Below are 57,671 nucleotides of genomic sequence, written 5' to 3'. Positions count from 1 at the left end.
CAGATCCAATCATCAAATCGCAGACACAAAAAACCCCGGTCTTTCGACCAGGGTCTTTGCTATCGATCCAATCAAGCATAACGCTTTTCTTGGCGCTCTCAGGGTGTTCAGTGGACCCTGGAACAGATATGGCGCAGCGGACGGGACTCGAACCCGCGACCCCCGGCGTGACAGGCCGGTATTCTAACCGACTGAACTACCGCTGCGTATCGCTCAGACTGCTGAAGTGTCACCTTCAACCGCCTTCAAACATCTGACTGAGCAGCCTTGGCTGTTCAATCTCAAATCCGAAACATCGGACCTGGAAAATATGGCGCAGCGGACGGGACTCGAACCCGCGACCCCCGGCGTGACAGGCCGGTATTCTAACCGACTGAACTACCGCTGCGCGTCGGTGCAACCTTTAACGTTGCGTCTTGCCCGAAGGCAAAACTCTCAAGAAGTGGTGGGTGATGACGGGATCGAACCGCCGACCCTCTGCTTGTAAGGCAGATGCTCTCCCAGCTGAGCTAATCACCCTTTGCTTCGTTGAGGCCGCGAAATTTACGCAGATGGCGGACCTAAGTCAAGAGCCTGCTTGAAGTTTTTCTGAAAAAGACAAAATAACGTCAAGCGCAGGACCCGCCCTACTCGCTGTAAATCATCTTCTTGCTCATCCCACCGTCCACCACGAACTCTTGCCCAGTGACGAACCCGGCGCTGCGCGACAGCAGCCACGCCACCATGGCTGCCACGTCCTCAACCGTGCCTACCCGGCCCGCAGGATGCTGCGCATGATCGGCGTCACTCAACGGCTCTGCACGGCGCGCCGCGGGATCACGGGCGTCGATCCAGCCCGGGCTGACAGCGTTGACCCGCACCTCCGGCCCCAGGCTGATAGCCAGCGCGTGAGTCAGGGCCAACAGGCCGCCCTTGCTCGCCGCGTAAGCCTCGGTATCCGCTTCCGACTGCCGCGCCCGGGTCGAGGCGAGGTTGACGATCGAACCACCATGGGCACGCAGATAGGGCGCACAGTGCTTGGCCAGCAGCATCGGCCCACTGAGGTTCACCGCCAGCACCCGATTCCAGTAAGCCAGGTCCAGGCTATCCAATGTGATATTGCGCGGATCGGCCACAGCGGCATTACACACCAGGACATCCAGGCGCCCGAACTGACCCAGCACTTCAGCCACCCCAAGGGCCACCTGCTGCTCATCGGCCACGTCCATGGTGATAAACCAGGCGTTATCGCCCAGCACCCTGGACACCTTGGCGCCCCGCTCGCGGTCCAGATCAGCCAACACCACCTGCCAGCCTTCGCTGACCAGCCAGGCCGCGATCCCCAGGCCGATACCGCGTGCCGCACCCGTCACCAACGCGACCCGGCCATTACTGACGCCAGCCGCCTCCAGGGACCACTCGATCACAAGGCAGCCAGCCCGCGAGCCAGGTCGGCCTGCAAGTCAGTCACGTCTTCCAGGCCAACGGCAACGCGGATCAGGCTGTCGCGGATACCCGCGGCTTCACGCTCCTGCGGTGCCAGGCGACCATGGGAAGTGGTGCTTGGATGGGTAATGGTGGTTTTGCTATCACCCAGGTTGGCGGTGATGGAGATCAGGCGTGTCGCATCGATAAAGCGCCACGCGCCCTCTTTGCCGCCCTTGACCTCGAAACTGACCACGGCCCCGAAGCCACGCTGCTGACGCTGAGCCAGCTCGTGTTGCGGGTGGCTCTTCAAGCCGGCGTAGTGGACTTTCTCGATGCCGTCCTGCTGCTCCAGCCACTCGGCCAGGGCCTGGGCATTGGCGCAATGGGCCTTCATCCGCAGGCTGAGGGTTTCCAGGCCCTTGAGGAAAATCCACGCATTGAACGGGCTCAGGGTCGGGCCAGCGGTGCGCAAGAAGCCCACCACTTCCTTCATCTGCTCGCCGCGGCCGGCCACCACGCCGCCCATGCAACGACCCTGGCCGTCGATGAACTTGGTGGCCGAATGCACCACGATATCTGCGCCGAGCTTCAGTGGCTGCTGCAGGGCTGGCGTACAGAAGCAGTTATCCACTACCAGCATCGCGCCCTTGGCATGCGCCACTTCGGCGAGAGCGGCGATGTCCACCAGCTCTGCCAGCGGGTTGGACGGCGACTCGACAAACAACAATTTGGTATTGGCCTTGATGGCCGCATTCCAGCCAGAAAGGTCCGCCAGCGGCACGTAGTCGACTTCAATGCCAAAGCGCTTGAAGTACTTTTCGAACAGGCTGATGGTCGAACCAAACACGCTGCGCGACACCAATACGTGATCACCGGCGCTGCACAGGCTCATCACCACGGCGAGGATCGCCGCCATGCCGGTAGCTGTGGCGACCGCCTGCTCTGCCCCTTCCAGCGCCGCGATGCGCTCTTCGAAGGCGCGCACCGTCGGGTTGGTATAGCGGGAGTAAACGTTACCCGGCACTTCGCCAGCAAAGCGCGCCGCCGCGTCCGCCGCGGTGCGGAACACGTAGCTGGAGGTGAAGAACATCGGGTCACCGTGTTCACCTTCCGGCGTGCGGTGCTGGCCGGCGCGCACAGCCAGGGTATCGAAAGCCACACCATCGAGGTCGCTGTCCAACCGACCGGCATCCCATTCCTGACTCATGCTGCCACTCCTTCACTCAAATTCTTTATTTAACATACAAAACCGGCCCCTCAGGGCCGGTAGTTACTCAGTTGTTGTACAGATCGATGATCGCACTGACCGCCTGGGTCTTGATCTTCGATGAGTCGTTACGCGCCTGCTCAATCTTGTTCAGGTACGCCTCGTCGACATCACCTGTCACGTACTTGCCATCGAAGACCGCGCAATCGAACTGCTCGATCTTGATCTTGCCGCCGCCAACCGCTTCGATCAGGTCAGGAAGGTCCTGGTAAATCAGCCAATCGGCACCGATCAGGTCGGCTACATCCTGGGTCGAACGATTGTGCGCAATCAGTTCGTGGGCGCTCGGCATGTCGATACCGTACACGTTCGGGTACCGCACGGCAGGCGCGGCAGAACAGAAGTACACGTTCTTCGCCCCGGCTTCTCGGGCCATCTGGATGATCTGCTTGCACGTGGTGCCACGCACAATGGAGTCATCCACCAGCATCACGTTCTTGCCGCGGAATTCCAGCTCGATGGCATTGAGCTTCTGGCGTACCGACTTCTTGCGAGCCGCCTGGCCCGGCATGATGAAGGTGCGGCCGATGTAGCGGTTCTTGACGAAACCTTCGCGGAACTTGACGCCCAGGCGGGTAGCCAGCTCCAGCGCGGCGGTGCGGCTGGTGTCCGGGATCGGGATCACCACGTCGATGTCATGCTCAGGGCGTTCGCGCAGGATCTTCTCGGCGAGCTTCTCACCCATGCGCAGACGCGCCTTGTACACCGAAACACCATCAATGATCGAGTCCGGACGCGCCAGGTAGACGTGTTCGAAGATGCATGGGGTGAGTTTCGGGTTGATCGCGCACTGACGGGTATGCAGCTTGCCGTCTTCGGTGATGTACACCGCTTCGCCTGGCGCCAGGTCGCGCACCAGGGTAAAGCCCAGTACATCCAGGGATACGCTTTCGGAGGCGATCATGTACTCGACGCCTTCGTCGGTGTGACGCTGGCCGAACACGATAGGACGAATGCCGTGCGGGTCGCGGAAACCGACAATACCGTAGCCGGTGATCATTGCCACGACCGCGTAGCCGCCTACGCAGCGGTTATGCACATCAGTCACGGCAGCGAACACATCTTCTTCGGTCGGCTGCAACTTGCCGCGCTGGGCCAGTTCGTGGGCGAACACGTTGAGCAGCACTTCCGAGTCGGAGTTGGTGTTGACATGGCGCAGGTCAGATTCGTAAATCTCCTTGGCCAGTTGCTCAACGTTGGTCAGGTTGCCGTTGTGCGCCAAGGTAATGCCGTACGGCGAGTTGACGTAAAACGGTTGAGCTTCGGCCGAAGTCGAGCTACCGGCAGTCGGATAACGCACATGGCCAATGCCCATATGCCCGACCAGGCGCTGCATGTGACGCTGATGGAACACGTCACGTACCAGGCCATTGTCCTTGCGCAGGAATAACCGGCCGTCATGGCTGGTCACAATACCGGCAGCGTCCTGGCCGCGGTGCTGGAGGACGGTTAGCGCGTCATACAGCGCCTGATTGACGTTCGACTTACCGACGATACCGACGATGCCACACATGCGACGCAACCCCTACTTAATGAATCTTGACTGAACACTACTTACTGCGGCGCGTTGCCGGGCAAGAGATGTTCCTTGAACGGAAGATCAGCGGGTACGCTGATACCGCTGGCCAGCCACTGACTGCTCCACCCCAATATGAGGTTCTTGGACCAATCTGCAACCAATAGAAATTTTGGCACGAGACTCGACTCCTGCCACCATGCATCCTGCTGTACCGGACCCAGGCTCAACAGCCCGACCGCAACGACCACCAGCAACGCGCCACGCGCGGCACCGAAGGCCATGCCGAGAAATCGATCGGTCCCGGAGAGGCCGGTGACACGTATCAATTCGCCGATAAGATAATTGACCATTGCTCCCACCAGCAGCGTGGCGATGAACATGATGGCGCAGCCCGCGATGACGCGAGCCGAAGGTGTTTCGATATAACCGGCCAGATAAACGGCCAGGGATCCGCCGAACATCCAGGCGACGACTCCTGCAACGATCCAGGTCAGCAGCGACAATGCTTCTTTGACGAAGCCGCGGCTTAGACTGATCAATGCGGAGATGGCGATGATGGCTACGATCGCCCAATCAACCCAGGTAAATGGCACAGTGCAGCCTACAGACGGATAAGGCGGCGCATTTTAGCAGAGCGCTGGGCTATCGGTAAGCGGTGTTTGGCAGTCCATTGCAAATCAATGGGTTGTGGCAAGCCATGGCCATCTCAAGTCAGGCAAAAACCAATGTGGGAGCGGGCTTGCCCGCGATAGCGGCGTGCCAGTCAACTAAACTATCGACTGGTCCACCGTCATCGCGGGCAAGCCCGCTCCCACACAAGCCTGCATACACATTTGGATGTTTCAGCCGCGCTCTGGCTGGAAGCGCACCACAAAGCCCTTCAGGTTCTGCTGGCGACCCAGCAAGTCCCGCAGGCGGTCAGCCTCGGCACGCTCGATCAGCGGACCGACAAATACCCGATTCTTGCCATTGGCAGTTCGGATATACGCGTTATAACCCTGGCTGCGCAGGGTTTTCTGCAAGGCTTCGGCGCTTTCGCGATTGGACAGGCTGGCGAGTTGCACCGACCAACTGATCGGCAGGCCATTCGGATCAATACGGCTTTGCCCCACATCAGGCTTGCCCGGGGCTGCGGGCTGCGGTGCGACCGGTTTCGGCGCAGGAGCAGGTGCAGCCGGCTTGGCGGCAACCACAGGCGCAGGAGCAGGAGCAGGTTTTACCACCGGCACACTCGGTTGGATCGGCGCCGAAGGTGCTTGCTGTTCGGCAATTTCCGCATCGGTCGGCACCGGTTCTTCCTCGGGCAGCGCCTGCGGCTCAGGCACCACTACCGGCTCGACCTGGACCTGCGGCATCACCGGCGCCTGGGGCGCCGCCGGTGCTTCGACCGTAACCTGGCGCTGCTCGTCCTGGCGAGAAAACAGCATCGGCAGGAAAATCACCGCTAATGCCACCAGCACCAGGGCTCCGACCATTCGCTGCTTGTATGCGCTATCCAGTAATGCCATGTGCAGCTTCCTCCGTGGAGCGCCGGGCCAACCACTCAAGCGCCTCGGCAACACAATAAAATGATCCGAACAACAGAATCTCGTCCTCGGCCGTTGCCACCGCGCATTGAGCCTCCAATGCAGCGGTTACGCTTGCATGGGACGTCACCGTCGCGCCAAGGTTCTGCAACACCGCCTGCACATCATCCGCCGTACGGGTGCGCGGCGTATCCAGCGGGGCGACGGCCCAGGACTGCACACTGCCCAGCAAAGGCGCGACCACACCGTCCAGATCCTTGTCCGCCAGCAGGCCGAACACCGCCAGACGCCGACCCGCCGGCGCCTGGAGCGACAAACGACGCGCCAGGTACTGCGCAGCATGGGGGTTATGCCCGACATCCAGCAACAGGTTCAAGCGCTTGCCTTGCCACTCGAACGAGCGACGATCCAGGCGCCCGACCACCTGCGTACGCTGCAAGGTATCGGCAATCTGCCCGGCATTCCACGGCAGATCCAGCAACAGGTAGGCCTGCAGGGCGAGCGCGGCGTTTTCCATGGGCAGGTTCAGCAGCGGCAGGTCGTGCAGCTCGACACCCTGGCCCCGCGCATCGACACCGTGCCACGACCAGCGATCGCCTGCCACTTCCAGGCCGAAGTCCCGGCCCCGCAGGAAAAACGGGCAATCCAGCTCGCGCACCTTATCCAGCAAGGTATGGGGCGGGTCCACATCACCGCACAGCGCCGGCTTGCCCTGGCGGAAGATCCCGGCCTTTTCATAGGCCACGGATTCGCGGGTATCGCCCAGGTAGTCAGCATGATCCACACCAATGCTGGTCACCAACGCGAGGTCGGCATCCACCACATTGACGGTATCCAGACGACCGCCCAGACCGACTTCCAGCACCACCACATCCAGTTGCTCACGCTCGAACAGCCAGAACGCGGCCAGGGTGCCCATCTCGAAATAGGTCAGGGAGGTTTCGCCACGTCCGGCATCCAGCGCCGCAAAGGCTTCGCATAACTGCTCGTCAGTGGCTTCGACGCCATTGAGCTGCACACGCTCGTTGTAACGCAGCAAGTGCGGCGAGCTGTAGACGCCCACCTTCAGGCCCTGGGCCTGCAGCAACGCGGCGACGAAAGCGCAGGTAGAACCCTTGCCGTTGGTGCCAGTGACCGTGATCACCCGCGGCGCCGGCCGCCCCAACCCAAGGCGGGCCGCTACCTGTTGCGAGCGCTCCAGCCCCATGTCGATGGCTGACGGATGCAACTGCTCGAGGTAGGCGAGCCATTCGCCCAGGGTTCGTTGGGTCATAGGTTTGCAGGCACCGGCGGCACTACGATGGGCTCGACCTTAGGCGCGACGTACACCGGGGTCGGCAAACCCATCATCTGTGCCAGCAGGTTGCCCAGGCGCGGACGCAGTTCGGAACGGGCAATGATCATGTCGATGGCGCCGTGCTCCAGCAGGAACTCGCTGCGCTGGAAGCCTTCCGGCAGTTTTTCACGTACGGTCTGCTCGATCACGCGTGGGCCGGCAAAGCCGATCAGCGCCTTGGGCTCGCCGACAATCACGTCGCCCAGCATCGCCAGGCTGGCGGAAACGCCGCCGTAGACCGGGTCGGTCAGGACCGAGATGAACGGGATGCCTTCTTCACGCAGACGCGCCAGTACCGCAGAGGTCTTGGCCATTTGCATCAGCGAGATCAGCGCTTCCTGCATCCGCGCACCACCGGAGGCGGCGAAGCAGATCATCGGGCAACGGTTTTCCAGGGCGTAGTTGGCGGCGCGTACAAAACGCTCACCGACAATGGCGCCCATCGAGCCACCCATGAAGGAGAACTCAAACGCCGACACCACCACTGGCATACCCAGCAGCTTGCCGCTGACGGAGATCAGCGCGTCTTTCTCGCCCGTCTGCTTTTGCGCAGCGGTCAGGCGGTCCTTGTACTTCTTGCCGTCGCGGAACTTGAGGCGGTCCACCGGCTCCAGGTCAGCGCCCAGCTCGGCACGGCCATCGGCGTCGAGGAAAATGTCGATACGGGCGCGGGCGCCGATACGCATGTGGTGATTGCACTTGGGGCAAACGTCCAGGGTCTTTTCCAGCTCCGGGCGGTACAACACCGCGTCGCAGGAGGGGCACTTGTGCCACAGACCTTCAGGGACCGAGCTTTTCTTCACCTCGGAACGCATGATCGAGGGGATCAGTTTGTCTACTAACCAGTTGCTCATGCTTTCTTTCTCCAGTACCGGTGGCTTGAACACAGCCCCGCGTATGCCCTTGAGCTAAATTCATTGATGTGGCGATAACAACTGCAGGACGGGGTCAGACGTTCGACCAGCCATTTCCTGCACCTGCCCTCAGCCTTCCAGACAACCCGCCAGTGCGTGGTTGCCACTTCATTGGCGCCGCCCGAGGGCAACGCCGGCCTGTTTTACACAGTGGTAGTTACTGACGGCGGCAGACTGCCAGCCGTCACATCGCGCCACTGCTGCTGCGCACTGCCTGCATGAATGCGTGAATCTTGCCAGAGTCCTTGATGCCCTTGGCCTGCTCCACCCCGCCACTGACGTCGACGGCATACGGGCGAACCTGAGCAATGGCCTGCGCCACATTGTCAGCGCACAAGCCACCCGCCAGGATGATCGGCTTGCTCAAGCCCTGGGGGATCAGCGACCAATCGAAGGCCTCGCCGGTACCGCCAGGAATGCCCTCGACATAGGCATCGAGCAAAATCCCGCTGGCCCCGGCGTAGGCGGCACAACTGGCGGCGATATCGTCCCCGGCCTTGACCCGCAGCGCCTTGATATACGGGCGATGGTAGCCGGCGCACTCCTCCGGGGTTTCGTCGCCATGGAACTGCAACAGGTCCAGGGGCACCGCATCCAGGGTTTCATTGAGCTCGCAGGCGCTGGCGTTGACGAACAGCCCCACAGTGGTCACGAACGGCGGCAAGCCGGCAATGATCGCCCGGGCCTGCTGCACCGTTACCGCCCGCGGGCTCTTGGCATAAAACACAAAGCCAATGGCGTCAGCCCCCGCCTCGACTGCCGCCAGCGCGTCTTCCATGCGGGTAATCCCGCAAATCTTGCTGCGAACGCCTGACATATCGTCGGAACCTCAGGGGGCTGTCCAGGAAAGTCCCGGATGGTAACAAATGCTTTTCCGGGCGTCAGCCGCCAAGTTCAGTGAAACCGGTGAGGAAGTGTGGCCCGATGAAACGCTGCGGCAGCTCGAACTCGTCGCGGTACTCCACCTCCACCAGGTACAGGCCGAACGGGTGCGCCGTGACCCCGCCGGTACGCCGCACCCGACTCTCCAGCACCTCCCTGGCCCACTCCACCGGGCGCTCGCCGGTGCCGATGGTCATCAGCACCCCGGCGATATTGCGCACCATATGGTGCAGGAACGCCCCGGCGCGGATATCCAGGACAATCATCTTGCCGTGACGGGTCACCCGCAGGTGGTGGACTTCCTTGATCGGCGACTTGGCCTGGCACTGGCCGGCGCGAAAAGCGCTGAAATCGTGGATCCCCACCAGATGCTGGGCCGCTTCAGCCATGCGCTCGGCGTCCAGCGGACGGTGGTTCCAGGTGATTTCTTCGTTCAAGTGCGCCGGACGGATCTGATCGTTGTAGATCACATAGCGGTAACGCCGGGCAATCGCCTTGAACCGCGCATGGAAGTGCGCCGGCATAACCTTGGCCCAACTGACGCTGACATCGTGGGGCAGATTGATATTGGCGCCCATGACCCACGCCTTCATCGAGCGCTCGGCCTGGGTGTCAAAATGCACCACTTGCCCGCAGGCATGTACGCCCGCGTCGGTGCGCCCGGCGCACATCAATGAAACCGGCGAGTCGGCGACCTTCGACAGGGCCTTCTCCAGGGTTTCCTGCACGGTCGGCACGCCAGAGGCCTGGCGCTGCCAGCCGCGATAGCGCGAGCCTTTGTATTCCACGCCCAGGGCGATTCTGAAAAAGCCGGCGGCCGCCATTTCGGCGGCCGCGTTATCTATATTTGCCAAGAGCTGAGAGCCTGATAGTTGCGCAAAGGCGGCCATTATAAAGTGCCAGGCCTGGGCCTGGGGCATTTTGTGGGCGCTGGGTTGCCTGCGATAGCCGCGCCTCGTTTTTACTGAGGGACCGAGTCGCCTCTATCGCGGGCAAGCCCGACTCCCCCATTTAAATGCAAAACGGCGACCCGAAGGCCGCCGCTGCGTTAATTGCCGGTAATCACACCAGGCGGCTGAGCATTTCCTTGGCTTCGCTACGCTGGCCGTCGTCACCCTCAGTGAGGACTTCGGCCAGGATGTCACGCGCACCGCCCTCATCGCCCATGTCGATGTAGGCCTGGGCCAGGTCGAGCTTGGTGGCAACTTCGTCGGTACCCGACAGGAAGTCGAATTCCGGCTCATCGTCGCCCTTTGCCGCATCTTCAGCGGTGAAGCTCGGTTCGATCGACGGGCTTTCCAGGCTCTGCGACAGACGTTCCAGCTCGGCGTTGACGTCGTCAAGCTCCGAGGCGAATGCGTCCGGCTTGCTCGATGATGCAGGCTCGTCGGCCAGGGACAGGTCGAAGTCTTCCGGCAGGTCAAAGTCATCCAGCGCAGCTGGCGTCAGGGTGGGCGGCTCGACCGGCGGCAGGTCCTTCATCTCTTCTTCCAGGCCCGAGAGGAAGTCATCGTCGGACTGGGAGGCTGGCGCATCCAGCTGCAAGTCGAGGTCAAAGTCGGACAGATCGTCCGGGCTGGCCTTGGCCTCGGTTTGCTGCTGCAGCACCGACTCAAAGCTCAGGTCATCGACCTCGGGCTCCGGCGCGACCACTGCCGGCGACGCGGCTTCCAGGTCATCCAGGCTCAGGTCGAAATCATTGTCGAAAGCATCGGTTTCAGGCGCGGGAGCAGGCGCCGGCTCTTCCTGGAGCAGATCCTTGACGTACTGCGCATCAAGCGCGGCGGCGGCGACCGCAGCACTGACGCCCGCCGCGAGCACGGCCATGGCCGGGTAGCGATTTTTCAACAGCTCGACCTGGGCGTGGTTCTCGCCATTGGCGACCAACTGGCGCTCCTGGGTCACGAAACCGTCCTTGTCGCCCTGCTGGCCGTAGACTTCCAGGAGCTTGAGGCGCAGGTCACTGCGCGCGGGCTCCAGCTTGATCGCCTCTTCCAGCACGGCCGCCGCCTGGTTCAAGTGACCACGGTCCAGATGGGACTGGGCCTGGGCCAGGGCATCGGAGGAACCGGGTTCGATGATCAGTTTGCTTGGCGGCGCCATGCTGGTCGCCAGGGCAGGCACTGGCACCGGCGCCACGGCAACCGGAGCTGGAGCTGGAGCTGGAGCTGGAGCTGGAGCTGGAGCCAGCTTGACGCTTGCCGCCGGGACTTCAAGGCCCTCGAAACTGTCCAGAGACAGGTCCTGCTCAATATTCGAGGAAAATTCCGGCTCTTCGGCCAGCGCCCGCGCCATGCGCAGGTGTTTTTCCTCTTCCAGGCGCGCATTGCGATGGCGCGCCCATAGCAGCAGGAGCAACAACACCAGGAGGCCGGCGGCACCACCGATCACCCCGAGGACGATAGGGTTGGTCAGCAGGTCATTGAACTTGCCTTCGGTGCTGGCCACTGGCGCAGGCTCAGCCGGGGTTTCCACTGGCGCGACCACCGGCGCTTCGGCAGCCGGAGCAGGGGCAGCAGGCGCGGTCGGCGCCGCAGCCAGTTCGGCAGGGATTACAGCCGGCTGCGCCGGGGCGCCGCCTTCAGCCTGCAACTTGGCCAGTTGGTTGTTTTTCAACTCAATCAGCCGCTGCAGCTTGTCCAACTGACTTTGCAGGTCAGTCATGCGGCTTTTCAGTTCTTCATTTTCGCGGCGGGTCGAATCCAGGCTTTCCTGGGTCACCGCCAGCTTGTTGTTCAAAGCCTTGCTATCACCCGCCGCGCCCTTGACGCCCGCCTTGGCGGCTTCGGCCGAGACCAGGCTCAGGTTGTCCTTCGCTGCCGTCTGCGACGGCGCTGCGCCGGCCTGGGTACGTTTGGTCGCATCCAGTTGCTGGCGCCCCGCTGCCTGATTGTTAGCGCCACGACGCCCCTGGCGCCAGGCCGCATTCTGCGCGGTCACTTCGGCGATCGCCTCGGGCTGCGGCAGACTGGTGCTTTGTACCGGGTCCGGCATGCGCAATACCTGGCCGGTCTTCATGCGGTTGATGTTGCCGTCGACAAAGGCTCCCGGGTTCAATGCCTGGATCGCCAGCATGGTCTGTTGGATCGAGCCGCCATTGCGATTTTTTGCGGCGATTTCCCACAGGGTGTCGCGAGAAGTCGTGGTGTATTCCGCCGCCTTGGTCACACTGGCAGCAGCAGGCGGGGCAAGACGGGGTGCCGGGGCGCTGGCCTCAGGGGCTTTTTGCTCGAACTTGGCCGGGTCCAGCAAGACGCTGTAGTCACGCATCAACCGACCATTCGGCCATTGCACCTGCAACAGGAAGCGTACATAGGAATCGGGCAATGGCTTGCTCGAGGTGACACGAACCACGCTGCGACCGCTGGGGTTGAGCACCGGGGTAAAGGTCAGCTCATCGAGGAACGCCTGGCGATCGACCCCCGCATCCACAAAGGCCTGGGAAGACGCGAGGCTGGGCACGATATCGGAGGCTGTCAGCCCGCCCACGTCGAGCAGCTCGATCTCCACCGACAGAGGCTGGTTCAACTTCGACTTGAGGGTCATCTCCCCAAGTTGCAGCGCTTGCGCCATACCGGAGGACAGCGCCGAGGCGGCCGCTATTGCTAACACCAGTTTGCGAACTTGAACCATAGCCTCATCCTTTGTTTGAACACTCCTCGGCCGGCGAGAAGGTTGGGTACCGCTGCCATTCGGCATGGCGAGCCGATAGTTCACCGACGCGCAACTTTTCCTGCATGGGGCCAAGCATAGCGCTTGGCTAGAATCAATCTACAAATTGCCGCCAAGTATCTTTTACACAAGGTGTTTTATCAACAACTGTGCCAGTTGCACGGCGTTAAGCGCCGCGCCTTTGCGTACGTTATCTGACGTCAGCCACAAGTTTAGTTCCGCCGGGTCGTCGATGCCGGCACGCACCCGCCCCACGTAGACCACGTCCTGACCGACCGCATCCCCAACGGCTGTAGGGTAATCGCCCTCTTCCACCAGTTCGATGCCCGGCGCCGCTTCCAACGCGCGATTCACTGCGCCCAGGTCCACAGCGCCCGCCAGTTGCAGGGACACGCTCAGGCTATCGCCAAAAAACACCGGAGCTTGAACGCAGGTCGCGGAAATTTTCAGTAACGGTAGTTCAAGCAGGGCGCGCAGTTCGTGGACCAGGCGCTTTTCCAGGGCAGTGTGGCCCTGCGCATCCGGCGTGCCGACCTGAGCCAACAGGTTGAAAGCCATCTGCCGGTCAAAGAATTTGGGTTCCAGGGGCCGTACATTCAGCAGCTCGGCGGTTTGCCGGGCCAGTTCGCTGACGGCTTCACGGCCCTGGGCGGACACCGCCAGGTTAGCGGTGACGCTGACGCGCTGGATATCCAACAGACCCCGCAGCGGAGCGAGGACCACTGCCAGATGGGTGGCACAAGGGCTTGGGCTACCGAGCTGGAATGGTTTTTTCAAACCGTCCAGCATCTGGGCATTGGCTTCCGGCACCACCTGGGGCGCCTGTTCGGCCGGCAAGGCGCCGGACAGGTCGATCAACGAGCAACCCGCCGCAGTGGCGCGGGGGGCGAAACTCAAGGTGACCGCCGGGCCTGCGGCGAAGAAAGCCAGTTGCACCTTGCTGAAATCAAATTCATCGACTTCCCGCACCCGCACATTTTTGCCGCGAAACGGCACCGACGCGCCGGCCGACTCGCTACTGGCCAGCAGGTGCAAGGTGCCTACCGGGAAGTCCAGCTCTTCGAGGATCTGCACCAGGGTTTCGCCAACCGTACCGGTGGCGCCGATCACGGCGATATCAAAGGTCTGGGTCATGGAGGCTGCCTCGGGCATTGCGGGGGGAGCGGCACTTTACCGGGTGGTGGGGAGTGAGGCAATTGGCCTGGGGTTTGTGGTGTGGCGCAGGCCGTCATCGCGGGCAAGCCCGCTCCCACATTTCGATCTGTGAACACATTCAAGTGTGGGAGCGGGCTTGCCCGCGATGACGGCCTCAGGCGCAACAAAAAACCCGCGCCTGTCACCAGAACGCGGGTTTCTTCAACACCACAAAACGATCAACGCTCCAGCAGGATCCGCAACATCCGGCGCAGCGGCTCGGCCGCGCCCCACAGCAGCTGGTCACCTACAGTGAAGGCGCCCAGGTACTGGGTGCCCATGTTCAGCTTGCGCAGACGGCCCACCGGTACATTCAGGGTGCCGGTGACCTTGGTCGGGCTCAGCTCCTGCATGCTGATTTCGCGGCTGTTCGGCACCAGCTTGACCCATGGGTTGTGCTGGCTGATCAGCCCTTCGATGTCGGCGATCGGCACGTCTTTGTTGAGCTTGATGGTCAGCGCCTGGCTATGGCAGCGCATGGCGCCGATCCGCACACAGATACCGTCCACCGGGATCGGGTTCTTGAAGCGCCCGAGGATCTTGTTGGTCTCGGCCTGGGCCTTCCACTCTTCGCGGCTCTGGCCGTTCGGCAGTTCCTTGTCGATCCACGGGATCAGGCTGCCGGCCAAGGGCACGCCGAAGTTCTCGGTCGGGTAGGCGTCGCTGCGCATGGCCTCGGCCACACGGCGGTCGATATCGAGGATCGCGCTGGCCGGGTCGGCCAGTTGATCGGCGACGGCCGCGTGGGTCGCGCCCATCTGCTTGATCAGCTCACGCATGTTCTGCGCGCCGGCACCGGAGGCCGCCTGATAGGTCATGGCGCTCATCCACTCCACCAGCCCGGCTTCGAACAGGCCACCCAGGCCCATCAGCATCAGGCTGACGGTGCAGTTGCCGCCGACATAGTTCTTGGTGCCGGCGTCGAGCTGCTGGTCGATGACCTTGCGGTTGACCGGGTCGAGGATGATCACCGCGTCGTCCTGCATACGCAGGCTGGACGCGGCGTCGATCCAGTAGCCCTGCCAGCCGGCTTCGCGCAGCTTGGGGAAGACTTCACTGGTGTAGTCGCCACCCTGGCAGGTCAGAATGACGTCGAGGGTCTTCAGCTCTTCAATGTTGTAGGCGTCCTTGAGCGGGGCGATATCCTTGCCCACGGACGGCCCTTGGCCACCGACATTCGAAGTGGTGAAAAACACCGGCTCAATAAGATCGAAATCCTGCTCTTCCAGCATCCGCTGCATGAGCACGGAACCGACCATACCGCGCCAACCGATCAGACCTACACGTTTCATCGCAACTACACCTTGTTAAAAAGTGGGCCGCCTTGCAGCAACAACTGCAAGCGGGCCAGAGAGATTACAGATTCCGCAGCGCGGCGACTACTGCGTCGCCCATTTCCTGCGTCCCGACCTTGGTGCAACCCTGTGACCAGATGTCGCCGGTACGCAGGCCCTGGTCCAGCACCAGGCTCACCGCCTGCTCGATGGCATCCGCCGCTGCGCTCAGGTTGAAGCTGTAGCGCAACATCATCGACACCGACAAAATGGTCGCCAACGGGTTGGCAATGCCCTGGCCCGCGATGTCCGGCGCCGAACCGTGGCACGGCTCGTACATGCCCTTGTTGTTGGTGTCCAGGGACGCCGACGGCAGCATGCCGATGGAACCGGTGAGCATCGAAGCCTGGTCGGACAGGATGTCGCCAAACAGGTTGTCGGTGACGATCACGTCGAACTGCTTGGGCGCACGCACCAGTTGCATGGCGGCGTTATCCACATACATGTGGCTCAGCTCGACGTCCGGGTAATCCTTGGCCACTTCTTCGACGATTTCGCGCCACAGTTGGCTGGACGCCAGGACGTTGGCCTTGTCCACCGAGCAGACCTTCTTGCCACGCACACGGGCCATGTCGAAACCGACACGGGCGATGCGGCGGATTTCGCTCTCGCTGTACGGCAGGGTGTCGTAGGCCTGGCGCTCGCCATTCTCCAGCTCACGCACGCCCCGTGGCGAGCCGAAGTAGATGCCACCGGTCAGCTCACGCACGATCAGGATATCCAGGCCTGCCACCACTTCCGGCTTGAGGCTCGACGCGTCGGCCAGTTGCGGATAGAGGATCGCCGGGCGCAGGTTACCGAACAGGCCCAGTTGCGCACGGATCTTCAGCAGGCCGCGTTCTGGGCGGATGTCGCGTTCGATCTTGTCCCATTTCGGCCCGCCCACGGCGCCGAGTAGCACGGCGTCGGCAGCTCGGGCGCGGTCGAGGGTTTCATCGGCCAGGGGCACGCCGTGCTTGTCGATGGCGGCGCCGCCGATCACGTCGTGGCTCAATTCAAAGCCCAGGCTGTACTTGCTGTTGGCCAATTCCAGGACCTTGACCGCTTCGGCCATGATTTCCGGGCCAATACCGTCGCCAGGGAGAATCAGAATCTGCTTGTTCATGAGTTCCTCATTTCATCAAGCGACCCGCCCGTGGGCAGGTCGGGAAAAATTAATCAGCGCTCAGCGAACACCACCAGCACGTCGGTGCTGAAGGTGCCGTCGGCTTGAATTTCATAGTAATCGCGCACTTCCTGGCCCATCGCCTGCTGCAACGCCAGGATTGCTGCGCGCAACACGGGCGGGGTGCGCATGCGTTCGACCCACGAGGTGTATTCCAGGCGCAGGCGCTGGCGACTGCTGTTGCGCACATGCAGGCCGGCTTCGTTGAGCTGGCGCATCCACTCGCCGGCGCAATAATCGCGCACATGGCTGGTGTCGCGCAGCACTTCGACGGTTTGCAGGTAAGTGTCCAACAGCGGGCTGCCCGGTGACAAGACATCGACAAACGCCGCCACGCCGCCCGGCTTGAGCACCCGGCGCACTTCGCGCAGGGCCAGGCCGAGGTCGCTCCAGTGATGGGCCGAGTAGCGGCTGAACACGAAGTCGAACTCGCCATCGGCGAATGGCAGGCGCTCGGCGGCGCCGTGCAGGGTGCGGATGTTGTCCAGGCCGCGCTCCACGGCCGCCGCGGCGACCACGTCGAGCATCTGCTGGGACAGGTCGTAGGCCACCACTTCCTTGACCAGCGGTGCTACATGGAAACTCACGTGACCGGCGCCACAGCCCAGGTCCAGCAGGCGTGCCGCGCCCTGCCCGGCCAGTTCGGCCTGCAGCAGTGCGAACTCGGTGCCCTGGGCGTGCACGGCACTGCTCAGGTAGGCCGAGGCCTGTTCGCCGAATTGCTTTTGCACGACTTGGGTGTGGGCGGTGCTGGTCATGGTGATGTTCCTGGCTTTTGTGGTGTTCATACAGGCCCTTTCGCGAGCAAGCCCGCTCCCACATTTGAGCGCATTTCAACTGAAGGAACTCGGTCGAATGTGAGAGCGGGCTTGCTCGCGAAGGGGCCAGTCCAACCTACATAGAATTACGCATCACGAAACAACCAAGGCTGGCTGGCCCGGTGCTTGGCTTCAAACGCGGCAATCGCCTCGCCGTCCTGCAAGGTCAGGCCAATATCGTCCAGGCCATTGATCAGGCAGTGTTTGCGGAAGGCATCCACTTCAAAGTGGTACACCTTGCCATCCGGACGGGTCACGGTCTGTGCGGCGAGGTCGACGGTCAACTGGTAACCGACATTGGCTTCCACTTGCTGGAACAACTCGTCCACTTCGGCATCGCTCAAGATGATCGGCAGCAAGCCGTTCTTGAAGCTGTTGTTGAAGAAGATGTCGGCGTAGCTCGGCGCGATAATGCTGCGAAAGCCATATTCTTCCAGGGCCCACGGCGCGTGTTCACGGCTGGAGCCGCAACCGAAGTTTTCCCGGGCCAACAACACGCTGGCGCCCTGATAGCGCTCGGCGTTGAGCACAAAATCCTTGTTCAACGGGCGCTTGGAGTTGTCCTGGTAGGCGTAGCCCACGTCCAGGTAGCGCCACTCATCGAACAGGTTCGGGCCGAAACCGGTGCGCTTGATCGACTTCAAGAACTGCTTGGGGATGATCTGGTCGGTGTCCACGTTGGCACGGTCCAACGGCGCGACAAGACCGGTGTGTTGGGTAAAAGCTCTCATCGGGTATTCCTCAGATCAATTCGCGAACGTCGATGAAACGACCGTTGACGGCAGCGGCGGCGGCCATGGCCGGGCTGACCAGGTGGGTACGGCCACCGGCGCCCTGACGCCCTTCGAAGTTACGGTTGGAGGTGGACGCGCAATGCTCCCCCGACTCCAAACGGTCCGGGTTCATCGCCAGGCACATCGAGCAGCCCGGCTCACGCCATTCAAAACCGGCTTCGAGGAAGATCTTGTCCAGCCCTTCGGCCTCAGCCTGGGCCTTCACCAGGCCCGAACCTGGCACCACAATGGCTTGCTTGATGGTCGAGGCCACTTTGCGGCCCTTGGCGATCACCGCCGCGGCGCGCAAGTCTTCGATCCGCGAGTTGGTGCAGGAACCGATAAACACGCGGTCCAACTGGATGTCGGTGATCGCCTGGTTGGCTTTCAAGCCCATGTACTTCAAGGCGCGCTCGATGGAGCCGCGCTTGACCAGATCGGCTTCCTGGGCCGGGTCCGGCACGTTCTGATCAACGGCCAGGACCATTTCCGGCGAGGTGCCCCAGCTGACCTGTGGCTTGATCTGGGCCGCGTCGAGCTCGACCACGGTATCGAACACCGCGTCGGCGTCGGACACCAGGTCTTTCCAGGCCTCGACGGCAGCCTCCCACTCGGCGCCAGCCGGTGCGAAAGGTCGGCCTTTGACGTATTCCACGGTTTTTTCATCCGCCGCGACCATGCCCACCCGGGCACCGGCTTCGATGGACATGTTGCAGATGGTCATGCGGCCTTCGATGGACAGGTCGCGAATCGCGCTGCCGGCAAACTCGATGGCATGCCCATTACCGCCAGCGGTACCGATCTTGCCGATCACGGCCAGCACGATGTCCTTGGCGGTCACACCGAACGGCAACTTGCCTTCGACGCGCACCAGCATGTTCTTCATTTTTTTGGCGACCAGGCACTGGGTGGCGAACACGTGTTCTACCTCGGAGGTGCCAATACCGTGGGCCAGGGCGCCGAATGCACCGTGGGTCGAGGTGTGGGAGTCGCCGCAGACCACAGTCATGCCCGGCAAGGTCGCGCCCTGCTCCGGGCCGATCACGTGGACGATGCCCTGGCGCACGTCGTTCATCTTGAATTCGGTGATGCCGTACTCGTCGCAATAGTCGTCGAGAGTCTGGACCTGCAAGCGCGAGACCTGGTCGGCAATGGCTTCGATGCCGCCCTTGCGCTCCGGGGTGGTTGGCACGTTGTGGTCCGGGGTGGCGATGATCGAGTCGACGCGCCAAGGCTTGCGCCCGGCCAGTCGCAGGCCTTCGAACGCTTGGGGCGAGGTCACTTCGTGGATGATGTGACGGTCGATGTAGATCAGCGACGACCCATCATCGCGCCGTTTCACTTCATGGGAATCCCAGAGTTTGTCGTAAAGCGTTTTGCCGGCCATCAGTCGGTCCTCATCAGCGTCTTTCTATGCCCTGGGCGTTGAACGATTCAATAACCCTTTGGCTTGTGAGGCTGATGCTATGGCGTTACATTAAATAACTCAAATTCATATTTTTTATGCTTTGGATAACCGACTGGAATACCACTATGGACCTGGCCAACCTCAATGCCTTTATTGCCATCGCCGAAACCGGCAGCTTCTCCGGGGCCGGAGAGCGCCTGCACCTGACGCAACCGGCGATCAGCAAGCGCATTGCCGGCCTTGAGCAGCAATTGAAGGTGCGCTTGTTCGATCGGCTGGGCCGTGAGGTCGGCCTGACAGAGGCCGGACGCGCCCTGCTGCCCCGTGCCTATCAGATCCTCAATGTGCTGGACGACACTCGCCGCGCCCTGACCAACCTGACCGGCGAAGTCAGCGGGCGCCTGACTCTGGCGACCAGCCATCACATCGGCCTGCATCGCCTCCCCCCGGTATTGCGCACCTTTACCCGGGAATACCCGAATGTGGCCCTGGATATTCAGTTCCTGGACTCGGAAGTGGCCTACGAGGAAATCCTCCACGGCCGCGCCGAAGTGGCGGTCATCACCCTGGCCCCGGAGCCCCACAGCCTGGTGCGGGCCACCCCGGTGTGGGACGACCCCCTGGATTTCGTGGTGGCGCCCGAACACAGCCTGGCCAGTAACGGCACCATCAGCCTGACCGACATTGCCCGGCACCCGGCGGTATTCCCCGGCGGCAACACCTTTACCCACCATATCGTGCACCGCCTGTTCGAGGCCCAGGGCCTGACGCCGAACATCGCCATGAGCACTAACTACCTGGAAACCATCAAGATGATGGTCTCCATCGGCCTGGCCTGGAGTGTGTTGCCGCGCACCATGCTTGATGATCAAGTGGCCAGTATCGCTTTACCGGGCATACAGCTCAGTCGCCAGCTAGGCTATATCGTGCACACCGAAAGGACGCTGTCGAACGCTGCGCGGGCTTTCATGAGCCTACTGGATGCACAGGTTGATCCGGCCGCGACGCCGGCATGAGGCCGTGCGGCCTGTAGACCCTGTTCCCGCGCCGAATGCCCATCGAGCCAAGGCCCCTTGATAATGCCCAACCCCGTCGATCCCGTGCCGCCGCTGCCCCGCATCCACGCCCTGGACCCCCAGCAGGCGGAACAAAGCTGGGAAAATGCCCCGCAGCTGTTGGCGGCGCTCAATGCCGCACGGCTCGGTGCCTGGAGCTGGGATATCGACTGCGGGCGGATCAGTTGGTCGCGCGGCACCCAGGCGCTGTTCGGTTTCGACCCCCGGCAGCCGTTGCCCAAGGACCTGGACTACCTCGACTTGCTGGCCGCCGAAGACCGCGGCCGCGTGATCCGCGCGTTTCACGCGGTCCTGGCCGGCGCGCCCTTCGAGCAAGCCATGCATCACCGCATCCAGTGGCCGGACGGCAGCCTGCACTGGCTGGAAATCAACGGCAGCCTGCAGCCGGATGCCTCGGGGCGCCGCCGGATGATCGGGGTGATCCGTGAAACCACCCAGCAGCGCGAGCGCGAACACGCCCTGGGCCACTCGGAAAAACGCTTCGCCACGCTGTTCCACCTGTGCCCGAACATGGTCCTGCTGACCCGCCAGGAAGACGGCCTGATCAGCGAGGCCAACCAGTATTTCGAAAGCCTGTTCGGCTGGCCGGTCAACGATGCCATTGGTCGCACCACCCTCGACCTGGGGCTGTGGGTCCACCCCGAGCAACGGGCCCTGTTGGTCAGGGCGACCCAGCGCAAAGGCGAACCGATCACCATGGAGGTGCAATTTCGCGCCAGCAATGGGCAAATCCATGACGGCACCCTCAGTGCGCAAAAAGTCGAACTCGACGGCCAGGCCTACCTCATCAGCACCTTCCTCGACACCACCGAGCGCAAGAACGCCGAGCAGGCTCTCAAGGACAGTCAGGAGCGCCTGGACCTGGCCCTGGACTCGGCCCAACTGGGCACCTGGGACTGGCATATCCCCAGCGGCATGCTTTATGGCTCGGCGCGGGCCGCACAGTTGCACGGCCTGGATCCGCACCCGTTCCATGAGTCCTTCGATGCTTTTTTTGAAGGCATGCCCGATGAAGAGCGCGCCAGCATGCGCGATGCCTATCGCACCCTGCGTGAAGGGCCAGCCGGCAACTACCAGTTGACCTACCGCGTGCAACTGGGAGACGGCAGCTCGCGCTACCTGGAAAGCCGCGCCCGCCTGTATCGCGACGCCCAGGGCGCGCCGCTGCGCATGGCGGGCACCTTGCTGGATATCACCGACCAGGTCGAACGTGAACAGCGCCTGAGCGCCTCCGAAGAAAAGTTCGCCAGCCTGTTCCTCGCCAGCCCCGACCCGATTTGCGTGACCACTCTGGCCAGCGGCGAATTCGTTGAGATCAACCCCAGCTTTACCCAGACCTTTGGCTGGAGCGCCGCCGAAGTCATCAACCACACCGCCGAGCAGATCGGCTTGTGGGATGAGCCGACCCAACGCCTGCAGCGCATCGAGCAAGTGATTCGCGAACAGGCGCTGAACAATGTGGCCATCATCGTCCATCACAAAAATGGCCAGCGCCTGACCTGCATGATTTCCAGCCGGTTGATCAAGGTCGGCCACCAGCGCTGCGTGGTCACCACCCTGCGCGATATCACCCAGCAACAGCGCTCGGAGGCGGCGCTCAAGGCCAGCGAAGAAAAGTTCGCCAAGGCCTTCCATTCCAGCCCCGACGCCGTGTCCATTACCGAGCGCGACACTGGGCGCTACGTGGAGGTCAATGACGGTTTCTGCCGCCTGACCGGCTACCGCGCCGAGGAAGCGATCGGCCTGACCCTCTACCAGATCGGTATCTGGGCCGACGAAAACCAGCGCACCACGCTGTTGGCCGAATTACAGGTCAAAGGCCGCATCCATCACATGGACATGCTCTGGCACAACAAACGCGGCGAGTTGCTGGCGGTGGAGGTGTCGGTCGAGCCGATTACCCTCAATGAAACGCCGTGCCTGCTGCTGACCGCACGGGATGTGAGCCTGCTGAAAAGTGCGCAGGCGCAGATCCGTCACCTGGCTTATCACGACCCCCTGACCAACCTGCCCAACCGCGCCCTGCTGATGGACCGCCTGAGCCAGCAGATCGCCTTGCTCAAACGCCACAACCTGCGGGGCGCGCTGCTGTTTCTGGACCTGGATCACTTCAAGCACATCAACGATTCCCTCGGCCACCCGGTGGGCGACACCGTGCTGAAAATCGTCACCGCACGCCTGGAAGCCAGCGTGCGCATGGAGGACACGGTGGCGCGCCTGGGCGGCGATGAGTTCGTGGTGCTGCTCAGCGGCCTGGAGGGTTCGCGAACTGAGGTCAGTAAACAGGTGCAATTGCTGTCCAACACCCTGCGCGAGTTGCTGTCCGAGCCAATGTTTCTCGATGGCCAGCGCTTGCAGGTCACCCCCAGTATCGGCGTGGCGCTGATCCCCGATCACGGCTCGACGCCGGCGGACCTGCTCAAGCGCGCGGATATCGCCCTGTATCGGGCCAAGGACTCGGGGCGCAACACCACGCAGATGTTCCATAACAGCATGCAACGCACTGCCAGCGAGCGCCTGCGCATGGAGACGGATCTGCGCCTGGCGTTATCACGGGGCGAGTTCAGCGTGCATTACCAGCCCCAGGTGGATGCCCGGGACAATCGCATTGTCGGCGCCGAGGCCCTGGTGCGCTGGCAGCATCCGCAACTGGGGGCACAGTCACCCACAGAGTTCATCAAGGTCCTAGAAGACAGCGGACTGATCCTTGAGGTCGGCACCTGGATCCTCGACGAAGCCTGCGCCGCGTTTGCCCGCCTGATCGCCGAAGGCCTGGTGGAGCCGGAAGGCTTCAGCCTGTGCGTGAATATCAGCCCCCGGCAGTTTCGCCAGAACGACTTTGTCGAACGGGTGGAGCGCAGTCTGACGCAGCATCACTTGCCGTTCAGCTTGCTGAAACTGGAAATCACCGAAGGCATTGTGATTCAGAATCTGGACGACACCATCAGCAAAATGCGCCGCCTGAAAAAGCTCGGGGTCAGCTTTGCCATGGACGATTTCGGCACCGGTTATTCATCCTTGACCTACCTCAAGCGCCTGCCGGTCGATGCGTTGAAAATCGATCAGTCATTTGTGCGCGACGCCACCCACGACCCCAACGACGCCGAGATCATCCGCGCGATCGTGGCCATGGCGCGCAGCCTGAACCTGGAGGTGATTGCCGAAGGTGTGGAAACCCCTGAGCAACTGGCGTTCCTGCAAGGCCTGGGCTGCCATTTGTATCAAGGCTATTTGCACAGCCGGCCATTGCCCCTGGAGGCATTTACGCGGCTATTGAGGTAAGCGCAGGGAGAGTGCCAAATACCCTCAGCCCTGCATTTGCCTTACACCAACTTCAACGCACGCAGGAAGTAGTCCTGCCATTGCGATTGGACCAAATTGCACTTTTGCCCATACATATCCAGCATCCCGCCAATGACCACCACCGAGTGGTGGGAGTTGGCCAGGGTGCCAATCGCCCCATTTATCAGTTCTTTTACCGTGCTTTCACGGACATAGGCCGACAGCCCAAGCCTGCGCAGCGCCGCTCCCGGATACTCACCGTCGTTCAGGGTTTCCATGGCCATCTCAAAACTCTGACGAGCACGGCCGTCGTTGTTCTCCCACTGCGCCCGTTTGGCACTCGCGGCGTACAAGAAATTGGCATCGGCCAGCAATGACGGATTGGTGCCCTTCAAGTTGGAGGCTGCCTGGGCCTTTCTCAGCTCATCATGGGTCAGGGTCAACTTATAAGAATCTCTCATGACCACTTCATAGCCTTCAGCGGTGACCGTGACCTTTTTAAAGATGTCTTGCGGGCGTTGCCCAAACCTCATCATCGCCGCCTTGATCGCTGATACGGTGACACAGTTGCCTTCTACCCCTTGATAAAAGCCACTCCAGATATCAGCGGGGGGGACACCCACGGGCGCACGGGATAACTTCAGCGCACCTGTCTCGAGACTTGCGGGCGATGCCTCCGGCGCCTGCGTGTCATTGAACAACATATACCCGTAACTTCGATCAACTCTTTGCTTGTGTCCGTAGTTATGCTGGGTGCTATCCATGACAAAGGCCGAGCCAAAATTATGTGTCTCCACCACACCCAACGCGCCGCTGGCGGCCATATCAGTAGTGGGCACAAACTGGGCAAAACCAATCATTCCCATGCCCCGCAGGCAGTTCTGCGTGGTTTCGCCTTCAAGGCTCTTGCGTAAGGCCTGCTCGAAACTGCCATATTCCCCGGTTTGTTGTTTACGCTTGGCAAACGCCGCCAGCACAACATTGGCATCGGCAATGGCCGAACTGTCATTGCCAGCAAATCGCGATGCCTTCGCCGTCAGTTTTAGTTCCTCTTTGGAAATATGCACCTTAAACTCATCTTTCATCGTGATGTCATAACCATCCCCCGCGACTTTCACTTCCTCAAACATATCCCGTGGGTTTTGACCAAATGTCATCATCATCATTTTAATAACCGCCGCATGGGTGCTGCTATCAAAGCACTCACCAAAACCACGCGGGGTGGCGGTAAAAGCATTCAAGATATCATCGGGTTTCTTGCCCCGTTTCGTCGACAACTCACCTGAGGAAAAACTATTGGCCGGCTCAAGAGCTGCCCTATAACCATCAGTAAATAACGGATTAAACATACTTATATTCATGACACCCCCTACCCACAACAATATTAAAGACACGACAAAAACGCATTGTTAAAAAACAACAAATGCCAGATATTGAAAAGCCAGAAAAATGAATAACAAAAACCTGCGCAGGATAACTACAACGACTCTTATTTTTAAAGCTTACTCGACAGCCCCCTCTACAACTTCACTCAACCGATCAGCGCCACTGCATCCCCGTACGTTGGCGCCCTGCCTTTTCGGCCCCACAACTCCTCCCGACCATCAATCACTGCAACCGAATGCATGGCCCGATTGACCATCCCTACCTGCCCCCGGGCCAGGGCGCTTACAGGGACACGTTTCATATAATGTATTAAGCCCAGCCGCTGAAAACCTTCACCGGGACCATTTTCATCTTCGCCATTATTGAGACTGCGTATCGCCGCGCTAAAACTTCTCGCAGCCCTGCCATCGTTATTATCCAAATGCGCACGCTTGACACTGCAAGCAAACATGAACTCAGCATCCTTGAGTGCGCCTTTGTCTCGTCCAAAAAACCGTGCCCCTGCAGCCGCCTGCTTCAACTCCTGGTGGCTCACGGTCAAGTAATAGCCATCTCGCATTGTGACCTCATAGCCCTGGGCGGTTTTACGAACGCGTTTATAAACATCGGTAGGGCTTTGCCCAAACTTATGCATGGCTGCCTTGATCGCCGAAACAGTCACGCAATTGCCATCTGGCCCTTGGCGGAAACCGCCCCAGATATCGTCACACTTGGCCCCATTGCGCTTACTCGATAGGTCAGGAAGAGGTGTAGGTGCCGTCTCCGGTTCTGGCACTACCGGTGTTGGCTTGACCTCTGGTCTGACCGGCTCGGGAACAACCTTTACGGTGTCTTGTTCGTTACGGCCTGACAGCAATGCTGAAAGCTGGCTCAAGAAAGCGCTGAACATCGAAATAATGGCCTGCAAGTCCACCGCAGGCTTCTTCAACTCACCCGTCGCCCGCTTGAAGTAGTTATTTACCGAGTGCTGACGGGAAGCCGTGCTGCCCCCCAAACGCTGTATCGAGGGCCTCTGGGTGGCGCCATGAAACGCCTCCCCCTGCCGTCCCGAACAATCACACATGAGGTGTACAGCGCTGTTAACGTTTAACACGGACATGATTCTGACCCCCACTAAGTGCCCCTCCGGCCGGTCACTGACCGGAGAAGCAACTGGTTGAATTTAAAGGTTTACAGGCTCTGAAGAGGTACTAGGGCCGACGAGAGAGGGCCGTAGCCCAACCCATTTCATCCGGACCGCAGTCTGGGCCCGGGGAGGTCAGGTCAGTCCCTGGCAACGGCTTGTCCGGCTGTACTGCTGGGGTTGGCAGTGGCAAGGCATCAGGTTCTACACGGGCGTCGGTCTGGGGTACTACCACCCTGGGTTCCGGGCCAGACTTCACGCGACTATCGACCACTGGCGGCGCCGGTTGGGGGACCACGCCGGGTTTCACACGACTGCTGATCATGGGCACGGGCCGCTGGGGCTCCAACTCGGGTGTCACATTCGTCGTGATCACGGGTACCAGCGACGCAGGTACCGAACCAGACTTCGTACGAACGTCAATCGCCGAATGAGCGTCCGCCGGGCAATGGCAGTTGTTGATATTGACGTTCACCCGCACCACTGAGTCGGAGGACACTTTGGAGTCTGTATCTGGAACCCGGGGCAAGACCCTGATATCCGGCGACACTGCGGGTTGCTTGCCCGGGATTAAGGGCTTGCTCTCGGCCTGCTTGTCCGCCTCGACCAGCACTTTGGCGTCCTTGCCCGGAACCGCCGGCTGGCTTTCGGCTTGCGGCTTCTTCTCGGCCTGTTTGTCCGTCTCGAGCAGCACTTTGGTGTCCTTGCCCGGAACCGCCGGCTGGCTTTCGGCTTGCGGCTTCTTCTCGGCCTGTTTGTCCGTCTCGAGCAGCACTTTGGTGTCCTTGCCCGGAACCGCCGGCTGGCTCTCGGCTTGCGGCTTCTTCTCGGCCGGTTTGTCCCTATCGAGCTGGTTTTTTAAGTCTTTGCCTGAAATTACCGGCTTACCCGCGTCAATCGGTGCTTTCAATTCCTTGCCTGGGAGGGCCGGGTTATCCCCAGGCTGGGATTTCACTTCAGTCGGCTTGTCCATTGTCGGCAAAACATCAGGAGAGTGTTTTTTGCCAGACAGCACATCTCGCATCGCCTTAAAAAGAAGTTCAAACATATCAAGCAGTTTTGAAAGTGCGTCGGTACTGACGACTGTACTTTCCCGCCCATTCGCAACGGTACGGTTATAATCTGGCAAAACACTCGGCTTAGCCCCCAGCGGCTTACTTGCGTCAACACTTCCAACCTGAGCAGCTACCGGCGCGGCCCGATCAAGCTGATGATTACCGACATTAACGCTCGGAGGATTATTAACAGATAGATAAGACATTAGTCATCCCTCTTTTTCAGAAAAGCACCAGGGCATTCAAATACCCATAACGAACACGATTTACTGATGACTTGAAACGGTAGCAACCGAATCAAAGTCCATGATTTCGTGGAGCAAAAAGCGTTCGGGTTCCAGAAATCCCTGAAAACATAAGGACACTAATAGAGAACTTCAGACTTTTACCTATGGACTTCTGCAGAAAATCAGCTTCCCAGCGCTTTTCCTGGGGAAAACAACGTCATACCCGTTAATAAACTGCCTCGATGAAAAAAAACGTCATGATTCCTCAATCTTTCACAGGACGGCCCGTGATATTTCCCGCGCGAAAAATACAGTGGTCACGCACAGTAAAACCAAAAAACACAATCCGCTTCACACCTTCCAAACTTGGGCAAAACTAAAAACAAGTTACACACACTCACTAGTACAAAAAACCAATCGGCACTTTTCAACTAAACAACAACCGTAGCGCTACTGGTTAAATCACTTACTCCCGCCCTTAGCGCCTTAAACAAAAAAAGGGCGCCAGAGGCGCCCTTTCTTGAAGAGATGAAAAACTTAAAAATATAGACTCAGTGTTGCAGGGCCGGCTTCTGCCCCCCATTGATCGGGATGCGCTTGGCCTTTGCCTCTTCCGGCACTACTCGCAGCAGGTCAATGCTCAACAATCCATTGCTCAGGTCTGCGGCCTTGATCTCAATATGGTCCGCCAAGCGGAACGACAACTTGAAGGCGCGCTGGGCAATGCCTTGATGTAGATAGGTGACGTTCTCGGCCTTGGTGTCACGCTTGCCACCACTGACGGTCAAGACGCCTTTCTCTACCTGCAACTCCAAATCGTCTTCCTGGAAACCGGCCGCCGCGATCACGATGCGGTATTGGTCTTCAGCGTGCTTCTCGACGTTATAGGGTGGGTAGCTGCTGCCCGGCTCGTTGCGCAGCGCGGTTTCGAACAGGTCGTTGAAACGGTCGAAACCCACGGAAGAGCGAAACAGCGGTGCCAGGGAAAATGCGGTACTCATGGTCAAATCTCCTGAAATAATCAGCAAGGTTCTTTATCTCCACGACCCGAATTCGGCATCGTGTAATCCCTAGATAAGGACCGCCAAGTACATTTCAAGAGAGGCCGTAAGAAAATTTTCAGACCCCTTGGGGGTGAGGCATTCCGAGCAAACGGCTGACCTGCTGAAGGTCGGTTTCCCGGCGCAGCGCGGTAAACAGCTCTACAGCTTGCGGGTAGTTGCGCGTCAGCATCGCCAGCCACTGCTTCAGACGACCTGGTGCCTGGCGCTCAGTCAGTTGCGCTACAGACTGCGTCCAGAACTCCCGGAGCATGGGCTGCATCTCCTCCCAACTCATCTCCACCACGTCTTCACCGGCACGTGCGGCGGCGATTTGCCGGGCCAGGTCGGGACGCGCCACCAGGCCGCGACCGAGCATGATGTCCTCGACACCGCTGATCTCGCGGCAGCGTCGCCAGTCTTCAACACTCCAGATATCACCGTTGGCGAACACCGGTACCTTGACCACGTCCTGCACACGCGGGATCCACTCCCAATGGGCTGGCGGCTTGTAGCCATCGGCCTTGGTCCGCGCATGCACCACGATATGTGCCGCACCACCTTCCGCCAGAGCAGTGGCACACACCAGCGCACCGTCCGGACTGTCGAAGCCCAGGCGCATCTTGGCGGTCACCGGGATATGCGCCGGCACCGCACGACGTACGTGCTCGACGATCTGGTTGAGCAGTTCCGGTTCCTTGAGCAGCACCGCGCCGCCGCGGGACTTGTTGACCGTCTTGGCCGGGCAGCCAAAGTTCAGGTCGATCACCTCAGACCCCAACTCACAGGCCAGCGCGGCGTTTTCCGCCAGGCACACGGGATCAGAGCCCAGCAACTGCACACGCAAAGGCACGCCCGCAGCGGTTTTGGCACCGTGCAGCAGTTCAGGAGCAAGCTTGTGAAAATAGGCCGGAGTCAGCAGGCGGTCGTTGACCCGGATAAATTCGGTCACGCACCAATCAATACCGCCCACCTGGGTCAGCACGTCCCGCAGGATGTTGTCGACCAACCCCTCCATGGGCGCCAAGGCAATTTGCATGGAAAACACTCAACGAAAAACGTGGCGCAGTTTACTGGGTTTCCCACAGCAACCGTTAACCCCCTTGTCAGATGTGGATCGCCACGCCATAGCCTTCGATAAACTCCGCCGGCATGCGCTTGGGCTTGCCGCTGGAGAGTTCGATACAGACAAAGGTGGTTTGCGCACGCAACAAGGTGGCGCCATCACTGGGGCGCATCAGTTGGAAGCGCCGGGTCATCTTCAGGCGCTGGTCCCAATCGACGATCCAGGTCGCCAGTTGCAACTCATCGCCTTCGTAGCCGGCTGCCAGATAGTCGATTTCATGGCGCACCACCGCCATGGCCCGATCCAGGCGCCGGTACTCGGCAAGGTCCAGGCCCAGACGCTGGGAGTGGCGCCAGGCGCAACGCTCCAACCAGGAGACGTAAACGGCATTATTGGCATGCCCCAGGCCGTCGATGTCCTCAGCGGCCACCTGCAGATCAATGATAAACGGCTTTGCCAAGTCCCAGCCCATGCCCAGCTCCCGGTCGATTAATGTCGGCGGGCAGCAGTGTAACCCATCGCTTGGCTCAAGCGGTTTGCCGCGCCGGTTCACGGCAGCCGGCCAGCAGCGCCAGCACGCCTTCGACCACTCGAGGGTCGGCCAGGACCTTCTGATGCCCGCCTTGCTCCAGGCGCAACAGGCGGCTGTCGAACCAGGCCTCGTGGATCATCTGTGAGGCCTTGACCGGGACGAAGGTGTCGTCTTCGGCATGCACGATCAGCCCTGGGATATTCATTTGATAGTGGGCCACATCCAGGTGCTTGAGCGGGATGCCCAGGGCGTACTCGACCTCCTGGATAAACGCTGCACGCGCCCGCTCCGGCATGCCGACCACCGAGGCAAAGCCGCGCAATACATCGAGCAAACGGGAAGGGGCCGCAATGCTCACCAACGCATTGGTGCGCAGGCCCAATTGGATGGCCAGCATCGCACTGGCGCCGCCCATGGAGTGACCGACCACCGCGTGCAGCGGCGGCAACTCAGCGGCCGCTTCCAGCATCGCCCGGGCAAACAGCACCACGTGGGCCTCACGGCCCGGCGAGCGACCATGGGCCGGGCCGTCGAGGGCAATCACCGAATAACCGGCGCCCACCAATGCGTCGATCAAGCTGGCGAACTGGGTTGGTCGCCCTTCCCAACCATGCATCATCAGCACTGCCGGGCCCTGGCCCCAACGCAGCGCCGACAGGCCAAAACGCAAGGTGATGCGCTCGGCCTGCGCCAGCAGCGGCAATTCCCACGCACGGGGCGGCAGATCCCGAGGCGTCATGAAGGCGCGACGCATCTGGTTGGCGATGGTTTGCGGCGCCAGCCTGCCCACGGTGCCGTTGACACGGCGAATCCAGTTCAAGGTGCTCATCCCTTCACTCCCCAGGCTCACAAGCCTTGTTCAGCGCACTGCCGACTTGGAGGCGCGCAATACACGATCCGACAATTCGCCCGGCCCCAGGGCCCGGGCCAATGCCAGGCCGCCAATCATCAAGGCCATGTCGGCCAGGGCTTTGTCGGTGTCTTCCGGGCTGGCGGCCAGTTGCGCGGCCATCAGCTCGACATGCTGGCTCAGCACATCGCGAAACTCATCCGGCAAGCGGCTCATCTCGCCCACCGTGGCCGGGATCGGGCAGGCCTGGGCGGTAGAATCGCGGTGCTTGCGCGACAGGTAGAACGCCGCCACCAGGGCGCGGCGCTCTTCGCCTGTCAGGCTGGGGTCCATATCTTCGATAGACGCCCGGCGCCGCGCCAGCAGTTGCTCGAACGCCTCCAGCATCAAGGCGTCCTTGCTTTCAAAGTGGGCGTAGAAGCCGCCAACGGTCAGGCCCGCGGCCCCCATGACCTCACCCACACTCGGTTCGGCCGGGCCACGCTGAATCAGCGCGGAGCTGGCGGCTTGCAGAATACGTTCACGGGTTTGCGCTTTTTTATCGCTCATGACGGCCTCCGAATATTACGGCTAAAATATTATCTTCATAATACTTTTTAGCAAGCGCTGAATTCGACCGCTGGTCAGAAGAGATTTTTGTAGAGGGAGGGAGAAAACCCAAACGCCAGACAAACAAAAGGGCCATTCAATAATCGAATGACCCTTATAAATCCCGCAGAGCGGGTAATCGTGGCGTCCCCTAGGGGACTCGAACCCCTGTTACCGCCGTGAAAGGGCGGTGTCCTAGGCCACTAGACGAAGGGGACACAAACCTTCTATACAACATGATCAGGCTGAGACTGATCAGTTCAAGGACGGTGTGGCCAAACCTTGAACCTGTAAATTGGTGGAGCTAAACGGGATCGAACCGTTGACCTCTTGCATGCCATGCAAGCGCTCTCCCAGCTGAGCTATAGCCCCGGATTTTTCGCCTCGCGGCGCAGCAGACCTTGCGAGCTGCTTGTTGAAACTGGCGTCCCCTAGGGGACTCGAACCCCTGTTACCGCCGTGAAAGGGCGGTGTCCTAGGCCACTAGACGAAGGGGACAAAACCTTCTGTACAACCTGATCAAGCTAGGCCTGATCAATTCAAGGACGGTGTGGCCAGACCTTGAACCTGTAAATTGGTGGAGCTAAACGGGATCGAACCGTTGACCTCTTGCATGCCATGCAAGCGCTCTCCCAGCTGAGCTATAGCCCCTCATCGGTGAGGACGGGGCGAATCTTAATGGCACTTTGAAAGGCTGTCAAATTTATTTTCAACAATTTTCAAAGTTTTTTGCCGGGATAACAATCACTTACCGTCAAAACCCCGGAAAGCCGGGGTTTTGACCTTACCAGCGCTTAACTAGGCGATAGCACCCAGCAGCTTTTCCCATTCCTTGTTTTCTTTCTTCGACACACCGCCCAGCAAATCAAGGGCTTGGCGCAGACGGAAGCGGGTCAGGTCAGGACCGAGGATTTCCATCGCATCAAGTACCGACACCGAACTGGCCTGCCCGGTAATCGCGGCAAACATCAGCGGCATGGCATCGCGCAGTTTCAACTCCAGGGACTCGACCACCGCCTGGATGGTTGCGGTGATGGCGTCCTTCTCCCACTGGCGCAGGCTTTCAAGTTTCCACAGGATCAACTGCATCAACTGGCGAACCTGGTCGGCCGAGAGTTTCTTCGACTCGAACAGCTTGGCATCCGGGTTCACGCCCCCGGCAAAGAAGAAGCTGGCCAGCGGAGCGACCTGGCTGAACGTCTCCACCCTGCCCTGCACCAGCGGGGCGATCTTCATCATGTACTCGGGGTTCAACGCCCACTGCTGCACTCGACTGGCGAATTCTTCCACCGGCAGGTCACGCAGCCATTGGCCGTTGAGCCACGACAGCTTCTCGATATCGAAGATCGGCCCGCCCAGGGAGACGCGGGACAGGTCGAAGTTATCGACCATTTCCTGCAGCGAGAACTTCTCGCGCTCGTCCGGCATCGACCAGCCCATGCGGCCCAGGTAGTTGAGCATCGCTTCAGGCATGAAGCCCATGCGCTCGTAGAAGGTCACCGAGGTCGGGTTCTTGCGTTTGGACAGCTTGCTCTTGTCCGGGTTACGCAGCAGCGGCATGTAGCACAGCTGCGGCTGTTCCCAGCCGAAGTATTCGTAAAGCAGGATCAACTTGGGCGCCGATGGCAGCCACTCTTCGCCACGCAGCACGTGGGTGATGCCCATCAGGTGGTCATCGACCACATTGGCCAGGAAGTACGTCGGCAGGCCGTCGGTCTTCATCAGCACTTGCATGTCCATGCGGTCCCACGGGATCTCGACATCGCCGCGCAACATGTCTGGCACCACGCACACGCCTTCGCTCGGCACTTTCATACGGATGACGTGAGGTTCACCGGCAGCCAGGCGCTGGGCCACTTCTTCTTTCGACAGCAGCAGTGCGCGGCCATCGTAGCGCGGGGTTTCGCCGCGAGCCTGTTGCTCGGCGCGCATCTGGTCCAGTTCTTCGGCGGTGCAGAAGCACGGGAAGGCATGGCCCATGTCGACCAGTTGCTGGGTGTACTTTTTATAGATGTCGCTGCGCTCGCTCTGGCGATACGGGCCATGTGGACCGCCGACATCCGGGCCTTCAGCCCAGGTAATGCCCAACCAGCGCAGGGCATCGAAAATCTGCTGTTCCGACTCACGGGTCGAACGCACTTGGTCCGTGTCTTCGATCCGCAGGATGAATTCACCGCCGTGCTGCTTGGCAAAGCAGTAGTTGAACAAGGCGATGTAGGCAGTACCGACGTGGGGATCCCCAGTAGGCGATGGCGCGATGCGCGTGCGGACGGTGGTCATGGCGGGTCTCGAATGGGCAATAAAGCTGAAAATAAAACAAGGGGCGAATGGTAACAGCCCCAAGCCCCCCGGCTCCAGCGTGGGCCGATCAACAAAGGGCATATAAACCAAGGTTGGGGCTGCAACCGCGAGATAGCTATTTGGCAGATCGTTAGCTGGTTATATTCCATTGCCTTTCGTAACCGACACTGCGCCGCCATCGCAGGCAAGCCAGCTCCCACATGTTGAAATGCATTGCACATGTGGGAGCTGGCTTGCCTGCGATGAGGCCCGCCCCATCAACGCAACTTCAGACCGTCAGCAACCGCTCGCGCAACTTGCCAATCTCATCGCGCATCTGCGCCGCCGCTTCAAACTCCAGGTCCCGCGCCAGCTGGTACATCTTCTCTTCCAGTTGGCGGATACGCTTGGTGATTTCGCTCGGCGAGCGCAGTTCGTTTTCGTACTTGGCGTTTTCCTCGGCAGCCTTGGCCATGCCTTTGCGCTTCTTGCTGCGCGAGCCCGGTACGGTGGCGCCTTCCATAATGTCGGCCACGTCCTTGAACACGCCCTTGGGGGTGATGCCATTGGCCAGGTTGAACGCAATTTGCTTGTCGCGGCGGCGCTCGGTTTCGCCGATGGCCCGCTCCATGGAGCCGGTGATGCGGTCGGCATACAAAATCGCCCGGCCATTGAGGTTACGCGCCGCACGGCCGATGGTCTGGATCAGCGAGCGCTCGGAGCGCAGGAAACCCTCCTTGTCCGCGTCAAGGATCGCCACCAGCGACACCTCGGGCATGTCCAGGCCTTCACGCAGCAGGTTGATGCCCACCAGCACATCGAACGTGCCCAGGCGCAGGTCGCGGATGATCTCCACGCGCTCCACCGTGTCGATGTCCGAGTGCAGGTAACGCACGCGCACGCCGTGGTCGGCGAGGTAATCGGTAAGGTCTTCGGACATGCGCTTGGTCAGCGTGGTGACCAGCACCCGTTCTTCCAGAGCCACGCGCTTGGTGATCTCCGACAGCAAGTCATCGACCTGGGTCAGGGCCGGGCGGATCTCGATTTGCGGGTCGACCAGGCCGGTGGGACGCACCAGTTGCTCGATCACCCGGCCAGCATGCTCGGCCTCGTAGTTGCCCGGCGTGGCCGACACAAAGATGGTCTGCGGGCTGATGCTTTCCCATTCGTCAAAGCGCATCGGCCGGTTATCCAGCGCCGAAGGCAGGCGGAAGCCGTACTCCACCAGGGTTTCCTTGCGCGAACGGTCGCCTTTATACATGGCACCGACTTGCGGCACGCTGACGTGGGATTCGTCGATCACCAGCAAGGCGTCTGCCGGCAGGTAGTCGTAGAGGGTCGGTGGTGGCGCGCCGGATTCGCGCCCCGACAGGTAGCGCGAGTAGTTTTCGATGCCGTTGCAGTAGCCCAGCTCGAGGATCATCTCCAGGTCAAAACGCGTGCGCTGCTCCAGGCGCTGGGCTTCCACCAGCTTATTGTTGGCGCGCAGGTATTCGAGGCGCTCGGTCAGCTCGGCCTTGATCCCCTCCATGGCATCCAAAAGGGTTTCACGGGGTGTCACATAGTGGCTTTTTGGATAGAACGTGAAACGCGGCAGTTTGCGGATCACTTCGCCAGTCAATGGATCGAAGGCCGACAAACTCTCGACTTCATCGTCGAACAGCTCGATCCGGATCGCCTCCAGGTCCGACTCTGCCGGGTAGATGTCGATCACGTCGCCACGCACGCGGAAGGTCGCGCGGGCGAAGTCCATATCGTTGCGGGTGTATTGCAAATCCGCCAGGCGCCGCAGCAAGGCGCGCTGGTCGAGTTTGTCGCCGCGATCGACGTGCAGCACCATCTTCAAATAGGTTTCCGGGCTGCCCAGGCCGTAGATGCAAGAAACGGTGGTGACGATGATCGCGTCCTTGCGTTCCAGCAGCGCCTTGGTCGCCGACAGCCGCATCTGCTCGATATGGTCGTTGATCGACGCATCCTTCTCGATAAAGGTATCGGAGGACGGCACATAGGCTTCGGGCTGGTAGTAGTCGTAGTAGGAGACGAAGTACTCCACCGCGTTGTTCGGGAAGAACGCCTTGAATTCACCGTACAACTGCGCGGCGAGGGTCTTGTTCGGTGCCAGCACCAGGGTCGGGCGGTTGATCTGCGCGATCACGTTGGCAATGCTGAAGGTCTTGCCGGAGCCGGTCACCCCAAGCAAGGTCTGGTGGGACAGGCCAGCCTCGATGCCTTCGACCATCAGGCGGATGGCCTCGGGCTGGTCGCCAGCAGGTTCAAAGCGGGTGACTAGTTGGAAATCCGACATAACGTACCTCTTGAAGTCACCCCAGACTGTAAACCCGTCGGGGACGAAAAAGACCACAGCCTGCTAAATATCAGAGCGAGCCGTAGGAAAAAACCATGATAGCTGTAGAAGTGGAGGCGAATGTGACGGGTTTCAAGGCAATCGTCCTGCATGCCTGCGGCCATCAATGTTGCAATAAGACTAACGGTCGATAAATAAACCGAAAAACTTGGCCGAAAAGCCGTTTCGGCTGTCGCCGCGAGCGGTGTTGGCCTCTATACTAGCTCCCCGTTTGTGCACCGCTCTAGTGCATTCGGCTGGAGCGCGACACGTCCCTCCATTCCCCCATAGAGCTGCCGCAAAAATGAGCCTGTTCTCCGCTGTCGAAATGGCACCACGCGATCCTATCCTGGGCCTCAACGAAGCATTCAACGCCGATACCCGTACTGACAAGGTCAACCTTGGCGTGGGCGTTTACTGCAACGAGGAGGGGAAGATTCCACTCCTGCGTGCCGTTGCCGAAGCGGAAGCCATTCGCGTGGCGCAACACGCCGCCCGTGGCTACTTGCCGATTGATGGCATTGCCGCCTACGACCTGGCCGTGCAAAAGCTGCTGTTCGGCACTGAGTCGCCGCTGTTGAGCGCTGGTCGGGTGATCACTGCCCAGGCCGTTGGCGGCACCGGCGCACTGAAAATCGGCGCTGACTTCCTCAAGCAACTGCTGCCCAATGCCGTAGTTGCCATCAGCGACCCAAGCTGGGAAAACCACCAGGCGCTGTTCGAAAAAGCCGGCTTCCCGGTGCAGACCTATCGTTATTACGACGCGGCCACCCACGATGTGAACCGCGCCGGCCTGCTGGAAGACCTCAACGCCCTGCCCGCCCAGTCCATCGTCGTGCTGCACGCCTGCTGCCACAACCCGACCGGCGTCGACCTGAGCCCGGCCGACTGGAAAGACGTGCTGGAAGTGGTCAAGGCCAAGAACCTGGTGCCGTTCCTCGACATGGCCTACCAGGGCTTTGGCGACGGTATCGACGAAGATGCCGCCGCCGTGCGCCTGTTCGCCGAGTCGGGCCTGACCTTCTTTGTGTCCAGCTCGTTCTCCAAATCGTTCTCGCTGTACGGCGAGCGCGTGGGCGCACTGTCCATCGTCAGCGAATCGAAAGAAGAAAGCGCGCGCATCCTGTCCCAGGTCAAACGCGTGATCCGCACCAACTACTCCAACCCGCCGACCCACGGCGCGGCGATTGTGGCGGCAGTGCTCAACAACCCAGAGCTGCGCGCCCAGTGGGAAGCAGAACTGGCCGAAATGCGTTTGCGCATCCGCGGCATGCGCGAGCAGATGGTCAACGACCTGGCCAAGGCTGCTCCGGGCCACGACTTCAGCTTCGTCGGTCGCCAGCGCGGGATGTTCTCCTACTCCGGCCTGACCGTAGAGCAAGTCACCCGCCTGCGCAGCGAGTTCGGTATCTACGCCCTCGACACCGGTCGCATCTGCGTGGCGGCGTTGAACCAGGCGAATATCGCTGCCGTGACCAAGGCGATTGTGCAGGTGCTGTAAGCCTGATCGCGGGGTACGAAGGGGAAGCCAGTGGCTTCCCCTTTCCATTTGTGCCCCCCGTGGCGAGCGAGCTTGCTCGCGCTGGGCTGCGCAGCAGCCCCAATACCTGCCACCCTGAACTTACTGGACCACCACGGTGCCTGAACAAGGGGCCGCTATGCGCCCCAACGCGAGCAAGCTCGCTCGCCACAACAAGTTCACCACTTGCGGCGCCCAACCCCTAGACTGAACACCGACTGCCCCTTTGCTGCGAGAGCCTTATGAGAAACGACGACCTGGACCTGCGTGCCGACCGCGACGAACTGGATCACTTCACCCCGCGCACGCCCCCAGCCAAGCGGCAAAAAAGCCTGGTGCTGCAAGTCGCCCTGGGCGTCTTCCTCGGCGGCCTGGCCTTGTGGCTGGTGCAACTGGGGGCCACGGCGCTGATGGCGAAACTGGCGATGGGCACCCTGCAGTTTGGTGGCTAGCTTGCCGACTCCTACAGGGGAATGCGTTCCTGTAGCAGTTGCACAAAGCTGTCCAAACTCTGCGACACCGTGCCCCGACGCCAGATCAGCCAGGTGTTGAGCAGGCGGAACTCGTCGGCCAACGGCCATACGCTGACCGTGGTAAACCCCGGCATGCTCTCCAACATGCTGCGCGGCATCAGCGCCAGCCCGGCGCCGGCGCTGACACAGGCGAGCATGCCGTGGTACGACTCCATCTCGAAAATCTTCCCCGGCATCGCGCCGTCCTGGGAAAACCAGCGCTCAAAGTGGTGCCGGTATGAGCAGTTGGAGCGAAAGGTATAGATGTTCTCACCGTTCACATCCTGCCCACGGCTGATCGGCGCGTGATGCAAGGGCGCAATCACCACCATCTCCTCCTCAAACACCGCCACTCCCTCCAGGGTCGGGTGCAACACCGGGCCATCGACAAACGCCGCCGCCAGTCGCCCCGATAACACGCCTTCGATCATCGTGCCCGAGGGCCCGGTGGTCAGGTCCAGTTCGACCTTGGCGTGTTTCTGGTTGTAGGCCGCCAGCAATGCCGGGATTCGCACGGCGGCGGTGCTTTCCAGCGAGCCCAGGGCGAAGGGGCCCTGGGGCTCCTCACCCGCCACGGTGGCGCGGGCCTCTTGCACCAGGTCAAGGATGCGCCGTGCATAACCGAGGAAATTCCAGCCGGCAGGCGACAGGCGCAGTCGACTTTTCTCACGGATAAACAGCTCGACACCCAGGTCCTGCTCCAATTGCTTGATACGGGTGGTCAGGTTCGATGGCACCCGATGAATCAGCTGTGCGGCGGCGCTGATGCTGCCTTGCTCGGCCACGGCCTTGAAAATCTCCAACTGCACCAGATCCAAGTCATTCTCCAATCGTGAACGTATTGCTTAATATTATTCAGTTCCCGGAAAAGATACAGCCCCGTACGCTGGACACCTTCTCCAACACTGCGCAGGACGGTGCCATGAACGCTATCACTCACCAGACCCATGCCTTGTCGATCAACCCCGCCAATGGCGAAACCGTCGGCAGCTACCCGTACGAATCCGCCGCGCAACTGGATGCCGCCCTCACTCGCGCCAGCACCGCCTTTCACAAGGGTCGCCATACTCCAGTGGCACAGCGCGCCGAATTGCTCCTGGCCCTGGCCGGCGCCCTGCGCGAACAAGCCGAAGAAATGGCGCAAATGATCACCCTGGAAATGGGCAAGCCCATCGCCCAGGCCCGTGGCGAAATCGAGAAATGCGCCTTGCTGGCCGAGTGGTACGCCGCCCACGGCCCGGCCATGCTCGCCCCGGAACCGACCCTGGTGGACAACGGCAGCGCCCAGATCGAATATCGCCCCTTGGGCCCGATCCTCGCGGTAATGCCGTGGAATTTCCCGGTGTGGCAAGTGCTGCGCGGCGCCGTGCCGACCATGCTCAGCGGCAATACCTACGTGCTCAAGCACGCGCCCAACGTGATGGGCAGCGCCTACCTGATGCAAAAGGCCTTCCACAAAGCCGGCTTCGCCGATGGCCTGTTCGAAGTGATCAACGTCACCCCCGACGGCGTGTCCAAGGCCATCGCCGACCCACGCATCGCCGCCGTGACCCTGACCGGCAGCGTGCGCGCCGGCATCGCCATCGGCTCGCAAGCCGGCGCCGCGCTGAAAAAGTGCGTACTGGAACTGGGCGGCTCCGACCCCTTTATCGTGCTCAACGACGCCGACCTCGACGCCGCCGTGCAAGCGGCGGTGATCGGCCGCTTCCAGAACTCCGGCCAGGCCTGCGCCGCCGCCAAGCGCCTGATCATCGAGCAAGGCGTGGTCGAGGCGTTCACCGCCAGATTCCTTGAAGCCAGCCGCCAACTGGTGATGGGCGACCCGACGTCGAGCGACACCTACATTGGCCCCATGGCCCGCTTCGACCTGCGTGACGAGCTGCACGCACAAGTCCAGGCGACCCTGGCCGAAGGCGCCACCCTGCTGCTGGGCGGCCATCCTATTGAAGGCGCGGGCAACTATTACGCCCCCACCGTCCTGGCCAACGTCACCGACCAGATGACCTCGTTCAGACAGGAACTGTTCGGCCCCGTCGCCTCGATCATCAGCGCCCGCGACGCCGAGCATGCCGTGGCCCTGGCCAACGACAGCGAGTTCGGCCTCACTGCCAGCCTCTTCACCCGCGACCCAGCCAAGGCACGCGAGATCGCCAACCAGCTGGAAACCGGCGGGGTCTTTATCAACGCCTACAGCGTGTCCGATCCTCGGGTGGCGTTTGGCGGAGTGAAAAAGAGTGGATTTGGCCGCGAACTGTCACATTTCGGCGTGCGGGAATTCTGCAATGCGCAGACGGTATGGATAGATCGGCGGTAGGCCGATAGTCAAGATTGCTCATTGCCAGCCTGCAGGTTCGGGATATGATCAGGCCGATATTTGAACCGGACTGCACTGACCTATGCCCGTTGACCTGCAAGCGCTCTACCCCAAACTGATCCATCTGATGCTGGATACGGTTTTCGTGGTCGACAGGGACAATCAGATCGCATTTGTCAGCGATGCCTGCGAGACGCTGCTCGGCTACCGTGCCGACGAGTTGACCGGCAACTTGATCACCGACTATATGCACCCTGAAGACCTGGCAACCACCCGAGCCTCGATCATCCGAGTGATGAACGGCCAGCCCCACGTCGATTTCCGCAACCGCTATCTGCGCAAGGATGGCAGTGTCGTGCATATCCTGTGGGCGGCATTCTGGTCCGAGGATGTGGGCGCCCGGATCGGCGTGGCGCGGGACATCACCGCCCTCACCCAGGCCGAGGAGGAACTGCGCTTTCTCGCCCACCACGACCCACTGACCGCCCTGACCAATCGCTCGTTGTTCAATGATCGGCTGGACTCCGCGTTGCGCAACGCGCGCCGCCAGAACAGCACACTGGCGCTGCTGTTCCTGGATATCAATGATTTCAAGGGCATCAATGATGTGCATGGACATGCCGCCGGCGACCGCGTGCTATGTGCCATTGCACGACGCCTGGAAGGCTGTGTGCGGGACACCGACACAGTAGCGCGGATGGGTGGGGATGAATTCACCGTGCTGTTGACCGATCTTCATTCAGAAGAGGCGGTGGCCGAGAAGGTACAGCAGATCCTTGCCATCATGGCCGAACCGCTGGGCCCTGAGTTTGGCCCGGTGACAATGCCATCGTGCAGCATCGGCGTAGCCCGTTACCCGGCTGACGGGGACAATGCCGATACGCTGCTCAGCCATGCCGATGGTGATATGTACCGGCTGAAGAAACTCCACCGCGCGGCCGCCAAGCGAGCTATTTGTTGAAGCGGCGCAGTTGTGCCGGTTCGGGCTCACTGGCAGGCCAACGCGTGTAGGCCATCAACGGTTATTGCGCAGGATCGAGAAATTCAACGCCGCCGCGACACTCAGCCACGCCAGGTACGGGAACAGGATTAACCCGGTGATCAGGTCCAGGCGCACCGCCAGCACCACCATCGCCGCCACGGTGAGCCAGAGCAGCGTGATGATCAGCATCCCCGCAAGAATCCGATGCGCGCCGAAGAACACCGGGGTCCACAGCGTATTCAAGGCAATCTGCGCCGCCCACAGGGCCAGCACCGTCTGACTGCCGGGGATCAGGCTCAGGCGGTAACCGGCCCAGGCGAGTAGCAGGTAGATGATCGTCCAGGCCACCGGAAACAACCAATTGGGTGGGGTGAAGCGCGGTTTGACCAGGGATTGATACCAGGTGCCGGGCTTGAACATGATGCCGGTGCTGGCAGCGGTAGCGCAGGCGAGCAGGAAGATGAAGAACGTCATGGTCGGTCCCTATATGGATGGCGCACGCAGTTGGCACCGTAACTTCTCAAATGACCCAACCTTGCGGCCATAAATTCAATCGGCCCCGAAACGAATCCGCTTAATTGACCGGTTTTCGCGTAGCCCGCACCTTTTTCACGTCATATAAAAGGTTTAGGGTGCGTTGATTCTTCCCATTCATTAGAGAATCGAGCGCTTGGCCAACGTCCCCGCTGATCACCGCAGCAGTCCCTGGTCGGTTTTCCTGATTTTCCTGCGCCTGGGTCTGACCTCCTTCGGCGGACCTGTCGCCCACCTCGGCTACTTTCGCGATGAATTCGTCACGCGGCGGCGCTGGCTGAGCGAGCGCAGCTATGCAGACCTGGTCGCGCTCTGCCAGTTTCTCCCCGGCCCGGCCAGCAGCCAGGTGGGCATCGCCCTGGGTTTGTCACGGGCAGGCTACAGCGGCGCACTGGCGGCCTGGGCCGGGTTTACCTTGCCGTCCGCCGTGCTCTTGATCCTGTTCGCCCTGGGCCTGACCCAGCATAGCTCGGCCATACCGAACGGCGCGCTGCATGGCCTCAAAGTCGTCGCCGTGGCGGTCGTCGCCCAAGCCGTGTGGGGCATGGCGCGCAACCTGTGCCATAGCGGGGGGCGCATGCTCCTGATGCTGATGGCCGCCGTCATTACCCTGTTGATACCGTCGGCCTGGGGCCAGGTCGCGGTGATTGCCGGCGCAGGCGTCGTCGGCCTGCTGCTGTTCAGCCCCGTCCCCAACGCCACCCACGAAGCACTCGCCATCCCCATCCGCCGCCGCGCGGGAGTGATGTGGTTAGCGCTGTTCTTGATCCTGCTGGTGGGCCTGCCGCTCCTCGCCCAGACGCTGCCCCACCAGAGCCTGGCACTGCTAGACGCGTTCTACCGCAGCGGCTCGCTGGTGTTCGGCGGCGGCCACGTGGTACTGCCCCTACTGCAAGCCGAAGTAGTGCCGCCGCAATGGGTGAGCAACGACGTGTTCCTCGCCGGCTACGGCGCGGCCCAAGCCGTGCCCGGGCCCTTGTTCACCTTCGCCGCGTTCCTCGGCGCCGCGATGAACCCGGCCCCCACCGGCTGGCTCGGCGGCGTGATCTGCCTGCTGGCTATCTTCACGCCGTCGTTTCTCTTGATCTTCGCCGCCCTGCCCTTTTGGCAAAGCCTGCGCCAAAACACACGCGCACAGGCCGCACTGGCCGGCGTGAATGCCGCGGTGGTGGGTTTATTACTGGCGGCGCTGTACCAACCGGTGTGGACCAACGCGATATTCACCGCACAAGACTTCGGTCTGGCACTGATCGCCCTGGTGGCGCTGATGTTCTGCAAACTGCCGCCATGGCTCGTGGTTGCAAGCAGCGGCGCAGCGGGCTGGTTATTGAGTCTGATCGTGTAGACAACCCAGCCACCACGCCCTGCTCGACAGCCGGGGCGTGCAGCTACTAGCCCTTCAACTCAGCCGCACGATGGCTGGCAGCGTCGTCGTAAGCCACATACAACGACTCGGCGATTTGGCTTTTGATGGCTTTGGTGGACTCCAGGCCCAGGACAAAACCTTCGGCTTTGCCGCCTGCGCGATTCAGGTCTTCAGGCGTGCTGGCGCCGGTGATCGCCTCCAGCAACTTGATGGCATGTGGGCCTACGCCCTTGGGCAGGCTGATCTGGTCAATGCTCATTGCGGCACCTCGAATGAGGCTGGGGACGGTGTGTTGCGGGTGAACGAGGTCATGTGCGATACCTTGATGGCTGGGGGCCGATAGCGCGAGGAACCACTGCCGGAGGGGCATGGTAGACCGGGATGGGCAAAAAAGGGCTGATTTCGCGACCACATCGGTGCAGCACTTGCCATCCCAGCCTCTGAGAACAAGAGGGAACGCCGCCGAACCCGGGCTCGACGGCTCGCTCGACTCTCGAGCTCCATTCAGAAGCGTTTAGGCAGGATCCGCGCCAGGGTGTTGTCCCGAACCCAGTAGTGATGGAACAAACCTGCCGCCGCATGCAAACCGATCAGCCAGTAACCGCTACTGCCAAGCAACTCGTGCCAATGCTTGAACTGCTTTGCCAGGTCCGGATCGACCGACACAAGTGACGGCAGAAAAAACCCGAAGTAAGGCATCGGTTTGCCTGCCGCCGACAACATCAGCCAGGCCAGCAGCGGGGTCGCAATCATCAGCCCATACAATGCCAGATGCATCAGGTGCGAAGCGCCGGTCTGCCACGCAGGCAAGGCAGGCGTTATGGGTGGCCGGGGGGTCAGGCGCCCAAGCAGACGCACCCAGACCAGAAGAAAAATGCTTGCCCCCAAAAGCCCGTGCAGTCCCAGGAATAGGCTTCTCATGGTGCCCCCACGGGGTAGCAGGCCTTTGATTTCGATGCTGGCATAGACACCGACAAACAGCCCCAGCATCAGCCAGTGCAATGCAATCGACAGTTTTCCATAACGTTGGGTGGATGAGTCTCGGGTCATGCTGGGCCTCTGCAGTCATTCTGGCGAGCGAGTCATTCGCCCGACCTCGATCCGGTTTAACGCCTGATCGAACCACGCCACCCTGCCCGCCCAGCCTTAATACAATCTGAAGAAGCGCCAGCCCGTCTGTTACGACCTTCAGACTCCGTTAAGAAATGCCCTCGATACTCTGCCCAAACCTACTGGGGAGACGTTATCCAATGGCCCATTTCGACTGGCACCTCTCTTTACCGCTTCACTTCGGGCAAGCCGAGTCCTCGCAGATGAATCTGCTCAGGGCCTTGCCCGGCGACACGCTGCGCGCGGTGTTCGAAACCTTTGTCCAACAACGTTTTCGCCAGGCACATGGTGCTGACATTCGTTATTTCATGCCGGAACTGTTTGGCGTAAGCAGCGCGTCTGGCGAACTTTGCGCCGTCGCCGGTGTGCGTCTGGCCAAGACTGAACCCTTGTTTCTGGAGCGGTATCTGGACGCGTCGATTGAAGCGCTGATCGGCACGGCAGCCGAGCGCCCCGTCGAGCGCACCGGCATCGTCGAGGTGGGCAATCTGGCGGCCAGTGACAACGGCAGCGCACGCCTGAGCATCATTACCCTCACTTATCTGCTGGCCACGGGCGGCCTGGAATGGGTGGCCTTTACCGGCAATATCGGGCTGGTCAACAGCTTCCATCGCCTGGGATTAAAACCGCTGACGCTCTGCGCCGCCGACCCCGAGCGGCTGGGCGCTGACCGCCACAGTTGGGGCAGCTATTACGACAGCAAGCCCTGGGTGCATGTAGGCAACATCCGCGCAGGCTTTGTCCATCTACGCAATATCGGCGTGTTCAACCGCCTGGGGTTGCCCACATCGCTTGAGGAGGCCACTTATGTCGCCTGAAATGGAGCGTTTCAAGGAGATCCTGCGCAGCCACGCTGAATGCACGCCACACACCACCGCCCTGTGGGGCGATCAGTTGAAGCTGGACTACGCCACCCTGTACGCCGAGCTTAACTATCGCCAACAGCGACTGCGCGATGAGGGCATCAAGGTAGTCGCGCTGGCGCTGGACAATGGCGTCGAAGCGATGCTCTGGGATCTGGCCACGCTGTTCGAAGGGCTGACGTGCCTGGCGCTACCGCCGTTTTTCACCCCGGCTCAACGCAAGCATTGCCTGGAACAAAGCCAGGCAGAGCTGGTGATTGCCGAACCGCAACTGGAGGCAGAACTGCAAACCGCCGGTTTCGAGAAAACCGGCGAGTTCTGGCGCAAAAACCTCAACGGTGCGTCCGGCTTACCCGAACACACCGCCAAACTGACGTTTACCTCGGGAACCACCGGTACCCCCAAAGGCGTGTGCCTGAGCGCCGAGAGTATTTTGAGGGTTGCCCGCGAGCTGTATCAGGCCAGCCAACCCAACGATCCACGGCATCACCTCGCGGTGCTGCCCCTGGCAATCCTGTTGGAAAATATCGGTTGTTATGCCGCCCTTTATGCCGGCGTCACCCTGAGCCTGCCAAGCCAGAGCGTGTTGGGGATTCAAGGGGCCAGCGGCGTCGACGTCCCGCAATTGCTCGGCTGCCTGGCCGCTCGCGCCCCCGAAAGCCTGATTCTGGTGCCGCAGCTTCTCCTGCTGCTGGTCAACGCTGGCGAACAAAAAGCCTTCAATCCTCAAACCCTGCGTTTTGCCGCCGTGGGCGGTGCGCGGGTTTCAGAAGAACTGCTGCACCGTGCGCACACCCTCGGCATGCGTGTCTACGAAGGCTACGGCCTGTCGGAGTGTGCGTCGGTGGTGTGCCTCAACCACCCCGAGGCCCATCGTCCCGGCAGTGTCGGCAAACCCCTGCCTCACGTAGAGGTACGTCTGGCTGAAGATGGCGAAGTGCTGATCAAGGGTTCTACCTTGCTCGGTTATTTGGGCGAGCCCGCTGGCGTCGACCAATGGTGGTCCAGCGGCGATCTGGGCGAATTTGACGCCGACGGTTTCCTCTATCTCAAGGGGCGCAAAAAGCATCAATTTGTCACCAGCTTCGGGCGCAACGTGAATCCGGAATGGGTCGAGGCCGAACTGACCCAACGCCGGCATATCGCCCAGGCCTTCGTCTACGGCGAAGCCATGCCAAGCAACCATGCGCTGCTGTGGCCCCATCGCCCTGATTGCACCGATGACGAACTGGCGGCCGCGGTGGCCCAGGCCAACGAGGCCCTGCCCCAATACGCCCAGGTCCATCACTGGACCCGGCTGCCTCAACCGTTCACGCCCGCTAATGGTCTGCTGACCGCCAATGGCAGGCCGCGCCGCGACGCCATTGTTGAGCGTTACCAGGCGCAATTGACTGTATCGACCCCTTCCGAGGTATCCGCATCATGAGTTTTTTCGACACCCTGCAAATCGCCACTCAAGCAGAACGCAACGAGCTGTTCACCCTACCGGTCATCCGCGATGCCCTTGAGGGCAAGGTCAGTCTGGAGAGCTATCGGGCGTTTCTGACCCAGGCGTACTACCACGTACGCCACACTGTGCCGTTGATGATGGCCTGTGGCGCGCGCCTGCCGACGCGCCTGGAATGGCTGCGTGAAGCAGTCTGTGAGTACATCGAAGAAGAATACGGCCATGAAAAATGGGTGCTCAACGACATCCAGGCCTGTGGCGGCGACAAAGAGGCTGTACGCGACGGTCATCCGTCCCTGCCCATCGAGTTGATGACCAGTTTCCTCTACGACCTGATCGCCCGGGATAACCCGGTAGGTCTGTTTGGCATGGTCAACGTCCTCGAAGGCACCAGCATCGCCCTTGCCACCCACGCCGCCGGGGCCATTCGCGATCGCCTTGAGCTGCCGGAAACCGCCTTCAGCTACCTCAGCTCCCACGGCTCCCTGGATATCGGGCACATGCAGACTTACCGCCGACTGATGGACAAACTGCAGGACCCGAGTGATCAGGCGGCGGTCATTCATGCTTCCAAAGTGGTCTACAAACTCTACACCGACATGTTCCGTGGCTTGCCGCGTGACGGGGAGAGCCTGCATGCGCCTGTCTGAGGCTCGCGTGGTCTTGACCGGCGCCAGCGGCGGCATTGGCGCGGCGATTGCTGACGCACTGTGCGCCAACGGCGCCCAGGTGCTGGCCGTCGCCCGCCACCGCGAGTCGTTGGCGCCGCTGCTCGAGCGCTATCCACAGCAGGTGTTCTGGATTGGCGCCGACCTGACGTTCCTGGCAGACCGTCGCAAGGTGCTGACCGCTGCGCAGGCAATGGGCGGTATCAACCTGCTGATCAACGCCGCCGGGGTCAATCACTTCGCCATGCTGGAGCAGCTCGAGGACAGCGATATCAACGCCATGCTGGCAGTCAACATCAGCGCGCCTATCTGCCTGACGAAAATCCTCCTGCCACTGCTCAAGCAAGCCAGCAGCGCGATGGTCGTCAACGTTGGCTCCACCTATGGCTCGATTGGCTACCCCGGCTACGCCAGCTACTGCGCAAGCAAATTTGCCTTGCGTGGATTTTCCGAAGCCTTGCGCCGTGAGCTGTCAGACACCCGCGTGGGTGTGTTGTATGTCGCGCCACGCGCCACCAGCACCCCCATGAACAGTCCGGCCGCGCAGGCGCTCAACGACGCCCTCAACGCGAATGTCGACGACCCTCAAACCGTGGCCTCGGCCGTGATCCGCGCCATTGCCGGTGACCATCGCGAGTTGTACCTGGGCTGGCCGGAACGGTTTTTTGTACGCCTCAACAGTCTGCTGCCCAACCTGATTGACCGAAGCTTGCGCAAGCACCTACCCCTGATCCGTCGCCTGAGCCAAAAGACTGACAACGAGGACCTCAATCCATGAAAAACACTCTCTGCTTGCTATTACTCGGCGCGTTGAGCCCAGCCGTCTGGGCCCTGGACGCCGCTGACCAGCAACGCCTCAACGACATCCAGCAGCGCTGGGCGCATATTCAATACGAATTACCCGCCGACCAGCGCGCGGCGAAGTTCGAGCAACTCGCCACCCAAGCCAGCGCGTTTACCCAGGATCGCCAATCCGTCGCCGAGGCCTGGATCTGGTCCGGTATCGTCACCAGCAGTTGGGCTGGCGCCCAGGGTGGGCTCGGCGCGTTGAGCAAGGTCAAGGAGGCGAAGATCGACCTGGAAAAAGCCCTCTCCCTGGACCCCAAAGCCTTGCAAGGCTCGGCCTACACCAGCCTCGCCGCGCTGTATGATCGGGTACCGGGCTGACCTATTGGTTTCGGCGATTCGGACAAAGCACAACAATTGCTCGAGCAAGCATTGCAACTGAACCCAGACGGCATTGATAGTCTGTACTTCTGGGGCGATCACCTTTACCGTCAAAAACGCTACCCCCAAGCCAGACAGGCGCTACAAAAAGCCCTGCAGGCAGCCCCGAGGCCAGGCCGTGAAACCGCTGACGCCGGGCGCCGCACGGAAATCGAAGCGTTACTGCAGCAAGTGAACCAGAAACTCGACTGACAGGAGTCCGTGTGCGCTTACTACTGATCGAGGATGACATGGGCCTGGGCGAAGGCATTCACCAGGCCCTTACGCGCGAGGGCTACACCGTCGACTGGTTGCAGGACGGCAGCAGCGGCTTGCACGCACTGCTCAGCGAAACGTTTGATCTGGCCGTGCTCGACCTCGGTCTGCCACGAATGGACGGGCTCGACGTCCTGCGTCGCCTGCGTGACAGTGGCTCCAACCTGCCGGTCCTGATCCTCACGGCCCGGGACGCCACCGAGGACCGTATCGCCGGTCTGGATGCCGGAGCGGATGACTACCTGATAAAACCGTTCGCCCTCGCAGAACTCAAAGCCCGGATACGGGCCTTGTTGCGACGCAGCGCTGGCCGGGCCCAGATGGTGATTGAACACGCGGGCATCAGCCTGAACCCCGGTACCCAGCAAGTCAGCTATCTGGGCGAGCCCGTGGCCTTGACCCCCAAGGAGTATCAGTTACTCCATGAACTGCTTTCCCCTCCTGGCCGGGTCATGACCCGCGATCAACTGATGCAGATACTCTACGGCTGGAGCGAGGAGGCGGAAAGCAACACGCTGGAAGTGCATATCCATCATCTGCGCAAGAAGTTTTCCAGCCAGTTGATCCGAACCATCCGTGGTGTCGGCTATCTGGTGGACGAACGCCCATGACCTCCATTCGCCAGCGCACGCTCACCTTGATTCTTGGCCTGTTGTTCCTCGGTCTACTGATCATGACCGCCGTCAACCTGCATGACAGCAATCATGAAATTGACGAGGTCTACGACGCCCAACTGGCGCAAAACGCGCGTCTGTTGCAAGGCGTGATGCGCATGCCAATGGCCAGTAAGGAGCAAGCAGAGCTGTACCAGGCGTTCAATCAAGCGCTGGGGCTTGCCGTGCCTAAGGTCGATGGCCATCCGTATGAAAGCAAGATCGCGTTCCAGGTCTGGAACTCGGACGGCACGTTGCTGGTTCACACCGCCAGCGCACCCGCGTTTACCTCACCACCGAGCAAGGCCGGTTTCAGCGCCATCACGGACGTCAACAACCGAGCATGGCGCGCGTTTGTCTTGGAGGATGCGCAATATAATTTGAAGATTTGGGTGGGCGAGCGTGACGACGTGCGTGACGATCTGGTGAATCGGATTGTCCGCCATACGGTGTTGCCCAATCTGATTGGCTGCGTGCTGCTTGCCGCAGTGATCTGGCTGGCGATTGGCTGGGGCTTGAAACCTCTGGTCAACATGGCGCAAACCCTGCGTGCGCGGCATCCAGGCTCGCTTGAGCCCTTGCACTTGAATCCATTGCCCACTGAACTGGAGCCCATGCAGGCCGCCCTTAACCGCGTGCTCGCACAAATCCAGGAGGTCATGGGGCGCGAGCGGCGTTTTATCGCCGACGCCGCCCATGAGATGCGCACACCGTTGGCGGTGCTTAAAGTTCACGCAGAAAACCTGAAGGACGCCGCTAGCGAGGATGATCGACGCGCGTCCCTTGAGCACCTCATGGCAGGTGTCGACCGTACCACCCGACTGGTCAATCAACTGCTGACCATGGCCCGTATTGAACCCCGCACCTCCGCCCTTGAGGCGCCAAAAACAGATCTGGTGGCGACAGTCCGGGACAGTCTGGTGCAGATGACACCCTGGCTCTTGAGCAAGGAACTTGAGCTGGTGTTCGACCCTGTCGACGAAGTCGGCCTGGTCAAAGTCGACACCGGGATCATCCAGATTGCCTTGAACAATTTGGTGAGCAATGCGGCAAATTTTTCCCCGCCTGGAGGGCTCATCACCGTCGGGTTGGCCAAACACCACGATCACTACGAGTTGAGTGTCGAAGACCAGGGGCCGGGCATTGATGAAGCAGAGCGTGATCGACTGTTTGAGCGCTTCTACAGCCGTGGCAATGACCACGGCGCAGGCCTGGGCCTGACCATCGTGCAATCCATCGCAAATCGCCTGGGTGGACAGGTCCGCTTGGAAAACCGGCCATCGGGTGGTTTACGGGCAACCTTTGAGTTTGCCCGGCTTTAGGTCGGTGCATGCCCGTAAAAGCATTTGGCCAAGCCCACTCGCCCGACTGCTGAGCTGATATCATCGAAAGATCAACGCGCCGAGTAAACCGCATGAACCGTCGTAAAAAGATCAATCAGTTATTAAAAGCCAACGCCAAAAAGGCCAGTGCCAAACTGGCCCCCAAAAGCAAAGACAAGTACATCAGCAAGGCTGACCGCTTGAAGCTGGAAGCGCAGCCGCCTCAGGACCCGACAACTTCCCCTGACACGCCCAACTGATTCAGGGCACTCTACGCCGGCGCAACAGTCTGCTATCAGACACCCACACTCGCCCGGCGGAGCTTCCCATGATGATTGTTCACCACCTCAACAACTCACGCTCGCAGCGCATTCTCTGGCTGCTCGAAGAACTCGGCCTGCCCTACGCGCTCAAGCGCTACCAGCGCGACCCAAAAACCAACCTCGCACCACCAGAGCTCAAGGCGATCAACGCGCTGGGCAAATCGCCGGTGCTTGAAGATGGCAGCCGCGTGGTGATCGAGTCCGGCGCCATTGTCGACTACCTGATCCGCCGCCACGGCCAGGGTCGCCTGCAACCCGACCCGGCCACGGCCGCCTACGACACCTACGTGCAATGGCTGCACTTTGCCGAAGGCTCGGCCATGCTGCCGCTGATGCTCAACCTGTACGTCGGCCGCCTGGGTGATGCCGGTGCGCCGTTGCACCCGCGGATCGAGTCGGAACTGGCCAACTACCTGGGTTACCTGAACGACGCCCTGGCGCAGTCACCGTACCTGCTGGGTGAAGAATTGAGCGGTGCGGATATCCAGATGAGCTTCATTGGCGAAATCGCCAAGGCCCAGGGCAAGCTGCCGGCGTACCCGAACCTCGCGGCGTGGGTCCAGCGGTTCCAGGCCCGGCCGGCCTATCGCAAGGCGCTGGAACAGGGTGGGGAATACGCGTTTGCCCAGTAAATCACCGGGCATTTGACTGCCCTTCCAAAGCCGGCATAATTGCCGGCTTTTTTCGGGATGTCCCCATGCCGGCAGGTGGCATACTTTCTAGATGGATTGCCCCGGCCATTGAATGTTCGCCTTGAGTAACGAAGTCTGAACGTAGGACCAGTCGCCTTTCGCTCTGTGAATAAACACCATCCTGCCAGTACTTCCCTCGCAGAGTACACTCCAACATCCCGGCGTAAGTATATGGAAATAGCCTCCTCCAACGAGGCATTTACAATTTCTTAACAACATGAATCTTATTTGGATAGCCTGCAATATCTGAATTTATAATTCCGCCCTCAACAAAAACATTCATATACGGCCCCGTATAGGTGATATTTGTTATCAGGCGACCTTTCGACCCACCAAAAATCAAATAATTTCCGACAGCGATAGAAACCCTATTACTTACCGTGTTTGCAATGACAAGACCTGAAAAGGCTGTGGATATTCCTTTTTTCCAGTTCGCATCTGAAAGATCGGCTGCCAAAATACTGTCCGAAGCAAGCCGCACTTCGGTGCGTTTCCACACGCCTCCTTCCTTATCAAACCTTACGGCATATTCCCCCTCCTTCCAGACTAAAGCACTTAGATACTCAGGGAGATCTACAAATGGCACGCTTGCTGTCAAATGCACACTCGCGCATGAATCTACTGCATCATCCTTAACGACGAGATCAGAGCTAGACTCATAAATACCTCGATGAAACAACAGATTTGCATAAGCTCGGACACGCGTGTTCGACGATAAGACAGCACAATCAATATCGACTTCCTTGAGTACAAGCACTTTAAGATCTTGGTTTTCAGCATCCATTGCAGACCAGGCTGAATAACGCTCGTTGTAAACCTTGTATGAATAAAATCCGTACACTGCTGAAGCCAGGATAAGAACGAGTAAAACGCTACGCCATTTAGTATCTAGCCAAGCAAAATAAAAGGACAGAATCATCGCTATGGGCAGTAACATCTTTAAACGATCGAAAGAAAACTCCTGTGCATGCTGAAGCATTACCAAATTTTCTATCAGCGGTACGCTGGCCGCCACCAGCAGGCTCCAGAACACTGCGAGGCGCACATCTTTTTTAGCCGAAAAAAACGCAACAACAGGGAAAAACACAGCAACGACAAGTAAAAACAGGCCATATGAAAGCGCGTAACCTTCAAACAGGCTATAGAGGCTACCTGTTGAGGTGTTTCTTGCAAAAAAGCGCGCTATGAATGAATTGATTGACGATTCGAATCCCGTCACTACCCCATAATGCACAATCGTCAATATGCCAGCAAAAAAAGTCGCTATGAAAACCTTGACTGCAAGCGCCTTCGAAAAGGGTACTTTCAATCTATCAAACAGCAGGATGAAAAATATCCCAGCATTAAAAACATAACCTGTCCATTCTGTGGAAGCTCCCCAAAATGCCAAGCCAACTAAAATCCACCCATAAACACGTGACGCTCGTTCATTCTCCGAAGATAGGTACTTAAAAAAAACGAATAACGAAAGTACTAAAATTATCTGATAAAAACTATGAACCCAATAAAGCACGCCATGCGAAAGGAGCGCTTCACGACTAAAGATCGCCACCGCCGCCCCGACCACCCCACCCGAGACAGCAGACCACTTTCTGAACCCGCAAAAAAATAACAACTGACTGAGCCAAGTATAGATAATCAATGCACTCAGAGCACCAATCACAAAATTAAATTTTGCCAAATTCTCCAGAGAAAACTCAATATTCAACGCACTAAATGTAAAATATGGAGCCAAAAATCCGCTCGAGGCAAAGCTCGTATAAACATAGTCTCCTGTACTGGTCGGTATTGTTGCCCCCCAAGGAATATTTTTATCCAGAGTGCCACCCAATGAAACTGTCGGCAAAAACCAATGATTCACAATTGGAGACTCTTTAAGTGCGCTCATGGTCAAAATCACATGATAGCTGGCCTCCATATTCGGTGCGGGCGGAACTTTTTCAAAATCACCAACCCGGATAAAAAATGACACCACCAACATTAACAAAACAACTAGTACGCCAGGAATGTAGCACTCCCGATACAATTTTCTAGACATAATACAAATCCCTAACAACCGCTTAATGATTTCCATATGAAAATCAGCATTGACTTTCTAATAGATAGTTTTTCCCGACTTGGAATCAATGTATAAACATAAAATAACCCTGCGGCCCCCTCCTTGTTAAACGGGTGTCATAATAGCAAGGTGCCACCGATAAAACATGCGTCTATACATGACTTTCAAAATTTTGCTCACTGGGCTGACGCCGGGACCAAACGAGGCATGGCAACTACGGGCATTCATTTGCAAGCTGGTTAAGTGACTACGGTTCGGCGTTATCGAGGCTCTGTGCTCATAGACGGGCGAAAGCGCCCTGCCGGGCACCTAGCTGCGTGATAGCATCTATCCAAACACAACATTGTGTAGGCACTTGCCCCATGTCCATCGCCGATAATCTGCTCGCCTTTACCCTCGCCGCCACCCTCCTGACCCTCACTCCCGGGCTCGACACCGCGCTGGTGTTGCGTACCTCGACGGTGGAAGGCAAGCAGCAGGCATTGCGCGCGGCATTGGGTATCAATGCGGGCTGTTTCTTATGGGGCGCGGTGGTGGCCTTTGGTTTGGGTGCGTTGATCGCAGTGTCGGAGGTGGCCTTCAACCTCTTGAAGTACTGCGGCGCCGCTTATCTGGCCTGGCTGGGCCTGAATATGCTGCTGCGCCCACGCACCTCCCTGACGGTCGGTGAGGCTCACGCCCAACCCGGCACCCGCTGGTTCTTGAAAGGCATGCTGGGCAATGTGCTCAACCCCAAGATCGGGATTTTCTATGTGTCGTTCCTGCCGCAGTTCATTCCCCAGGGCCATTCGTTGATCGCCTGGACATTCGGCCTGGTGAGCATCCATGTGGTGCTCGGCATGGCGTGGTCGTTGACCCTGATCGGCGCCACCCAGCCACTGGCCGCAGTGCTGCGCCGGGGCAAGGTGATCACCTGGATGGACCGCAGCACCGGCCTGCTTTTTGTGCTGTTCGCGGCCCGCCTGGCATTGAGCAAACGCTAGTCAGGGCTTCGACGAAGATCAAGGTGGGCGCTGTCGAGCCCCTGGATCACTGTGGCTTCGGGGCTGTCATGTACTGGCTGAAGTTGTTGATGTGATCATCCAGATTGTCTTCCAGCATCATCCGGTACTGCTCACAGAAGTACTTCAACATCGCTTCCCGCGCCTCGGCCATTTCCGCGCCGGACTTGAAGTTGCGTGCACTGGCCCAGGCGTTGAAACGGGTGGTGCCGAACATCATCGAGGCACTGACCTGGCCCAGGTTCTCGAGGGTTTTCAATTGCTCGTTCGACAGTTCGATATGCGCGTCGGCGCGGTCGTAGAAGGCTTGGTCGGTAGCGTCTGGCATGGTGGAACACCTGGGTTGGATAAATGAGTCATTGAAACATTTGCGGCAGGCAAGACCCTAGACCGGGTTCGTCGCCTCCAGCAACTGCGTGATCCAGCGCACCTCTTGCGCCAGTTCCTGCACTTTCTGTTCGGGCAACGCTTGTCGGGCCTGGGCCAACTGATCCAGGGTACGTTGCTTGTAGCGCAGCAGGCGTTGCCATTTGGCCAGGAACGCCGGGCTGCGGGCCTGCATCTGCAGGGGGCCGAAGTACAGCTGCTCGGCGCTGTAGCTCACCGGCCCGCTGCGCTCGGCGACGATGATTTCGTAGTCGAAGCGGTTTTCCCGTAGCAGCTCCTCGCAGAGGATGCGATAGCCGTTGTCCATCAGCCACAGGCGCAGCGGTTGTTCGCCGCCGTTGGGTTGCAGGATCAGGCGTTCCCGGCCGCTCAGATGCGCCTTGCCGCGCTCGAGGATATCGCGGATGGTCTCGCCGCCCATGCCGCAGATGCTGACCGCGTCGAGCAGGTCGGCCGGTTCGATAGCCGCCAGGCCATCGGCCAGGCGCACGTGGATGTGCAGTTCGTGGCCGTTGTCGCACACCGTGCGCTGGGCGGCGCGGAACGGCGTCAACGCCACCTCGCCGGCCACTGCCGCGACAATCGCGCCACGGTTCATCAACGCCACCGGCAGGTAGGCGTGATCCGAGCCGATATCAGCCAGGCGCGCGCCGGCCGGTACCTGGGCCGCCACGCGCTCCAGGCGCTTGGACAATGTGTTGTGGTTCAACTGCTGTTCCTTTTCGCGGCACTTTTGCCCTCAGTGCGGGCGCGCATGATGCGCGGTGCGCGCCGCAGGGTAAAGCACCGCCGTCGGCGCCCGCCAGGAGAGCGCCTTATACAGGCCCACGGCATTGCCATAGGACACGGCCTGCGCCTGGGCAATGGCCTGGCGCAGGCTGAGCAGCTCGCGCAGAAAGCGGTTGCAGCAAAGATCGGGCAGGACTATAAAACCTCAACTTAACTTGAGGGCAACCCCCATGGCAGCAGAAAAGAACCCGGACGGTGTGCGCTCCCTCACCATCGGCGAGGTGGCCAGGCGCAGTGGCGTACCCATCTCCACCCTGCACTTCTACGAGTCCAAGGGCTTGATCGCCAGCACCCGCAACGCCGGCAACCAGCGGCGCTTCCCGTCGCTGGTGCTGCGCAGCATTGCGATTATCAAAGTGGCGCAACGCACCGGCATTCCGCTGGAAGAGATCAAACGCGCCATGGGCCGCTATCCGCCAAACAGCAAATTGACGGCCGCGCAATGGGGAGAAATGTCCTCGGCCTGGCGCGACAACCTCAACGAACGCATCCGAACCCTGGAAGCCCTGCGCGACAGCCTGGACAACTGCATTGGCTGCGGCTGCCTGTCGCTCAACGACTGTCCGTTGCGCAACCCCGGCGATACCTTGAGCCAGGAAGGACCGGGGCCGAGAATCCTCGAACGCGCCGCTACCGCATCTGAAATGCAATCCTCCAAACCCTGAAGATCAAGGTGGAAACTGTCGAGCCTTGGCGAGGCTGCGATGGCGGCGGTATTGCTGGGGTTGATGTTGGCTGAACTACCGCTATCGCAGGCAAGCCAGCTCCCACCTTGGATCTTCAGCACATTGAGCACCGTATGCATCCTGCGGTAGCAGTGAAATGCAATCCTCCCCCCCTGAAGATCGAGGTGGGAGCTGTCGAGCCCCAGCAAGGCTGCGATGGCGGCGGCATTGCTGGGATTGATGTTGGCTGACCCACCGCTATCGCAGGCAAGCCAACTCCCATCTTGGATCTTCAGCACATTGAGCATCGTATGCATCCTGCGGTGGCAGCTGAAATGCAATCCTCCACCCCTTGAAGATCGAGGTGGGAGCTGTCGAGCCCCAGCGAGGCGGCGATGGCGGCGGTATTGCTGGGATTGATGTTGGCTGACCCACCGCTATCGCAGGCAAGCCAGCTCCCACCTTGGATCTTCAGCACATTGAGCACCGTATGCAGCCTGCGGTGGCAGCTGAAATGCAATCCTCCAAACCCTGAAGATCGAGGTGGGAGCTGTCGAGCCCCAGCGAGGCTGCGATGGCGGCGGCATTGCTGGGATTGATGTTGGCTGACCCACCGCTATCGCAGGCAAGCCAGCTCCCACCTTGGATCCTCAGTACATTGAGTACCGTATGCATCCTGCGGTGGTAGTGAAATGCAATCTTCCAACCCCTGAAGATCGAGGTGGGAGCTGTCGAGCCCCAGCGAGGCGGCGATGGCGGCGGCATTGCGGAGGTTGATGTTGGCTGACCCGCCGCTATCGCAGGCAAGCCAGCTTGTATGGTTAGACTTGTAGGGGTGGTGGGACTAAAAGCCAGCATCTGACTCTAGCCAGTACAGACCGTGGGAGACTTCGCCCCACCCCTTCACCAAAGCGCCGAT

At 60.3% G+C, this 57,671-nt stretch carries 50 protein-coding genes, 7 tRNA genes and 1 pseudogene; 18 read left to right on the top strand and 40 right to left on the bottom strand.

Features of this window, described 5'->3' with window-relative positions:
• Positions 1 to 129: 129 nt before the first annotated feature.
• From HBO24_RS10980 to leuC, 19 genes are all read right to left on the bottom strand, one after another.
• Positions 130 to 206: transfer RNA gene (locus HBO24_RS10980), tRNA-Asp, on the bottom strand.
• A 105-nt stretch (positions 207 to 311) separates the two neighbouring features.
• Positions 312 to 388, bottom strand: a tRNA-Asp gene (locus tag HBO24_RS10975).
• A 55-nt stretch (positions 389 to 443) separates the two neighbouring features.
• Positions 444 to 519, bottom strand: a tRNA-Val gene (locus tag HBO24_RS10970).
• Positions 520 to 626: 107 nt separating this feature from the next.
• Positions 627 to 1,391 (bottom strand): SDR family oxidoreductase, encoded by a 765-nt coding sequence (locus HBO24_RS10965; protein WP_170059763.1) that lies wholly within the window; start codon positions 1,389 to 1,391, stop codon positions 627 to 629.
• A gap of 11 nt (positions 1,392 to 1,402) precedes the next feature.
• Positions 1,403 to 2,614, bottom strand: coding sequence for an O-succinylhomoserine sulfhydrylase (locus HBO24_RS10960; protein WP_057438615.1), 1,212 nt, complete (start codon positions 2,612 to 2,614; stop codon positions 1,403 to 1,405).
• Positions 2,615 to 2,681: 67 nt separating this feature from the next.
• A complete protein-coding gene (gene purF / locus HBO24_RS10955; RefSeq protein WP_057438614.1) occupies positions 2,682 to 4,187 on the bottom strand; it encodes an amidophosphoribosyltransferase in 1,506 nt (501 codons plus the stop codon).
• Between the two features lie 41 nt (positions 4,188 to 4,228).
• The gene (locus tag HBO24_RS10950; protein ID WP_057438613.1) at positions 4,229 to 4,786 is read right to left on the bottom strand and encodes a CvpA family protein; all 558 of its coding nucleotides are present in this window, start codon (positions 4,784 to 4,786) and stop codon (positions 4,229 to 4,231) included.
• Positions 4,787 to 5,035: 249 nt separating this feature from the next.
• Positions 5,036 to 5,701, bottom strand: coding sequence for an SPOR domain-containing protein (locus HBO24_RS10945; protein ID WP_057438612.1), 666 nt, complete (start codon positions 5,699 to 5,701; stop codon positions 5,036 to 5,038).
• Positions 5,685 to 6,992: a bifunctional tetrahydrofolate synthase/dihydrofolate synthase gene (gene folC, locus HBO24_RS10940; RefSeq protein WP_115128632.1), complete on the bottom strand. Its 1,308-nt coding sequence runs from the start codon at positions 6,990 to 6,992 to the stop codon at positions 5,685 to 5,687. The genes HBO24_RS10945 and folC overlap by 17 nt, the downstream gene beginning before the upstream one ends.
• The gene (accD, locus tag HBO24_RS10935; RefSeq protein ID WP_038442050.1) at positions 6,989 to 7,909 is read right to left on the bottom strand and encodes an acetyl-CoA carboxylase, carboxyltransferase subunit beta; all 921 of its coding nucleotides are present in this window, start codon (positions 7,907 to 7,909) and stop codon (positions 6,989 to 6,991) included. Before accD ends, folC begins: the two co-directional genes overlap by 4 nt.
• Before the next feature lie 244 nt (positions 7,910 to 8,153).
• Positions 8,154 to 8,786: a phosphoribosylanthranilate isomerase gene (locus HBO24_RS10930; protein ID WP_057438610.1), complete on the bottom strand. Its 633-nt coding sequence runs from the start codon at positions 8,784 to 8,786 to the stop codon at positions 8,154 to 8,156.
• Positions 8,787 to 8,850: 64 nt separating this feature from the next.
• Complete coding sequence (gene truA, locus HBO24_RS10925; protein WP_057438609.1) at positions 8,851 to 9,675, bottom strand: tRNA pseudouridine(38-40) synthase TruA; 825 nt, start codon at positions 9,673 to 9,675, stop codon at positions 8,851 to 8,853.
• Positions 9,676 to 9,913: 238 nt separating this feature from the next.
• Positions 9,914 to 12,484, bottom strand: coding sequence for a FimV family protein (locus HBO24_RS10920; protein ID WP_170059685.1), 2,571 nt, complete (start codon positions 12,482 to 12,484; stop codon positions 9,914 to 9,916).
• Between the two features lie 162 nt (positions 12,485 to 12,646).
• Entirely contained in the window at positions 12,647 to 13,657 is a 1,011-nt protein-coding gene (locus HBO24_RS10915; protein WP_057960178.1) for an aspartate-semialdehyde dehydrogenase, read from the bottom strand.
• Positions 13,658 to 13,896: 239 nt separating this feature from the next.
• Entirely contained in the window at positions 13,897 to 15,009 is a 1,113-nt protein-coding gene (gene asd, locus HBO24_RS10910) for an aspartate-semialdehyde dehydrogenase (protein ID WP_057444111.1), read from the bottom strand.
• 64 nt (positions 15,010 to 15,073) lie between these two features.
• On the bottom strand, positions 15,074 to 16,156 hold the full coding sequence (leuB, locus tag HBO24_RS10905) for a 3-isopropylmalate dehydrogenase (protein WP_115128635.1): 1,083 nt from the start codon (positions 16,154 to 16,156) through the stop codon (positions 15,074 to 15,076).
• A gap of 53 nt (positions 16,157 to 16,209) precedes the next feature.
• Positions 16,210 to 16,974: a class I SAM-dependent methyltransferase gene (locus HBO24_RS10900; RefSeq protein WP_057960179.1), complete on the bottom strand. Its 765-nt coding sequence runs from the start codon at positions 16,972 to 16,974 to the stop codon at positions 16,210 to 16,212.
• Between the two features lie 146 nt (positions 16,975 to 17,120).
• Positions 17,121 to 17,765 carry a 3-isopropylmalate dehydratase small subunit gene (gene leuD, locus HBO24_RS10895; RefSeq protein WP_057438605.1) on the bottom strand — a complete coding sequence of 215 codons (645 nt, stop codon included), beginning with the start codon at positions 17,763 to 17,765 and terminating at the stop codon, positions 17,121 to 17,123.
• A gap of 10 nt (positions 17,766 to 17,775) precedes the next feature.
• Positions 17,776 to 19,194 (bottom strand): 3-isopropylmalate dehydratase large subunit, encoded by a 1,419-nt coding sequence (gene leuC / locus HBO24_RS10890; RefSeq protein WP_057438604.1) that lies wholly within the window; start codon positions 19,192 to 19,194, stop codon positions 17,776 to 17,778.
• A gap of 146 nt (positions 19,195 to 19,340) precedes the next feature.
• Between leuC and HBO24_RS10885 the strand changes: the two genes are divergently transcribed.
• Together HBO24_RS10885 and HBO24_RS10880 are read left to right on the top strand one after the other, a co-directional pair.
• The gene (locus HBO24_RS10885) at positions 19,341 to 20,231 is read left to right on the top strand and encodes a LysR family transcriptional regulator (protein WP_057438603.1); all 891 of its coding nucleotides are present in this window, start codon (positions 19,341 to 19,343) and stop codon (positions 20,229 to 20,231) included.
• Between the two features lie 63 nt (positions 20,232 to 20,294).
• Complete coding sequence (locus tag HBO24_RS10880) at positions 20,295 to 23,573, top strand: EAL domain-containing protein (protein ID WP_057438602.1); 3,279 nt, start codon at positions 20,295 to 20,297, stop codon at positions 23,571 to 23,573.
• A 41-nt stretch (positions 23,574 to 23,614) separates the two neighbouring features.
• Here the strand turns inward: HBO24_RS10880 and HBO24_RS10875 are convergent, their stop codons facing one another.
• From HBO24_RS10875 to uvrB, 14 genes are all read right to left on the bottom strand, one after another.
• Complete coding sequence (locus HBO24_RS10875; protein ID WP_170044358.1) at positions 23,615 to 24,934, bottom strand: hypothetical protein; 1,320 nt, start codon at positions 24,932 to 24,934, stop codon at positions 23,615 to 23,617.
• A gap of 170 nt (positions 24,935 to 25,104) precedes the next feature.
• Positions 25,105 to 26,058 carry a hypothetical protein gene (locus tag HBO24_RS10870; RefSeq protein WP_233092153.1) on the bottom strand — a complete coding sequence of 318 codons (954 nt, stop codon included), beginning with the start codon at positions 26,056 to 26,058 and terminating at the stop codon, positions 25,105 to 25,107.
• A 91-nt stretch (positions 26,059 to 26,149) separates the two neighbouring features.
• Positions 26,150 to 27,343 carry a hypothetical protein gene (locus tag HBO24_RS10865; RefSeq protein ID WP_170059684.1) on the bottom strand — a complete coding sequence of 398 codons (1,194 nt, stop codon included), beginning with the start codon at positions 27,341 to 27,343 and terminating at the stop codon, positions 26,150 to 26,152.
• Between the two features lie 572 nt (positions 27,344 to 27,915).
• Positions 27,916 to 28,365 carry an Hsp20 family protein gene (locus tag HBO24_RS10860; RefSeq protein WP_057438600.1) on the bottom strand — a complete coding sequence of 150 codons (450 nt, stop codon included), beginning with the start codon at positions 28,363 to 28,365 and terminating at the stop codon, positions 27,916 to 27,918.
• A gap of 118 nt (positions 28,366 to 28,483) precedes the next feature.
• A complete protein-coding gene (locus tag HBO24_RS10855; protein ID WP_057438599.1) occupies positions 28,484 to 29,443 on the bottom strand; it encodes a tRNA-dihydrouridine synthase in 960 nt (319 codons plus the stop codon).
• A 67-nt stretch (positions 29,444 to 29,510) separates the two neighbouring features.
• Entirely contained in the window at positions 29,511 to 29,942 is a 432-nt protein-coding gene (locus HBO24_RS10850) for a thioesterase family protein (RefSeq protein WP_057438598.1), read from the bottom strand.
• 55 nt (positions 29,943 to 29,997) lie between these two features.
• The gene (locus HBO24_RS10845; RefSeq protein WP_115128640.1) at positions 29,998 to 30,831 is read right to left on the bottom strand and encodes an alpha/beta fold hydrolase; all 834 of its coding nucleotides are present in this window, start codon (positions 30,829 to 30,831) and stop codon (positions 29,998 to 30,000) included.
• Positions 30,832 to 30,861: 30 nt separating this feature from the next.
• Positions 30,862 to 31,401 carry a TetR/AcrR family transcriptional regulator gene (locus HBO24_RS10840; RefSeq protein WP_057438596.1) on the bottom strand — a complete coding sequence of 180 codons (540 nt, stop codon included), beginning with the start codon at positions 31,399 to 31,401 and terminating at the stop codon, positions 30,862 to 30,864.
• Between the two features lie 181 nt (positions 31,402 to 31,582).
• Positions 31,583 to 31,658, bottom strand: a tRNA-Glu gene (locus tag HBO24_RS10835).
• A gap of 78 nt (positions 31,659 to 31,736) precedes the next feature.
• Positions 31,737 to 31,812, bottom strand: a tRNA-Ala gene (locus HBO24_RS10830).
• 50 nt (positions 31,813 to 31,862) lie between these two features.
• Positions 31,863 to 31,938: transfer RNA gene (locus tag HBO24_RS10825), tRNA-Glu, on the bottom strand.
• 77 nt (positions 31,939 to 32,015) lie between these two features.
• Positions 32,016 to 32,091, bottom strand: a tRNA-Ala gene (locus tag HBO24_RS10820).
• A 147-nt stretch (positions 32,092 to 32,238) separates the two neighbouring features.
• Positions 32,239 to 33,720 carry a glutamate--tRNA ligase gene (gene gltX, locus HBO24_RS10815; protein WP_057960187.1) on the bottom strand — a complete coding sequence of 494 codons (1,482 nt, stop codon included), beginning with the start codon at positions 33,718 to 33,720 and terminating at the stop codon, positions 32,239 to 32,241.
• Positions 33,721 to 34,009: 289 nt separating this feature from the next.
• The gene (uvrB, locus tag HBO24_RS10810; protein ID WP_170059683.1) at positions 34,010 to 36,025 is read right to left on the bottom strand and encodes an excinuclease ABC subunit UvrB; all 2,016 of its coding nucleotides are present in this window, start codon (positions 36,023 to 36,025) and stop codon (positions 34,010 to 34,012) included.
• Positions 36,026 to 36,368: 343 nt separating this feature from the next.
• On the opposite strand from uvrB, the gene HBO24_RS10805 reads away from it, so the two are divergent.
• Positions 36,369 to 37,565: an amino acid aminotransferase gene (locus tag HBO24_RS10805; protein WP_170059682.1), complete on the top strand. Its 1,197-nt coding sequence runs from the start codon at positions 36,369 to 36,371 to the stop codon at positions 37,563 to 37,565.
• 260 nt (positions 37,566 to 37,825) lie between these two features.
• Positions 37,826 to 38,035: a hypothetical protein gene (locus HBO24_RS10800; protein WP_057438594.1), complete on the top strand. Its 210-nt coding sequence runs from the start codon at positions 37,826 to 37,828 to the stop codon at positions 38,033 to 38,035.
• A gap of 11 nt (positions 38,036 to 38,046) precedes the next feature.
• On the opposite strand, the gene HBO24_RS10795 is transcribed toward HBO24_RS10800, so the two are convergent.
• On the bottom strand, positions 38,047 to 38,913 hold the full coding sequence (locus tag HBO24_RS10795; RefSeq protein WP_057438593.1) for a LysR family transcriptional regulator: 867 nt from the start codon (positions 38,911 to 38,913) through the stop codon (positions 38,047 to 38,049).
• A 104-nt stretch (positions 38,914 to 39,017) separates the two neighbouring features.
• Here HBO24_RS10795 and HBO24_RS10790 point away from each other — a divergent pair, with 104 nt between their 5' ends.
• Entirely contained in the window at positions 39,018 to 40,409 is a 1,392-nt protein-coding gene (locus tag HBO24_RS10790; protein ID WP_170059681.1) for an aldehyde dehydrogenase family protein, read from the top strand.
• A gap of 82 nt (positions 40,410 to 40,491) precedes the next feature.
• Positions 40,492 to 41,370: a sensor domain-containing diguanylate cyclase gene (locus HBO24_RS29775; RefSeq protein WP_170044362.1), complete on the top strand. Its 879-nt coding sequence runs from the start codon at positions 40,492 to 40,494 to the stop codon at positions 41,368 to 41,370.
• A gap of 54 nt (positions 41,371 to 41,424) precedes the next feature.
• Here HBO24_RS29775 and HBO24_RS10780 read toward each other — a convergent pair whose 3' ends face one another.
• Positions 41,425 to 41,865, bottom strand: a complete 441-nt coding sequence (locus HBO24_RS10780) for a TspO/MBR family protein (RefSeq protein ID WP_170059680.1) — start codon at positions 41,863 to 41,865, stop codon at positions 41,425 to 41,427.
• A 196-nt stretch (positions 41,866 to 42,061) separates the two neighbouring features.
• Between HBO24_RS10780 and chrA the strand changes: the two genes are divergently transcribed.
• Complete coding sequence (gene chrA / locus HBO24_RS10775) at positions 42,062 to 43,270, top strand: chromate efflux transporter (protein ID WP_170059679.1); 1,209 nt, start codon at positions 42,062 to 42,064, stop codon at positions 43,268 to 43,270.
• Between the two features lie 46 nt (positions 43,271 to 43,316).
• Here the strand turns inward: chrA and HBO24_RS10770 are convergent, their stop codons facing one another.
• Entirely contained in the window at positions 43,317 to 43,550 is a 234-nt protein-coding gene (locus HBO24_RS10770) for a hypothetical protein (protein ID WP_057438590.1), read from the bottom strand.
• 245 nt (positions 43,551 to 43,795) lie between these two features.
• Complete coding sequence (locus HBO24_RS10765; RefSeq protein WP_057960193.1) at positions 43,796 to 44,341, bottom strand: cytochrome b; 546 nt, start codon at positions 44,339 to 44,341, stop codon at positions 43,796 to 43,798.
• 200 nt (positions 44,342 to 44,541) lie between these two features.
• Here HBO24_RS10765 and HBO24_RS10760 point away from each other — a divergent pair, with 200 nt between their 5' ends.
• The 9 genes and pseudogenes from HBO24_RS10760 to HBO24_RS10720 all read left to right on the top strand — a co-directional run bounded on the left by HBO24_RS10760 (position 44,542) and on the right by HBO24_RS10720 (position 51,791).
• Positions 44,542 to 45,219, top strand: coding sequence for a thermostable hemolysin (locus HBO24_RS10760; protein WP_115128646.1), 678 nt, complete (start codon positions 44,542 to 44,544; stop codon positions 45,217 to 45,219).
• Complete coding sequence (locus HBO24_RS10755) at positions 45,209 to 46,690, top strand: AMP-binding protein (RefSeq protein WP_170059678.1); 1,482 nt, start codon at positions 45,209 to 45,211, stop codon at positions 46,688 to 46,690. Before HBO24_RS10760 ends, HBO24_RS10755 begins: the two co-directional genes overlap by 11 nt.
• Positions 46,687 to 47,361 carry an iron-containing redox enzyme family protein gene (locus HBO24_RS10750; RefSeq protein ID WP_057438586.1) on the top strand — a complete coding sequence of 225 codons (675 nt, stop codon included), beginning with the start codon at positions 46,687 to 46,689 and terminating at the stop codon, positions 47,359 to 47,361. Before HBO24_RS10755 ends, HBO24_RS10750 begins: the two co-directional genes overlap by 4 nt.
• Positions 47,348 to 48,157: an SDR family oxidoreductase gene (locus tag HBO24_RS10745; protein WP_115128648.1), complete on the top strand. Its 810-nt coding sequence runs from the start codon at positions 47,348 to 47,350 to the stop codon at positions 48,155 to 48,157. Before HBO24_RS10750 ends, HBO24_RS10745 begins: the two co-directional genes overlap by 14 nt.
• Positions 48,154 to 48,798: pseudogene (locus HBO24_RS10740) on the top strand (tetratricopeptide repeat protein). Before HBO24_RS10745 ends, HBO24_RS10740 begins: the two are co-directional and overlap by 4 nt.
• Before the next feature lie 11 nt (positions 48,799 to 48,809).
• Positions 48,810 to 49,472 carry a response regulator gene (locus HBO24_RS10735; protein ID WP_057438583.1) on the top strand — a complete coding sequence of 221 codons (663 nt, stop codon included), beginning with the start codon at positions 48,810 to 48,812 and terminating at the stop codon, positions 49,470 to 49,472.
• On the top strand, positions 49,469 to 50,836 hold the full coding sequence (locus HBO24_RS10730) for an ATP-binding protein (protein ID WP_057438582.1): 1,368 nt from the start codon (positions 49,469 to 49,471) through the stop codon (positions 50,834 to 50,836). Before HBO24_RS10735 ends, HBO24_RS10730 begins: the two co-directional genes overlap by 4 nt.
• A 92-nt stretch (positions 50,837 to 50,928) precedes the next feature.
• The gene (locus HBO24_RS10725; RefSeq protein WP_081044286.1) at positions 50,929 to 51,096 is read left to right on the top strand and encodes a DUF2986 domain-containing protein; all 168 of its coding nucleotides are present in this window, start codon (positions 50,929 to 50,931) and stop codon (positions 51,094 to 51,096) included.
• 68 nt (positions 51,097 to 51,164) lie between these two features.
• Positions 51,165 to 51,791 (top strand): glutathione S-transferase, encoded by a 627-nt coding sequence (locus HBO24_RS10720; RefSeq protein WP_057438581.1) that lies wholly within the window; start codon positions 51,165 to 51,167, stop codon positions 51,789 to 51,791.
• Between the two features lie 259 nt (positions 51,792 to 52,050).
• Here HBO24_RS10720 and HBO24_RS10715 read toward each other — a convergent pair whose 3' ends face one another.
• Positions 52,051 to 53,925, bottom strand: a complete 1,875-nt coding sequence (locus HBO24_RS10715; RefSeq protein WP_170059677.1) for a hypothetical protein — start codon at positions 53,923 to 53,925, stop codon at positions 52,051 to 52,053.
• A gap of 347 nt (positions 53,926 to 54,272) precedes the next feature.
• On the opposite strand from HBO24_RS10715, the gene HBO24_RS10710 reads away from it, so the two are divergent.
• The gene (locus HBO24_RS10710) at positions 54,273 to 54,893 is read left to right on the top strand and encodes a LysE family translocator (protein WP_170059676.1); all 621 of its coding nucleotides are present in this window, start codon (positions 54,273 to 54,275) and stop codon (positions 54,891 to 54,893) included.
• A 46-nt stretch (positions 54,894 to 54,939) separates the two neighbouring features.
• On the opposite strand, the gene HBO24_RS10705 is transcribed toward HBO24_RS10710, so the two are convergent.
• Positions 54,940 to 55,239, bottom strand: a complete 300-nt coding sequence (locus tag HBO24_RS10705) for a DUF3144 domain-containing protein (protein ID WP_057438578.1) — start codon at positions 55,237 to 55,239, stop codon at positions 54,940 to 54,942.
• Between the two features lie 57 nt (positions 55,240 to 55,296).
• Complete coding sequence (locus tag HBO24_RS10700; RefSeq protein ID WP_128592911.1) at positions 55,297 to 56,007, bottom strand: tRNA (adenine(22)-N(1))-methyltransferase TrmK; 711 nt, start codon at positions 56,005 to 56,007, stop codon at positions 55,297 to 55,299.
• A gap of 250 nt (positions 56,008 to 56,257) precedes the next feature.
• Here HBO24_RS10700 and soxR point away from each other — a divergent pair, with 250 nt between their 5' ends.
• Positions 56,258 to 56,752, top strand: a complete 495-nt coding sequence (gene soxR / locus HBO24_RS10695) for a redox-sensitive transcriptional activator SoxR (protein WP_170059675.1) — start codon at positions 56,258 to 56,260, stop codon at positions 56,750 to 56,752.
• The last annotated feature ends 919 nt before the right edge of the window (positions 56,753 to 57,671 follow it).

It is taken from the genome of Pseudomonas sp. WS 5410 (assembly GCF_012985645.1).
In the GTDB taxonomy this organism is placed as follows: domain Bacteria; phylum Pseudomonadota; class Gammaproteobacteria; order Pseudomonadales; family Pseudomonadaceae; genus Aquipseudomonas; species Aquipseudomonas shahriarae.
The sequence above is the reverse complement of the archived record's forward strand: the minus strand, read 5'-3'. Positions and strand labels throughout refer to the sequence as shown.

Coding starts and splice junctions, on each gene's coding strand:
- HBO24_RS10960 (WP_057438615.1), bottom strand. CDS start 2,614: ATGAGTCAGGAATGGGATGCCGGTCGGTTGGACAGCGACCTCGATGGT.
- purF (WP_057438614.1), bottom strand. CDS start 4,187: ATGTGTGGCATCGTCGGTATCGTCGGTAAGTCGAACGTCAATCAGGCG.
- HBO24_RS10945 (WP_057438612.1), bottom strand. CDS start 5,701: ATGGCATTACTGGATAGCGCATACAAGCAGCGAATGGTCGGAGCCCTG.
- folC (WP_115128632.1), bottom strand. CDS start 6,992: ATGACCCAACGAACCCTGGGCGAATGGCTCGCCTACCTCGAGCAGTTG.
- accD (WP_038442050.1), bottom strand. CDS start 7,909: ATGAGCAACTGGTTAGTAGACAAACTGATCCCCTCGATCATGCGTTCC.
- HBO24_RS10930 (WP_057438610.1), bottom strand. CDS start 8,786: ATGTCAGGCGTTCGCAGCAAGATTTGCGGGATTACCCGCATGGAAGAC.
- truA (WP_057438609.1), bottom strand. CDS start 9,675: ATGGCGGCCGCCGGCTTTTTCAGAATCGCCCTGGGCGTGGAATACAAA.
- HBO24_RS10920 (WP_170059685.1), bottom strand. CDS start 12,484: ATGGTTCAAGTTCGCAAACTGGTGTTAGCAATAGCGGCCGCCTCGGCG.
- HBO24_RS10915 (WP_057960178.1), bottom strand. CDS start 13,657: ATGACCCAGACCTTTGATATCGCCGTGATCGGCGCCACCGGTACGGTT.
- asd (WP_057444111.1), bottom strand. CDS start 15,009: ATGAAACGTGTAGGTCTGATCGGTTGGCGCGGTATGGTCGGTTCCGTG.
- leuB (WP_115128635.1), bottom strand. CDS start 16,156: ATGAACAAGCAGATTCTGATTCTCCCTGGCGACGGTATTGGCCCGGAA.
- HBO24_RS10900 (WP_057960179.1), bottom strand. CDS start 16,974: ATGACCAGCACCGCCCACACCCAAGTCGTGCAAAAGCAATTCGGCGAA.
- leuD (WP_057438605.1), bottom strand. CDS start 17,765: ATGAGAGCTTTTACCCAACACACCGGTCTTGTCGCGCCGTTGGACCGT.
- leuC (WP_057438604.1), bottom strand. CDS start 19,194: ATGGCCGGCAAAACGCTTTACGACAAACTCTGGGATTCCCATGAAGTG.
- HBO24_RS10885 (WP_057438603.1), top strand. CDS start 19,341: ATGGACCTGGCCAACCTCAATGCCTTTATTGCCATCGCCGAAACCGGC.
- HBO24_RS10880 (WP_057438602.1), top strand. CDS start 20,295: ATGCCCAACCCCGTCGATCCCGTGCCGCCGCTGCCCCGCATCCACGCC.
- HBO24_RS10875 (WP_170044358.1), bottom strand. CDS start 24,934: ATGAATATAAGTATGTTTAATCCGTTATTTACTGATGGTTATAGGGCA.
- HBO24_RS10870 (WP_233092153.1), bottom strand. CDS start 26,058: ATGTCCGTGTTAAACGTTAACAGCGCTGTACACCTCATGTGTGATTGT.
- HBO24_RS10865 (WP_170059684.1), bottom strand. CDS start 27,343: ATGTCTTATCTATCTGTTAATAATCCTCCGAGCGTTAATGTCGGTAAT.
- HBO24_RS10860 (WP_057438600.1), bottom strand. CDS start 28,365: ATGAGTACCGCATTTTCCCTGGCACCGCTGTTTCGCTCTTCCGTGGGT.
- HBO24_RS10855 (WP_057438599.1), bottom strand. CDS start 29,443: ATGCAAATTGCCTTGGCGCCCATGGAGGGGTTGGTCGACAACATCCTG.
- HBO24_RS10850 (WP_057438598.1), bottom strand. CDS start 29,942: ATGGGCTGGGACTTGGCAAAGCCGTTTATCATTGATCTGCAGGTGGCC.
- HBO24_RS10845 (WP_115128640.1), bottom strand. CDS start 30,831: ATGAGCACCTTGAACTGGATTCGCCGTGTCAACGGCACCGTGGGCAGG.
- HBO24_RS10840 (WP_057438596.1), bottom strand. CDS start 31,401: ATGAGCGATAAAAAAGCGCAAACCCGTGAACGTATTCTGCAAGCCGCC.
- gltX (WP_057960187.1), bottom strand. CDS start 33,720: ATGACCACCGTCCGCACGCGCATCGCGCCATCGCCTACTGGGGATCCC.
- uvrB (WP_170059683.1), bottom strand. CDS start 36,025: ATGTCGGATTTCCAACTAGTCACCCGCTTTGAACCTGCTGGCGACCAG.
- HBO24_RS10805 (WP_170059682.1), top strand. CDS start 36,369: ATGAGCCTGTTCTCCGCTGTCGAAATGGCACCACGCGATCCTATCCTG.
- HBO24_RS10800 (WP_057438594.1), top strand. CDS start 37,826: ATGAGAAACGACGACCTGGACCTGCGTGCCGACCGCGACGAACTGGAT.
- HBO24_RS10790 (WP_170059681.1), top strand. CDS start 39,018: ATGAACGCTATCACTCACCAGACCCATGCCTTGTCGATCAACCCCGCC.
- HBO24_RS29775 (WP_170044362.1), top strand. CDS start 40,492: ATGCCCGTTGACCTGCAAGCGCTCTACCCCAAACTGATCCATCTGATG.
- HBO24_RS10780 (WP_170059680.1), bottom strand. CDS start 41,865: ATGACGTTCTTCATCTTCCTGCTCGCCTGCGCTACCGCTGCCAGCACC.
- HBO24_RS10770 (WP_057438590.1), bottom strand. CDS start 43,550: ATGAGCATTGACCAGATCAGCCTGCCCAAGGGCGTAGGCCCACATGCC.
- HBO24_RS10765 (WP_057960193.1), bottom strand. CDS start 44,341: ATGACCCGAGACTCATCCACCCAACGTTATGGAAAACTGTCGATTGCA.
- HBO24_RS10760 (WP_115128646.1), top strand. CDS start 44,542: ATGGCCCATTTCGACTGGCACCTCTCTTTACCGCTTCACTTCGGGCAA.
- HBO24_RS10755 (WP_170059678.1), top strand. CDS start 45,209: ATGTCGCCTGAAATGGAGCGTTTCAAGGAGATCCTGCGCAGCCACGCT.
- HBO24_RS10750 (WP_057438586.1), top strand. CDS start 46,687: ATGAGTTTTTTCGACACCCTGCAAATCGCCACTCAAGCAGAACGCAAC.
- HBO24_RS10745 (WP_115128648.1), top strand. CDS start 47,348: ATGCGCCTGTCTGAGGCTCGCGTGGTCTTGACCGGCGCCAGCGGCGGC.
- HBO24_RS10730 (WP_057438582.1), top strand. CDS start 49,469: ATGACCTCCATTCGCCAGCGCACGCTCACCTTGATTCTTGGCCTGTTG.
- HBO24_RS10725 (WP_081044286.1), top strand. CDS start 50,929: ATGAACCGTCGTAAAAAGATCAATCAGTTATTAAAAGCCAACGCCAAA.
- HBO24_RS10720 (WP_057438581.1), top strand. CDS start 51,165: ATGATGATTGTTCACCACCTCAACAACTCACGCTCGCAGCGCATTCTC.
- HBO24_RS10715 (WP_170059677.1), bottom strand. CDS start 53,925: ATGGAAATCATTAAGCGGTTGTTAGGGATTTGTATTATGTCTAGAAAA.
- HBO24_RS10710 (WP_170059676.1), top strand. CDS start 54,273: ATGTCCATCGCCGATAATCTGCTCGCCTTTACCCTCGCCGCCACCCTC.
- HBO24_RS10705 (WP_057438578.1), bottom strand. CDS start 55,239: ATGCCAGACGCTACCGACCAAGCCTTCTACGACCGCGCCGACGCGCAT.
- soxR (WP_170059675.1), top strand. CDS start 56,258: ATGGCAGCAGAAAAGAACCCGGACGGTGTGCGCTCCCTCACCATCGGC.